This window comes from Halobacillus massiliensis (assembly GCF_900166625.1).
Lineage (GTDB): Bacteria > Bacillota > Bacilli > Bacillales > Halobacillaceae > Halobacillus_A > Halobacillus_A massiliensis.
Window position 1 is genome coordinate 2,609,536 of sequence record NZ_LT800499.1, and the last position, 57,671, is coordinate 2,667,206.

The 57,671-nt window shown below is 40.8% G+C and carries 58 protein-coding genes and 1 riboswitch (1 of these 59 running past the window's edge); of the genes, 14 read left to right on the plus strand and 44 right to left on the minus strand.

Going from position 1 to position 57,671, the window contains the following annotated elements; genetic code table 11:
- Positions 1-42: 42 nt before the first annotated feature.
- From B7E06_RS13020 to B7E06_RS13075, 12 genes are all read right to left on the minus strand, one after another.
- A complete protein-coding gene (locus tag B7E06_RS13020; RefSeq protein ID WP_082234407.1) occupies positions 43-1,038 on the minus strand; it encodes an ABC transporter substrate-binding protein in 996 nt (331 codons plus the stop codon).
- A gap of 217 nt (positions 1,039-1,255) precedes the next feature.
- On the minus strand, positions 1,256-2,293 hold the full coding sequence (gene ilvA / locus B7E06_RS13025; protein ID WP_082236000.1) for a threonine ammonia-lyase: 1,038 nt from the start codon (positions 2,291-2,293) through the stop codon (positions 1,256-1,258).
- Positions 2,271-2,858 (minus strand): 3-isopropylmalate dehydratase small subunit, encoded by a 588-nt coding sequence (gene leuD / locus B7E06_RS13030; RefSeq protein WP_082234408.1) that lies wholly within the window; start codon positions 2,856-2,858, stop codon positions 2,271-2,273. The genes ilvA and leuD overlap by 23 nt, the downstream gene beginning before the upstream one ends.
- 3 nt (positions 2,859-2,861) lie before the next feature.
- Positions 2,862-4,280, minus strand: a complete 1,419-nt coding sequence (gene leuC / locus B7E06_RS13035) for a 3-isopropylmalate dehydratase large subunit (RefSeq protein ID WP_082234409.1) — start codon at positions 4,278-4,280, stop codon at positions 2,862-2,864.
- Positions 4,281-4,303: 23 nt separating this feature from the next.
- Positions 4,304-5,410 (minus strand): 3-isopropylmalate dehydrogenase, encoded by a 1,107-nt coding sequence (gene leuB / locus B7E06_RS13040; RefSeq protein ID WP_082234410.1) that lies wholly within the window; start codon positions 5,408-5,410, stop codon positions 4,304-4,306.
- A 15-nt stretch (positions 5,411-5,425) separates the two neighbouring features.
- On the minus strand, positions 5,426-6,973 hold the full coding sequence (locus B7E06_RS13045; protein WP_082234411.1) for a 2-isopropylmalate synthase: 1,548 nt from the start codon (positions 6,971-6,973) through the stop codon (positions 5,426-5,428).
- Positions 6,960-7,991 (minus strand): ketol-acid reductoisomerase, encoded by a 1,032-nt coding sequence (gene ilvC / locus B7E06_RS13050; RefSeq protein ID WP_082234412.1) that lies wholly within the window; start codon positions 7,989-7,991, stop codon positions 6,960-6,962. The genes B7E06_RS13045 and ilvC overlap by 14 nt, the downstream gene beginning before the upstream one ends.
- Positions 7,992-8,016: 25 nt before the next feature.
- On the minus strand, positions 8,017-8,538 hold the full coding sequence (gene ilvN / locus B7E06_RS13055; protein WP_082234413.1) for an acetolactate synthase small subunit: 522 nt from the start codon (positions 8,536-8,538) through the stop codon (positions 8,017-8,019).
- The gene (gene ilvB / locus B7E06_RS13060; protein ID WP_082234414.1) at positions 8,535-10,250 is read right to left on the minus strand and encodes a biosynthetic-type acetolactate synthase large subunit; all 1,716 of its coding nucleotides are present in this window, start codon (positions 10,248-10,250) and stop codon (positions 8,535-8,537) included. Before ilvB ends, ilvN begins: the two co-directional genes overlap by 4 nt.
- A gap of 367 nt (positions 10,251-10,617) precedes the next feature.
- Entirely contained in the window at positions 10,618-11,523 is a 906-nt protein-coding gene (ilvE, locus tag B7E06_RS13065; protein WP_082234415.1) for a branched-chain-amino-acid transaminase, read from the minus strand.
- 487 nt (positions 11,524-12,010) lie between these two features.
- The gene (locus B7E06_RS13070; protein ID WP_082234416.1) at positions 12,011-12,385 is read right to left on the minus strand and encodes a PH domain-containing protein; all 375 of its coding nucleotides are present in this window, start codon (positions 12,383-12,385) and stop codon (positions 12,011-12,013) included.
- Positions 12,386-12,462: 77 nt separating this feature from the next.
- Positions 12,463-13,347 carry an SMP-30/gluconolactonase/LRE family protein gene (locus B7E06_RS13075; RefSeq protein ID WP_082234417.1) on the minus strand — a complete coding sequence of 295 codons (885 nt, stop codon included), beginning with the start codon at positions 13,345-13,347 and terminating at the stop codon, positions 12,463-12,465.
- A 160-nt stretch (positions 13,348-13,507) separates the two neighbouring features.
- Positions 13,508-13,619, plus strand: a riboswitch (SAM riboswitch).
- Between the two features lie 85 nt (positions 13,620-13,704).
- Here B7E06_RS13075 and B7E06_RS13080 point away from each other — a divergent pair.
- On the plus strand, positions 13,705-14,820 hold the full coding sequence (locus B7E06_RS13080) for a methionine biosynthesis PLP-dependent protein (RefSeq protein WP_082234418.1): 1,116 nt from the start codon (positions 13,705-13,707) through the stop codon (positions 14,818-14,820).
- A 1-nt stretch (position 14,821) separates the two neighbouring features.
- Positions 14,822-16,000 (plus strand): cystathionine beta-lyase, encoded by a 1,179-nt coding sequence (gene metC / locus B7E06_RS13085; protein ID WP_082234419.1) that lies wholly within the window; start codon positions 14,822-14,824, stop codon positions 15,998-16,000.
- A gap of 94 nt (positions 16,001-16,094) precedes the next feature.
- Here the strand turns inward: metC and B7E06_RS13090 are convergent, their stop codons facing one another.
- Together B7E06_RS13090 and B7E06_RS13095 are read right to left on the minus strand one after the other, a co-directional pair.
- Positions 16,095-16,535 carry a cell wall hydrolase gene (locus B7E06_RS13090; RefSeq protein WP_082234420.1) on the minus strand — a complete coding sequence of 147 codons (441 nt, stop codon included), beginning with the start codon at positions 16,533-16,535 and terminating at the stop codon, positions 16,095-16,097.
- 494 nt (positions 16,536-17,029) lie between these two features.
- Positions 17,030-18,322, minus strand: coding sequence for a Na+/H+ antiporter NhaC family protein (locus tag B7E06_RS13095; RefSeq protein ID WP_082234421.1), 1,293 nt, complete (start codon positions 18,320-18,322; stop codon positions 17,030-17,032).
- Between the two features lie 231 nt (positions 18,323-18,553).
- On the opposite strand from B7E06_RS13095, the gene B7E06_RS13100 reads away from it, so the two are divergent.
- The 4 genes from B7E06_RS13100 (at position 18,554) to B7E06_RS13115 (ending at position 21,890) form a co-directional block, all read left to right on the plus strand.
- Positions 18,554-18,976 (plus strand): GNAT family N-acetyltransferase, encoded by a 423-nt coding sequence (locus B7E06_RS13100; protein WP_082234422.1) that lies wholly within the window; start codon positions 18,554-18,556, stop codon positions 18,974-18,976.
- A 16-nt stretch (positions 18,977-18,992) separates the two neighbouring features.
- Positions 18,993-19,643, plus strand: a complete 651-nt coding sequence (locus B7E06_RS13105; protein ID WP_082234423.1) for a YczE/YyaS/YitT family protein — start codon at positions 18,993-18,995, stop codon at positions 19,641-19,643.
- Between the two features lie 110 nt (positions 19,644-19,753).
- Entirely contained in the window at positions 19,754-21,313 is a 1,560-nt protein-coding gene (locus tag B7E06_RS13110; RefSeq protein WP_082234424.1) for an ABC-F family ATP-binding cassette domain-containing protein, read from the plus strand.
- Between the two features lie 415 nt (positions 21,314-21,728).
- Entirely contained in the window at positions 21,729-21,890 is a 162-nt protein-coding gene (locus B7E06_RS13115; protein WP_245807731.1) for an aspartyl-phosphate phosphatase Spo0E family protein, read from the plus strand.
- Position 21,891: 1 nt separating this feature from the next.
- On the opposite strand, the gene B7E06_RS13120 is transcribed toward B7E06_RS13115, so the two are convergent.
- The 5 genes from B7E06_RS13120 to B7E06_RS13140 are packed head-to-tail and all read right to left on the minus strand — an operon-like array spanning position 21,892 to position 26,788.
- Positions 21,892-22,488, minus strand: coding sequence for a flavin reductase family protein (locus B7E06_RS13120; protein ID WP_082234425.1), 597 nt, complete (start codon positions 22,486-22,488; stop codon positions 21,892-21,894).
- A gap of 16 nt (positions 22,489-22,504) precedes the next feature.
- The gene (locus B7E06_RS13125; protein ID WP_082234426.1) at positions 22,505-23,749 is read right to left on the minus strand and encodes an MFS transporter; all 1,245 of its coding nucleotides are present in this window, start codon (positions 23,747-23,749) and stop codon (positions 22,505-22,507) included.
- A 16-nt stretch (positions 23,750-23,765) separates the two neighbouring features.
- Complete coding sequence (locus B7E06_RS13130) at positions 23,766-25,268, minus strand: sodium:solute symporter family protein (RefSeq protein ID WP_082234427.1); 1,503 nt, start codon at positions 25,266-25,268, stop codon at positions 23,766-23,768.
- 2 nt (positions 25,269-25,270) lie between these two features.
- Positions 25,271-25,525, minus strand: coding sequence for a hypothetical protein (locus B7E06_RS13135; protein WP_082234428.1), 255 nt, complete (start codon positions 25,523-25,525; stop codon positions 25,271-25,273).
- Between the two features lie 51 nt (positions 25,526-25,576).
- Positions 25,577-26,788 carry a CaiB/BaiF CoA transferase family protein gene (locus tag B7E06_RS13140; RefSeq protein WP_082234429.1) on the minus strand — a complete coding sequence of 404 codons (1,212 nt, stop codon included), beginning with the start codon at positions 26,786-26,788 and terminating at the stop codon, positions 25,577-25,579.
- 211 nt (positions 26,789-26,999) lie between these two features.
- On the opposite strand from B7E06_RS13140, the gene B7E06_RS13145 reads away from it, so the two are divergent.
- From B7E06_RS13145 to B7E06_RS13155, 3 genes are all read left to right on the plus strand, one after another.
- On the plus strand, positions 27,000-27,665 hold the full coding sequence (locus tag B7E06_RS13145; RefSeq protein WP_082234430.1) for a GntR family transcriptional regulator: 666 nt from the start codon (positions 27,000-27,002) through the stop codon (positions 27,663-27,665).
- The gene (locus B7E06_RS13150) at positions 27,665-28,561 is read left to right on the plus strand and encodes a hydroxymethylglutaryl-CoA lyase (protein WP_082234431.1); all 897 of its coding nucleotides are present in this window, start codon (positions 27,665-27,667) and stop codon (positions 28,559-28,561) included. The genes B7E06_RS13145 and B7E06_RS13150 overlap by 1 nt, the downstream gene beginning before the upstream one ends.
- 81 nt (positions 28,562-28,642) lie before the next feature.
- A complete protein-coding gene (locus B7E06_RS13155; protein WP_082234432.1) occupies positions 28,643-29,137 on the plus strand; it encodes a L,D-transpeptidase family protein in 495 nt (164 codons plus the stop codon).
- A gap of 77 nt (positions 29,138-29,214) precedes the next feature.
- On the opposite strand, the gene B7E06_RS13160 is transcribed toward B7E06_RS13155, so the two are convergent.
- Entirely contained in the window at positions 29,215-29,403 is a 189-nt protein-coding gene (locus B7E06_RS13160; protein WP_082234433.1) for an anti-sigma-F factor Fin, read from the minus strand.
- A gap of 212 nt (positions 29,404-29,615) precedes the next feature.
- Between B7E06_RS13160 and B7E06_RS13165 the strand changes: the two genes are divergently transcribed.
- Complete coding sequence (locus B7E06_RS13165; RefSeq protein WP_082234434.1) at positions 29,616-29,990, plus strand: SET domain-containing protein; 375 nt, start codon at positions 29,616-29,618, stop codon at positions 29,988-29,990.
- 46 nt (positions 29,991-30,036) lie between these two features.
- Here B7E06_RS13165 and B7E06_RS13170 read toward each other — a convergent pair whose 3' ends face one another.
- Positions 30,037-32,769 carry a UPF0182 family membrane protein gene (locus B7E06_RS13170; protein ID WP_082234435.1) on the minus strand — a complete coding sequence of 911 codons (2,733 nt, stop codon included), beginning with the start codon at positions 32,767-32,769 and terminating at the stop codon, positions 30,037-30,039.
- Positions 32,770-33,002: 233 nt separating this feature from the next.
- On the opposite strand from B7E06_RS13170, the gene B7E06_RS13175 reads away from it, so the two are divergent.
- On the plus strand, positions 33,003-33,185 hold the full coding sequence (locus B7E06_RS13175) for a small acid-soluble spore protein H (RefSeq protein WP_082234436.1): 183 nt from the start codon (positions 33,003-33,005) through the stop codon (positions 33,183-33,185).
- A gap of 26 nt (positions 33,186-33,211) precedes the next feature.
- Here B7E06_RS13175 and B7E06_RS13180 read toward each other — a convergent pair whose 3' ends face one another.
- The 5 genes from B7E06_RS13180 to B7E06_RS13195 form a co-directional block, all read right to left on the minus strand.
- Positions 33,212-33,742: a Rossmann-fold NAD(P)-binding domain-containing protein gene (locus B7E06_RS13180; RefSeq protein ID WP_082234437.1), complete on the minus strand. Its 531-nt coding sequence runs from the start codon at positions 33,740-33,742 to the stop codon at positions 33,212-33,214.
- 116 nt (positions 33,743-33,858) lie between these two features.
- Positions 33,859-33,996: a hypothetical protein gene (locus B7E06_RS21885; protein ID WP_179134050.1), complete on the minus strand. Its 138-nt coding sequence runs from the start codon at positions 33,994-33,996 to the stop codon at positions 33,859-33,861.
- A 114-nt stretch (positions 33,997-34,110) separates the two neighbouring features.
- Complete coding sequence (locus B7E06_RS13185) at positions 34,111-34,770, minus strand: reverse transcriptase-like protein (RefSeq protein ID WP_082234438.1); 660 nt, start codon at positions 34,768-34,770, stop codon at positions 34,111-34,113.
- 613 nt (positions 34,771-35,383) lie between these two features.
- Entirely contained in the window at positions 35,384-36,031 is a 648-nt protein-coding gene (locus B7E06_RS13190) for a TNF domain-containing protein (protein ID WP_245807732.1), read from the minus strand.
- Positions 36,032-36,296: 265 nt separating this feature from the next.
- Complete coding sequence (locus B7E06_RS13195) at positions 36,297-36,977, minus strand: hypothetical protein (RefSeq protein WP_245807733.1); 681 nt, start codon at positions 36,975-36,977, stop codon at positions 36,297-36,299.
- 190 nt (positions 36,978-37,167) lie between these two features.
- Here B7E06_RS13195 and rlmN point away from each other — a divergent pair, with 190 nt between their 5' ends.
- Positions 37,168-38,262: a dual-specificity RNA methyltransferase RlmN gene (gene rlmN, locus B7E06_RS13200; protein WP_082234439.1), complete on the plus strand. Its 1,095-nt coding sequence runs from the start codon at positions 37,168-37,170 to the stop codon at positions 38,260-38,262.
- A 4-nt stretch (positions 38,263-38,266) separates the two neighbouring features.
- Here rlmN and B7E06_RS13205 read toward each other — a convergent pair whose 3' ends face one another.
- Positions 38,267-38,575, minus strand: coding sequence for a hypothetical protein (locus B7E06_RS13205; protein WP_082234440.1), 309 nt, complete (start codon positions 38,573-38,575; stop codon positions 38,267-38,269).
- A gap of 186 nt (positions 38,576-38,761) precedes the next feature.
- Between B7E06_RS13205 and B7E06_RS13210 the strand changes: the two genes are divergently transcribed.
- Complete coding sequence (locus B7E06_RS13210; protein WP_179134051.1) at positions 38,762-39,310, plus strand: DUF420 domain-containing protein; 549 nt, start codon at positions 38,762-38,764, stop codon at positions 39,308-39,310.
- A 270-nt stretch (positions 39,311-39,580) separates the two neighbouring features.
- Here B7E06_RS13210 and B7E06_RS13215 read toward each other — a convergent pair whose 3' ends face one another.
- The 3 genes from B7E06_RS13215 to B7E06_RS13225 form a co-directional block, all read right to left on the minus strand.
- Positions 39,581-40,471 carry a manganese catalase family protein gene (locus B7E06_RS13215; protein ID WP_082234442.1) on the minus strand — a complete coding sequence of 297 codons (891 nt, stop codon included), beginning with the start codon at positions 40,469-40,471 and terminating at the stop codon, positions 39,581-39,583.
- Between the two features lie 11 nt (positions 40,472-40,482).
- On the minus strand, positions 40,483-40,686 hold the full coding sequence (locus B7E06_RS13220; protein ID WP_425432226.1) for a YuzF family protein: 204 nt from the start codon (positions 40,684-40,686) through the stop codon (positions 40,483-40,485).
- A 222-nt stretch (positions 40,687-40,908) separates the two neighbouring features.
- Positions 40,909-41,733 (minus strand): 5'-methylthioadenosine/S-adenosylhomocysteine nucleosidase, encoded by an 825-nt coding sequence (locus tag B7E06_RS13225; RefSeq protein WP_082236004.1) that lies wholly within the window; start codon positions 41,731-41,733, stop codon positions 40,909-40,911.
- Between the two features lie 226 nt (positions 41,734-41,959).
- Between B7E06_RS13225 and rpiA the strand changes: the two genes are divergently transcribed.
- Positions 41,960-42,637: a ribose-5-phosphate isomerase RpiA gene (gene rpiA, locus B7E06_RS13230; protein ID WP_082234444.1), complete on the plus strand. Its 678-nt coding sequence runs from the start codon at positions 41,960-41,962 to the stop codon at positions 42,635-42,637.
- A 35-nt stretch (positions 42,638-42,672) separates the two neighbouring features.
- On the opposite strand, the gene B7E06_RS13235 is transcribed toward rpiA, so the two are convergent.
- The 14 genes from B7E06_RS13235 to B7E06_RS13300 form a co-directional block, all read right to left on the minus strand.
- A complete protein-coding gene (locus B7E06_RS13235; protein WP_082234445.1) occupies positions 42,673-42,948 on the minus strand; it encodes a hypothetical protein in 276 nt (91 codons plus the stop codon).
- Between the two features lie 155 nt (positions 42,949-43,103).
- Entirely contained in the window at positions 43,104-44,135 is a 1,032-nt protein-coding gene (locus B7E06_RS13240; RefSeq protein ID WP_082234446.1) for a S66 family peptidase, read from the minus strand.
- 100 nt (positions 44,136-44,235) lie between these two features.
- Positions 44,236-44,649, minus strand: coding sequence for a PaaI family thioesterase (locus tag B7E06_RS13245; protein WP_342743632.1), 414 nt, complete (start codon positions 44,647-44,649; stop codon positions 44,236-44,238).
- Positions 44,646-45,032: a PaaI family thioesterase gene (locus B7E06_RS13250; RefSeq protein WP_082234447.1), complete on the minus strand. Its 387-nt coding sequence runs from the start codon at positions 45,030-45,032 to the stop codon at positions 44,646-44,648. The genes B7E06_RS13245 and B7E06_RS13250 overlap by 4 nt, the downstream gene beginning before the upstream one ends.
- A gap of 16 nt (positions 45,033-45,048) precedes the next feature.
- Positions 45,049-46,239 carry a thiolase family protein gene (locus B7E06_RS13255; protein ID WP_082234448.1) on the minus strand — a complete coding sequence of 397 codons (1,191 nt, stop codon included), beginning with the start codon at positions 46,237-46,239 and terminating at the stop codon, positions 45,049-45,051.
- Positions 46,240-46,258: 19 nt separating this feature from the next.
- A complete protein-coding gene (locus B7E06_RS13260) occupies positions 46,259-47,407 on the minus strand; it encodes an acyl-CoA dehydrogenase family protein (protein WP_082234449.1) in 1,149 nt (382 codons plus the stop codon).
- A 27-nt stretch (positions 47,408-47,434) separates the two neighbouring features.
- Entirely contained in the window at positions 47,435-49,036 is a 1,602-nt protein-coding gene (locus B7E06_RS13265; protein ID WP_082234450.1) for a long-chain-fatty-acid--CoA ligase, read from the minus strand.
- A gap of 41 nt (positions 49,037-49,077) precedes the next feature.
- The gene (locus B7E06_RS13270; protein WP_082234451.1) at positions 49,078-50,082 is read right to left on the minus strand and encodes a TAXI family TRAP transporter solute-binding subunit; all 1,005 of its coding nucleotides are present in this window, start codon (positions 50,080-50,082) and stop codon (positions 49,078-49,080) included.
- 22 nt (positions 50,083-50,104) lie between these two features.
- Positions 50,105-52,063: a TRAP transporter permease gene (locus B7E06_RS13275; protein WP_082234452.1), complete on the minus strand. Its 1,959-nt coding sequence runs from the start codon at positions 52,061-52,063 to the stop codon at positions 50,105-50,107.
- Between the two features lie 45 nt (positions 52,064-52,108).
- Positions 52,109-53,257, minus strand: coding sequence for an acyl-CoA dehydrogenase family protein (locus B7E06_RS13280; protein ID WP_082234453.1), 1,149 nt, complete (start codon positions 53,255-53,257; stop codon positions 52,109-52,111).
- Between the two features lie 238 nt (positions 53,258-53,495).
- Positions 53,496-54,419, minus strand: a complete 924-nt coding sequence (locus B7E06_RS13285; protein ID WP_082234454.1) for a ketopantoate reductase family protein — start codon at positions 54,417-54,419, stop codon at positions 53,496-53,498.
- Positions 54,416-56,107, minus strand: a complete 1,692-nt coding sequence (locus tag B7E06_RS13290) for a sigma-54 interaction domain-containing protein (RefSeq protein WP_082234455.1) — start codon at positions 56,105-56,107, stop codon at positions 54,416-54,418. The genes B7E06_RS13285 and B7E06_RS13290 overlap by 4 nt, the downstream gene beginning before the upstream one ends.
- Before the next feature lie 61 nt (positions 56,108-56,168).
- Complete coding sequence (locus tag B7E06_RS13295; RefSeq protein WP_082236006.1) at positions 56,169-57,377, minus strand: acyl-CoA dehydrogenase family protein; 1,209 nt, start codon at positions 57,375-57,377, stop codon at positions 56,169-56,171.
- Positions 57,378-57,450: 73 nt separating this feature from the next.
- Positions 57,451-57,671 carry the 3' portion of an ABC transporter substrate-binding protein gene (locus tag B7E06_RS13300; protein WP_082234456.1) on the minus strand. It continues 1,003 nt past the right edge of the window, so 221 of the gene's 1,224 nt are visible here — the last part of the coding sequence; the start codon falls outside the window, past its right edge — the gene reads right to left on this strand; it ends in the stop codon at positions 57,451-57,453.

The following is a 57,671-nucleotide window of genomic DNA, read 5'->3' on the forward strand; positions in this document are numbered from 1 at the left end:
AATTACACCCATAAATTCTAACATAGATTTTATTTAAAGAAGTTATTCTTTCTCTTTTTCCACTACAGAGTCAACCACTTGTTCAGCCAGGACTTCTGCAGAAAGCGGTCCACCGAACGTCCATGTGGAGCCAGGCATTTTGTACATACGGTCTTGTTTAACAAAGTCAAGACCGTCCCACACAGGATTTCCAGCCAGTTGGTCTTCAAAGATGTTATCTGAATCTTGTACAATATAAAAGAAGTTTGTGTCCTGATAATTTTGCAGAGTTTCTACAGTTGTTTCCGTATACCCGTAGATTTCAAGTTGATCAGATTCATAATCATTTTCCATTCCCAATTCACTCATAATGTTAGCTACCATTGAATTATCAGTAAACAACCTAAGAGTCGGTGTATTTTGCGCTGTAAAGGCCTGAGTCATAACATAGTTCATGCCATCTTTACCAGCCTCTTCAAGACGTGCGCGCTGCTCTTCAAAAGTATCTTCCATATTCGATATGGCCTTATCAGCTTCTTGTTCTTTATCTACGACTTTTGCAATTGTATTAAATTCTTCCAGCATACTGTCAAATTGGTTTTCAGCACTTTCCTCAGAATAAGGGGCAAACATCACAGTCGGGGCAATTCCTTCAAGATCTTCCTGGATGGCTTCATGACGGAAATCCACGCCAATAATCAGATCAGGATCCAGTCGAGCAATCGCTTCAAGGTTCGGCTCCTGGCGAGTCCCTACATCCTCAACAGAATCACTAAACGGCTTGCCAACATCCACCCAATCTCCGTAGGAATTAAGATCAGCCACTCCGACCGGTTCCATCCCCAACGCCTGAAGCTCTTCAGCATATGACCACTCTAGAACTACGACTCTTTTCGGGGTGCCTTCAATCGTTTTCTCCCCATTGGCATCTTCTATCGTCACCGAGCGGGTTTCTTCTTTCCCGCTGTTTTCTTCCTCACTTGATTCATCTTCTCCACCGCAAGCTGCTAGTAAAGTCGTTAATGAAATGAAAAGTATTAATACCCAAAACTTTCTCATAAAAAACTCCCTTTCCTGCCTTTTTGATTCCTCGTATGTAAAAGGCTCTATTAATTTCTAGTTGATAAAGATTCTCATTATCACCATCCATAGCATACAAAACTATCTGCCTGCTGTCAATGATAATATTTCTCAATTATCACAATTTCAGCAGAAAAAATGAGGGTCAGCAGAAACATTTTACAGCTTCCGCGACCCTCTTATCCTCATCTCTTGCTTAAACAGTGGTAATCATTCTCTTTGTTAATGCTAGCTGTTGAACGTGTGGCAGTCGGGCTAAATCCATGTTCCCGCCACTCACCACAACACCGCATTTCTGCCCTGCTAAAGCAGACTTTTTCGCTAATACTGCTGCGAGAGCTGTTGCACCTGCGCCTTCAACAAGTGTCTTTTCCCTTTCTAGCAGGTAAAGGATAGAATTAGCTATTTGCTGCTCTTCTACAGTGACTATATCGTCAACAAACTTGCGGATATAATGGAAAGTTTTCGTCCCATGCTGTTTCACCGCAATTCCGTCAGCGATTGTTGCCACAGAAGTAAGCTTTTTCGGACCACACTTATAAAATGAATTATAAGTCGATGGTGCTTTCTCGGATTGAACACCTATGATCCTGATATCGGGCTTCAGCTGCTTGGCTGCATATGCCATCCCGGCAATCAGCCCGCCTCCGCCAATCGGAACAACAATTGTATCAAGGTCCGGCTGCTCCTGAAGCATCTCAATAGCTACAGTCGCCTGTCCAGCCATAACATCCACGTCATCAAAAGGGTGGATAAATGTTGCACCACAGCGCTCCTGTTCCTTTATAGCTGCCATATAGGCTTCCTGAAAAGATTCACCTGTTAAAACAGTTTTAGCTCCATAAGCTTCGGTAGCCTGAACTTTAGCCTGGGGAGTTCCCTCCGGCATAAAGATTTGAGCAGGTACACCGCGCTTAGCAGCCGCTAAGGCTACTCCCTGGGCGTGGTTTCCTGCAGAAGCAGCAATGACGCCGCACTGAGCTTCTTCTTCCGTCAGCTGGGAAACTTTGAAAGAAGCTCCTCTCACTTTAAAGGCACCTGTTTTCTGCTGATTCTCCATCTTCAAGTAAACTTTCTGCCCTGCAAACTGATTAAAAGTTTCAGAGGTTTTAAACGGTGTCTGGTGAACCACATCGTTTAATTGTTCTTTGGCTTCAAAGACTTTAGCTAGCGTTAAGAAATCCCCAACGTCTTCACTCCTTAATTTTAATTTATTTGGCTTTTTCTGTTTCATATTGATCAATGGCGTCAGCATCATTCAACGTTACAGATATCTCATCCCAGCCATTTAACAACATATCTTTATGATAAGGTTGAATATCAAATGCTGATATTGAACCATGATCACTGGTTACCTGCTGTTGGACAAGATTAACATTGAGCGTCACCTGCTCACGGGAGCCTTGTTCCAACAGTTCATTTACTTCATTCTTGGGCAATACAATAGGAAGTATTCCATTTTTAAAGCAGTTATTATAAAAAATATCGGCAAAGCTTGGAGCAATAACTACTCTAAATCCATAGTCCTGAATCGCCCAGGGAGCATGCTCCCTGGAAGATCCGCAGCCAAAATTTTCTCCGGCCACTATGATTGTCGCATCCCGATACATAGGATCGTTGAGAGAAAAGTCTTCTCTTAGTGATCCATCATCATTAAATCTCCAGTTGTAAAAAAGAAACTGCCCAAATCCCTGTCGTTCGATTCTTTTTAAAAACTGCTTGGGAATAATCTGATCTGTGTCAACATTTGAACGGTCCAGCGGGTAAATGACCCCTTTATGCTGTTTTATTGGTTCCATTGTTTACCCTCCTACCGCGGCGCCGTATTTTCTTACATCTACAAATGCACCTTCTAATGCTGCGGCAGCCGCCATTTCCGGGCTGACCAGGTGAGTTCTGGCCCCATTTCCCTGACGCCCTTCAAAATTCCTGTTGGATGTGGAAGCACATCGCTCACCTGGAGGGACGATATCGTCATTCATCGCCAGACACATACTGCATCCTGCTTCTCTCCATTCAAAACCTGCCGTCAGGAAAATGGTGTCAAGTCCTTCTGCTTCTGCCTGTTCTTTAACAGAAAAGGAACCAGGAACAACCATGGCTCTTACGCCTTCATGAACTTTTCCACCCTGTACAATTTTTGCAGCTTTGCGGAGATCGCTGATTCGAGAGTTTGTGCACGATCCGATAAATACGTGTTCAACTGGGATACTTTCAATTTTCTGGTTTGGTTTAAGCCCCATATAATCGAGAGCTCGCTGTATGCTGTCTTGCTCCTGAGAGTCAACAGCTTCTGCAGGGTCAGGTGTAGCAGCTCCAACAGGTACACATTGAGAAGGGTTGGTGCCCCAGGTTACCTGCGGTTCCACCTCTGCAGCATTGATTTCTACAGTTTCATCATACGCTGCCCCTTCTTCAGTCGCTAGTGAAAGCCACTCCTGTGCAGCTTCTTCAAAAGCTTCTCCCTGTGGTACATAGCGCTTACCTCGCAAATACTCCACAGTCGTTTCGTCCGGGCTGATCAAGCCGGCACGGGCTCCCGCTTCTATCGACATGTTGCATACGGTCATTCGCTCATCCATAGACAGATTACGGATAGCTTCTCCCGTGTATTCAATTACATATCCAGTCCCGAAGCGAACACCGAATTTTGCAATAATCGCTAAGATTAAATCTTTAGCTGTTACTCCTGTACCCAATGTTCCATCGACTTTAACCTGAAGAGTTTTTGGTTTTGCCTGCCACAACGACTGCGTGGCAAGTACATGCTCGACTTCACTTGTACCTATTCCAAAAGCAAGTGCACCAAATGCACCGTGTGTCGATGTGTGGCTGTCTCCGCAGACAATCGTTTTACCTGGCTGAGTCAGCCCCAGCTGAGGACCAATAATATGAACAATTCCCTGATCGGGATGATCGATATCCGCCAGGCGAATTCCGAACTCCTCACAATTTTCTTTTAATGTATCCATCTGCTTTTTAGAAATTTGATCTTTAATAATATGCCGGTGCATCGTTGGTACGTTGTGATCCACCGTAGCAAATGTTCGGTCCGGGCGACGGACTTTACGATTTTTCATCCGAAGCCCTTCAAACGCCTGTGGGGAAGTTACTTCATGCACGAGATGCAGGTCAATATAAATTAAGGCTGGTTTATTTTCTTCTTGTTTAATAACGTGCTGCTCCCACAGTTTTTCAATAATCGTCTTTGGCCGCCCCATTGGAATAACTCCCTTCTATCTACTTATACATAACAGCTCATAATATTTTCAGTTGTTACTTTTTCAGAGATTTGCTCTGATACTCTTACCGCTAACTGGCTTCCACTAACTACAGTTCCGCCTTTCACATCAAGATCAGCCGTATGGTATTTTTCATTTAATACGGCCTGGACGGCTGAATCAATTTCATCTGCTTCCTCTGTCATGCCAAAGGAGTAGCGAAGCATCATTGCCGCGGACAAAATCGCTGCCATCGGATTGGCTTTATCTTCTCCAGCGATATCCGGGGCTGATCCGTGAACAGGCTCGTAAAGTCCCAGCCCATCCTGACGTACACTTGCGGACGGCAGCATTCCAAGAGATCCAGTAAGCACGGAAGCCTCATCACTTAAAATATCACCAAACATATTCTCTGTTACAATAACGTCAAAGTAACGAGGATTCGTAACAAGCTTCATAGCCGCTGCGTCGACAAGCATATGCTCCACTGCGACATCCGGATAATTACTCTTTTTCGCTTCGACTACTTCACGCCACATTCGACTGGATTCAAGAACATTGGCTTTATCCACTGAAGTAAGTTTTTTCCCTCGAACTTGTGCACTCTCAAATGCTTTTTCAACGATTCGTTCGATTTCTTTTTTTGTATAGAAAAGTGTATCCACTACTTCCTGTCCGTTATTTCTCCGTTCACTTGGTTCACCAAAGTAGAGGCCCCCGGTTAATTCGCGAACGATTAAAAGGTCACTGCCTGAAACAACTTCATACTTCAATGGAGAGGAGTGGAGAAGAGAATCAAAGCCTTTTACAGGTCTGAGATTTGCAAACAGCCCAAGCTCTTTCCGAATGCCGAGAAGTCCTTTCTCGGGACGCTGCTCACCAGGTAGGTTATCCCATTTAGGACCTCCTACCGCTCCAAGCAGGATTCCATCAGCTTTACGGCATGCTTCCACGGTTTCCTGAGGAAGGGGGGTTCCCTGCTGATCAATGGCAGCCCCGCCAATGTTATGCTTCTCAAAAGTAAACGTATGGCCAAAACGTTCAGCAATTGTTTTAAGAACACCTTTTGCTCCTTTGGTTACTTCAGGACCAATGCCATCTCCCGGCAGTATTACGATATGCTTTTCCATATCTGTCTCCCCCTCTTAAAGTTGTACTTCCTTCTTAAGATCACTCGGCTGTGACATATAAAGTGTTCGGTTTACGGCGTTTAGGAATGCTTGAGCTGATGCCTCTAACACATCTTGTGCAGAGCCACGACCCGAAGTGGTACGATCATTTACAGTAAGCTGCACATAAACTTCTGCGAGAGCATCTCTTCCTTTCCCAATGGAATTAAGCTGATAATCCTGCAGGTGAACTTCTTCTTCCAAAAGTTCATCCAATGTGTTGTAGATGGCTTCTACGCTTCCCTCACCCGTGCTGGCTTTTTCAATTTCTTTCCCGTCCGGTCGTGTTAATAAGATTGTGGCTGTAGGACGGTTAATGCTTCCATACTGAACTTGAAAGGCTTTAAGTTCATATTTCGGAACATCTTCATGCTCTGTCTGCTTATCTGTCAGAATCGCAAAAAGATCATCATCTGTAACTTCTTTCTTCTTACCGGTTAAATTCTTAAAGGTATCGAAAGCTTCTTTAAGCTTCGCATCGGAAAGCTCAAACCCGAAAGACTGGGCTTTCTGCTTGAAGGCATGACGTCCAGAGTGCTTACCAAGTACCAGGTTATTGGATTCTATACCTACCATATTAGGTGTAATGATTTCGTAGGTGGTTGCTTCCTTAAGCACACCATCCTGGTGAATACCTGATTCATGAGCGAATGCATTACGGCCGACTACTGCTTTATTGCCCGGAACCTGCATGCCTGTCAGCTTACTGACAAGATCACTTGTGCGCTTAATTTCTTTTAGCACTAAGCCTGTTTCATGCTGATAACGATCTTTTCGGATTTCAAGGGCCACAGATACTTCTTCAAGCGCTGCATTTCCAGCCCTTTCTCCAATTCCGTTTATAGTTCCTTCGATTTGTCCAGCTCCTGCTTCGATCGCTGACAGTGAGTTGCTGACAGCCATGCCTAAATCATCATGGCAGTGAGCCGATAGTATGACACCCTCAATATTTGGAACGTTTTCTTTCACATGTTTAAAAAGTTTAGCGTATTCATCCGGTGTCGTATAACCTACGGTATCCGGAAGGTTGATAACATCTGCCCCTGCATCAATCACTTTCTCAATAATGTGAACGAGGAAATCATAATCTGATCTCGTCGCATCTTCGGCAGACCACTGAACGACAGGGAACCTCTCCTTAGCATAAGCTACAGATTCCACCGCTATTTGTACAACTTCTTCGGGAGTTTTCTTAAGCTTATGAGTCATATGGATCGGAGAAGTAGCAAGGAAGACGTGCAGTCTTGGATAGGCTCCTCCTTTAAGGGCTTCCCAGGCAGCATCGATATCACTTTTGAAAGATCTGGCCAGCCCGGTTACTGAGCAGTTCCTCACTGTTTCAGCAATTTCTTTTACCGATTGAAAATCTTCCTGGGAGGAAGCAGGAAATCCTGCTTCCATAATGTCTACTCCCAGGCGTTCGAGCTGTTTAGCAATCTCAATCTTTTCAAGACGATTCAAGTTAACACCGGCTGACTGCTCTCCGTCTCTAAGGGTTGTGTCGAAAACATTAACGCGAGCCATGTGAAACCACATCCTTTTCTTTTGATTGAGATTTCTTAACAAACGGCATTAACTCACGTAACTCTCTACCCACCTTCTCGATCTGATGATTGTTTTCAAGCGCATTTGTTGCATTAAACTCAGGACGATTAACCTGGTTTTCCATGATCCAGCCTTTAGCAAATTTACCTGTCTGGATATCAGAAAGTACTTCTTTCATACGTGCTTTAGTCTCTTCGTTAATTACACGCGGACCGGAAACAAAGTCACCCCACTGAGCTGTATCAGAAATGGAGTAGCGCATTCCTTCTAAGCCGCCTTCGTACATAAGGTCAACAATCAATTTTAATTCATGCAGGCACTCAAAGTATGCAACTTCCGGCTGATAGCCTGCTTCTGTCAAAGTTTCAAATCCTGCTTTGACAAGGCTTGTTAAACCACCGCAGAGAACTGCCTGTTCACCAAAGAGATCAGTTTCCGTTTCTTCCTGGAAGGACGTTTCAAGAACACCTGCGCGGCCTCCGCCAATCCCTTTTGCATATGCAAGAGCAATTTCACGTGCCTGGCCTGTAACATCCTGCTCAACTCCAAATAGAGCAGGAACACCGGCTCCTTCTTCAAACGTACGGCGCACAAGGTGCCCAGGCCCTTTTGGAGCTACCAGGAATACATCCACATCGCTTGGCGGCACGACCTGGTTGAAATGAACATTAAATCCGTGAGCGAATGCCAGGGATGCACCGGCTTTAAGATTTGGCTTAATTTCATTTTCGTAAACCTTCGGCTGGTGCTCATCAGGAAGAAGTACCATAACCACATCCGCTTCAGCGACTGCGTCAGCTACACTTTTCACATCCTGGCCATCCTCTTCTGCTTGGTCCCATGACTTTCCTTTTCTTAAACCAACAACTACGTCAAAGCCGCTTTCCTTTAAGTTCTGAGCGTGCGCGTGACCCTGGGAACCATATCCAACCACTGCAATCTTCTTATTTTGTAGTACCTCTTCATTGATATCATTGTGATAGTAAACTTCAGCCATTTTACATCGTCCTTTCGAATTTGAATTATTTTAGTAATGAGTAAGATTTAATTTCTGCTACTTGGGGCTGATGGCCTCTAGTGAAAGCCGTTAAGCCTGTTCTTGCTAGTTCTTTAATGCCGTAAGGGCGAAGCAGATCAATTAAGGCATCTACTTTATCTGAATTACCTGTAACTTGAACGGTCATGCTTTCACGGCTTACATCGATAATGGTAGCCCTGAATGGTTCAATAATTCCCTGGATTTCTGTGCGAATTTGGGGATTACTGATGACTTTTACCATAGCCAGCTCTCTAGCTACGATAGCTTTATCTGTGATGTCCGATACTTTCAGTACATCAATCTGTTTATTAAGCTGCTTAGTCAGCTGCTCGAGTTTCCTTTCGTCTTCGACTTCAACAACGAAGGTCATTTTGGAAACTCCTTCGGTCTCGGTGCGCCCCACTGAAATGCTTTCAATGTTAAACTGCCGTTTCGCAAGAAGTCCGGTTACTCTGTTTAAAACGCCGCTCCGATTATGAACGGTCGCTGTTACAATGCGTCTCATCGAGTCACCCCAATCATTTCGTGTAGTCCTTTACCTGGTGCAATCATTGGATATACATTTTCCATTGGAAGTACACGGCAGTCGAGCACTGCAGGATGCGGGTCGTTCAGTACATCCGGCAGAATTCTTTCAATTTCATCTTTCGTTTCAATTTTATAGCCTTGAATATTGTAGCTTTCAGCCAGTTTTACGAAATCCGGCTGTGACTGTGCAAGTGAATGGGAGTAGCGACCCTCGTAGAATTTTTCCTGCCATTGTCTAACCATCCCTAACGCCTGGTTGTTGACAATGATGATTTTTACCGGAAGGTCTCTTTCCTGCAGCAGGGAAAGCTCCTGCATCGTCATCTGGAAGCCTCCGTCTCCTACTACGGAAATGACACTTGCTTCTGGATCTGCCAGCTGAGCTCCTATAGCTGCCGGGAAGCCAAATCCCATAGTTCCAAGGCCGCCGGATGTTACCCATTTATTCGGCTGATGAAAGCTGTAGTATTGAGCCGCCCACATTTGGTGCTGTCCTACATCTGTAGTAACGATAGATTTCCCACTGGTATAGGCATGAACTTTTTTCATCAGCCATTGCGGTGAAATTTTATCTTCCTGGTCATCATGCCAAAGTGGATATTCCAACTTGTTTTGATTCGTTTTTTCCAGCCATTCCTGGTGATCTAATTCACTGATACTTCGATCATTTAATGCTTTTAGTGCTGCTTTTGCATCCGATACGATCGGAATCGCAGTTGGTACATTTTTTCCTATTTCGGCTGGATCGATATCCACATGAGCGACTTTAGCATGTGGTGCAAAGTGCTTTAAGTTACCCGTTAAACGATCATCAAACCTTGCGCCGATATTAATCAGCAGGTCACATTCATAGAGCGCCATATTCGCTGAATACGTTCCATGCATGCCCCCCATACCCAGAGACCGTTCATCACTTCCAGGGAAGCTTCCCAATCCTAGGAGGGTCGTAACTACCGGAATTTGATAATTCTTCACGAACTTTATTAATTCTTCTGAACCTTTTGCATGAATGATGCCGGCACCTGATAATATTAAAGGCTTCTTCGCCTGCAGTAGAGCTTCATGCAATTTATTGATTTGTAAAGGGTTAGGCTTTACTGTAGGCTGATAGCCAGGAAGATGGAAATCAGATTCCACTTCAGCTTCATGAACCGTTGATGAGATATCTTTCGGGATATCAACAACTACTGGTCCTGGGCGTCCCGTAGAAGCAATATGAAAAGCTTCCTTAACTATGCGCGGCAGCTCTTCAATTTGCTGGACCTGGTAATTGTGTTTCGTTATAGGTGTTGTAATCCCCATTACGTCTGACTCCTGAAAAGCGTCTGTTCCAATGACTCCTTTAGCCACCTGACCGGTAAAAATAACAACGGGCAGAGAGTCCATCATGGCATCGGCTATGCCAGTAATTAAGTTAGTAGCACCTGGCCCAGAGGTTCCAATGACGACACCCGGTTTACCTGATACTCTTGCATAACCCTCTGCTGCGTGAATCGCTCCTTGCTCATGTCTTGGAAGTACATGATCGAATGATCCATTAGACCGATAGATTGCGTCATATATCGGCAGAACGGCACCTCCTGGATAACCAAATAAAGTATCAACACCCTGCTCTATTAAAGAATCCACTAACAGATCAGCACCAGTACGCGGCATCGTCTTCACCTTCTGAGTTGCTTCAGCCTTCATTTTTTAATCCCTCCTAGAATTACATATAAAAAAGACCTTCTCACCCTCTTGCTTCCTACAAATGAGACACTTGTAGAAAGTAGGAGGGGCGAAAAGGTCTTTGATTATTTCCACGGTACCACCCTCATTTTGCGTACAAATCCCGTACGCCTCTGGGAGCTATAAATCGTTCACAGCTCCATTTTGATAACAGGTGCTCTAGATAACACCTGATCCCACCTACTTGGTGATGGCCGTTCGGCTGGGACACTCAAGGATGATGTCGAAAATAAGAAGCATTTCCGGGCTTCCAGCAACCCCGGCTCTCTGTAAATGCTAGATCTTATTTCTTTATTCCTGTCTTCGAGTTAGCATATTTATTTAAAAGTTAACTGACTTGTGCTTTACCTTTGGATGAATATACTTGATAACCATCCGTAGTTGTGATTTTTCTAAACTCAGAAAGCAGGTGGTTGGTTACGGCACCTGGCTTCCCGTCTCCTACCTGACGCTGATCGACTTCTACTGCCGCAATGACTTCTGCAGCTGTGCCTGTTAAAAAGACTTCGTCAGCCACGTAAACGTCATGTCTTGTAAAAGGTTCCTGCTTCACTTCGTAACCGTGTTCCTGAGCTAAATCAATGATAGCGTTACGAGTAATCCCTTCTAAAGCTCCCAAATAAACGGGAGGGGTATAAATAGTGCCATTTTTCACAATAAAAATGTTGTCTGCTGATCCTTCAGTTACATAGCCTTGATCATTTAACATTAGCGCTTCGTCAACGCCTGCCTGGTTGGCTTCTAATTTAACTAGAATATTATTTAAATAGTTTAATGATTTCACTTGCGGAGGCAGAACATCCGGCCGGTTTCTGCGGCTTGATGCAGATGCTAAGCGTACTCCGCGCTCATATAACTCTTTAGGAAATAAAGCAAGTGCTTCAGCAATGACAACCAAGCGCGGATTTGAGCAGCTGGCAGGATCTAATCCAAGGTTTCCAGTGCCTCGTGATACCACTACGCGGATGTAAGCTGTTTCCAGCTGATTCTTACGGACGGTTTCAGCAATAATCTGCTCCAGTTCCTCCTTTTCAAATGGAATATGAAGCATAATCGATTTAGCTGAATCATAAAGCCGTTTTAAGTGTTCATCCAGCTTAAAAATATTGCCTTCATAGACACGAATGCCTTCGAACACCCCGTCACCATATAAGAACCCATGGTCATAGACGCTGACTACAGCTTCGTTTTTGTTTACAAACTCTCCGCTTAAATAAATCCACTGGTTGCTCATTTAAAGCACTCCTTTCTGTTTAAATTTTTTGTTTCAATTAAGGTATTAATGTTTGGGTGACCATATGCAGGCATGCACTCCTGCACATGATCTTAAGGTCTATCTTCCACATGAACCAACTTTCGCAGCCGTTATTTTTTCAGAAGCGTTATAGTTGATTGAGGACTACTTTAACGCCATTTTCAGAAAAGGTCAACAGGTTTTTGTTAAGTTTTCTGACTAATTTGATTATTAAGTAAATTTGGTAAGCGTTTTCATTCTTGAGGCTCATAGGCTGAGGGTCATTTTATAGTTTTTATTTTTTTCTTTTTTATCTGAAAATTGAATAATGAATGTTTCAAACATGCCAATAAAACAGCTATTTAGAGGCTTTTTTTCTTGCTATGTCGAAAATGGGTTTTATGTAAAAATTTGCATTTTAAAACCCCGCTGAATTTCAGCAGGGTTTGACTAAAACCTATTAATTTTTGAAGTTGGAATAAAGATATTACAGCACATATTTAGCCAGAGTCCTTTGAACCTCCTGGATCGGACTATCTTTTTTAAAGAGCTTCTGAATAGGTTCAGATTGTCCGGAAAGCCAGATTCTAAGTTCAGAGTCCAGGTCAAAGCTGCCAGCGGTTTCTGTACTGAAATGAATGATACTATTATAAGGAATGGAATGATACTCCACTTTCTTTCCTGTCATTCCCTGCTTATCTACTAAAATCAATCTCTTATTAGTAAAAATAAAAGAATCTCTTACTACTTTATATCCACTTTCGACCTTTTCACCATCAATTAGTACGCCTTCCAGCTCTTTCCCCAGTTTCTCTTCATCAACTTTACTGGCGTTTCCCATAAGTCCATCAAGCAGTCCCATTAATAATTCCTCCTTTAGTATCTTCTACTGTTATTTTAAAGAAATCTGTTAAATGGGACACGTAAATTACTTGAATACTATAAGAAACTCTTCCCTTTATAAGGAAAATTAGTGATTCCTTCAATCTCTGTTTTCACTTTAAATACCCCGCCGGCATAAGGATATTTGCTCAATTGTTCTTCTGTCATGTCTTTTTTAGCCGTTGTTACATATAATTCATTTAAGTTCGTCCCGCCGAACGTACAAGAAGTTACGTTTACTGCAGGGATATCAACAAAAGCCAGTTGTTCTCCCGTTTCAGGGTTCCAGCGGGAAACACCCCCGCCGGCAAAATGAGCAATCCATAGCATTCCTTCTTTATCGATTGTCATACCATCAGGAAAACCGCTATTCTCGGGAAATGTAAGTACATCAACTGGATTTGATATATCCCCTGATTCCATATGGTAATTGTATCGAACAACTTTTCCTGTAGGTGTATCGATAAAATACATGTACTTATGGTCAGGAGACCAGGTAATTCCATTTGATATGCCAAGGTTATCCAGCTTCTTCGTTACGGTCCCATCAAGATCAAGGCAGTACAAGGATCCCGTTGTTTTGTTTTCACCTTCATCCATTGTGCCTGCCCAAAACCGTCCATAGGGATCACATTTTCCATCGTTAAACCGATTTTCCGGGAGATGAACTTCTGGATCTTCAATTAGTTTGGCATTACCGTTTTTCCAATCTAGTTCATATAAGCCCGTCATTAAGGCGACAATGAGACCGCCTTTTTGGTTTATGGCTGCAGCACCTACAGGGCTATCGAAAAGGACTTCTTCCTTCTCATTTGTTTCTGTGTTAAAGCGGTGGATTTTCTTTTCTACTATATCCACCCAGTAGAAATGGTTATGTTCCGGATCCCATAAAGGACCTTCTCCTAAAGTTGATTGACTATTAATAACTAATTCAGCTTTCATATGTAAAAACTCCTTTTTCACCATTGTAGATTACATTCTATTCTTAAAGAAGAAATTCCTTTTAAATAAAAAAATTAAAATAATTCCATTTTACCCTTGTAAAAAGTGTCTTGTTCATGTAAATTAAATGGCAAGCAATTTTATCCAATAATTTAATATTCTCTTATCAAGAGAGGCAGAGGGACTGGCCCGTTGAAGCCTCAGCAACCACTGAATTTTCTTTCAGTACGGTGCTAACTCCAGCAAGCTGTAATTAGCTTGGAAGATAAGAAGGTGAATTCTACTGACGAAAGTCTTCTTCTTATCAACTAAGAGGAAGACTTTTTTTATTGACTTTGATTAAAAAGGAGAATCTTTATGTGTTCGAGGCAACCAGAAACGAAATTAGTCCATACCGGAAATAATAATAATGATCCATCAGGATCGGTTAACGCTCCCCTTCATTTATCAACCGCTTATGAACATCCCGGCATAGGTGAGTCGACAGGCTATGATTATACACGTACAGGCAACCCAACCAGAACTTTATTAGAAGCGTCTATTGCAGATTTAGAGAAAGGCTGTAAAGGGTTTGCATTCAGTTCAGGTATGGCTGCCATCCAAGGGGCCTTGTCCCTTTTTAAATCCGGTGATGAAATTATCGTTTCCGAAGATCTGTACGGAGGCAGTTATCGTTTGTTTGAATACCTTTCCAAACAATATGGCTTAATTTTCCGCTATTGTGACAGCCGGAAACTAAACGAAATTGAAGATTTTATCACGAATCAGACAAAAGCTCTTTATGTAGAAACACCGACAAATCCACTCATGCACCTTGCTGACATTGAAGAAATTTCACAAGTTGCAAGGAAACATGGGTGTCTGCTGATTGTCGATAACACTTTATACACTCCTTATTTGCAGCAGCCTTTAACGGAAGGAGCAGACATTGTCATTCACAGTGCCACTAAATACTTAGGGGGCCACAATGATGTACTGGCAGGTCTTGTCGTCGGTAAAGATCCAGATATTTGCGAGCAGATTGGATTTTACCAAAATACATCAGGAGGCGTACTTTCCCCCTTTGATTCCTGGCTGTTAATGAGAGGGATGAAAACACTGGCATTAAGAATGAAACAGCACGAATCGAATGCAAAAGAGCTGGTGGAGTATTTACACAACCACCCAGAGGTTAGTCACGTTTTCTATCCTGGAAAAGGGGGCATGCTTTCTTTCCGATTAAATTCTGAACACTGTATCGACCCCTTTCTTAGAAATTTATCAGTCATAACGTTCGCTGAAAGTCTTGGTGGAGTAGAAAGCTTTATTACCTATCCTGCGACACAGACACATGCAGACATTCCTGAAGAAAAAAGGCTCGCTTATGGAGTCTGCAACCGTCTCCTAAGATTTTCAGTCGGGATTGAACACCCGGAAGATTTAAAAGCTGATTTGGAGCAGGCGCTATTTAAATTACAAAAGGAGGAAGCATAACATGACTAATCCACACAGTTTTCAGACAAGATTACTTCATAACGACCATAAGGTGGATCGTGTAACAGGAGCAGTTAGTGTTCCTATCCAGCAGGCTTCCACTTACCACCAGGAAGATTTCGAAAATCCCGGCAAATATGACTACAGCCGATCCGGCAACCCGACTAGAGAAGCGCTGGAGGATATGATTGCTCAGCTTGAAGGAGGCAGTAAAGGATTTGCCTTTGCTTCAGGAATGGCCGCTATATCTACTGCGTTTATGCTGCTTTCCAAAGGAGATCATGTCGTGATCTCAGAGGACGTGTACGGTGGTACTTTTAGAATGATTCATGATGTGCTGACACGCTTTGGCATTGATCATACTTTTGTAAATATGACCGATCTGCACGCTGTAGCTACAGCCATCCAGCCGAACACGAAAGTCATCTATATTGAAACACCTTCCAATCCATTACTTAACATTACGGATATACAAGCGGTGGCAAAGCTCGCAAAAGCTAATAACTGTTTAACGTATGTGGATAATACGTTCATGACCCCTGCTCTCCAGCGTCCGCTGGAGCTTGGAGCCGACCTTGTCCTCCACAGTGCAACCAAATTTATTGCCGGACACAGTGATGTTGTCGCTGGTCTTGCCGTTACAAATCACTCAGAAATCGCTGATCAGTTGTCCTTTTTACAAAATGCTTTCGGTTCGATTCTTGGAGCCCATGATTGCTGGCTTGTATTAAGAGGATTAAAGACTCTTGACTGCCGCCTAAAACAGTCCTCTGAATCAGCTGAGAAGATAGCGAGACATCTGGCAGATCATCCTGCTGTTGAAGAAGTTTATTATCCTGGCTTCCGCACTCATCCAGGATCTTCCACTCACTCTTATCAGGCGAGCGGAGCCGGTGCAGTTCTCTCGTTTCGATTAAAAAACGCACGAGAAGTTAAAGCTTTCAGCCAAAACGTGGAATTACCTGTGTTTGCTGTCAGCTTAGGTGCAGTAGAATCCATTCTGTCTTATCCAGCGACGATGTCACATGCTTCTATGCCTAAAGAGGAAAGAGAAAAACGAGGGATTACTGATGGACTGCTTCGCCTGTCTGTAGGTCTGGAGAGTCCTGAAGATTTAATCCGTGACTTTGAAAAAGCGCTAAACTGCCTGCCCTCCCCACTGCAAAAGGTAGGGATATAAAGAAGTAAAATAAATAAAAGCAGCTTCCTACATGGAAGCTGCTTTTATTCTATCTCTGTTCATTTCAAGTTTAACGCCAATTAGGCAGCGAAGCTTACCCCATATATACGCTTTCACAAGTTCCAGCTGCTGGTTCATAATAACAATGATTTTTAAACTGACCAGCAAACGGCTGACCGTACCATGTTGGCGGACAAGGAGCATATGGATTGAAATACCAAAGAGCATATTTTGCAGGGTGTTCCCTCCAAAACTCCAGGTTCTGTCTGGCTAATCTTTTTTCTACAGATCTTGCTCTGTTATAAAATAAATTTCCTTTTTGCACGGCTTCAAATGAATAGTTATTTCCTTGGACCTGATAAATCACTTGTGGAATTGTCCTAACATCAGTAAAGTCCAAACAATCCGCAACGGCTCGATTAACGATGACATTTCCGACATAAAGCATGCCTTGTTTGCCTTCACCTTCGGCTTCTGCTCTCATCATCCTTGCCATCAAGGCAATGTCTGAATCTGTATATTTAACTCTTGGCAATTTTCTCACCCCAAATACATTTTTTAAATAAAGCCCGTATTAATGGCATGAATTAAAAAAGCTGTTAATGAAGGCTGTTAATGAATATGCAGAATTTTTTTGCTGATCATCGGCGGCTTTATCCTGTATATCTTTAATTATATGCGTTCCCCCCTGGATTTTAGTACCCTCGTTACCTATAGAAAACCATAAGAAAAAGCTCTCATGCCGAGAGCTTTTTCAGTCTAACTTAGGACTGCCAGAGGTAAACAAACAGTACGATTACAATTATGGACATTATATTCATCCAGAAATCGGCTTTCACCATGTCATCAATGGTTACATATTCCTGGCTAAGTACAGCCGCAATACTTCATAAAGCAGTTCTCCGACCCATTCGGTTAAACGCTATAAAGAATAATACAGCAAATAACCCCGATTGAGAATCAGCACAAACTTTTAATTGTCTCTTCCTAAAAAACCGGATGCTCCCTAAGGGTTCATCCGGTTTTTAATTATTGTTTGTTTCGAGTCGTAAATCGTGGAAACCTGAAAAAAATGGCCAGTATACCGCTTAATGCAAGGAGCATCGGATAAATACAGTAAGGAACGATTTCAACGGGAGATAGACTTGCTACTCCGGCAGCTGCTAGAATTTGAGCACCATACGGAATTAATCCCTGAACTGAACTTGCAAAAATATCAAGAACACTGGCTGATCTTCTCGGATCAATTCCAAATCGTTCAGAAATCTGCTTGGCCAGCGGACCTGCAGTTATTATAGAAATTGTATTATTCGCTGTAGAGAAGTTAACAGCACTAACAAGCCCTGCAATTCCGGCTTCTCCTCCGCGAGCACTATTCATTTTCTTACTGAATACTTCAAGCAGCCATGCGATCCCTCCGTTGCTTCGGATCAGCTCCACTAAACCGCCAAGTAAAATGGCAAGCATGGCGAGTTCCTGCATGCCCGTAAAGCCTTCTCCGAGAAGCTCCATAAAATCCAAAAAGGAAATCTCTTTAAGAACAAGTCCTACAGTACCAGCAAACAATATACCACCAATGAGTACAAATATGACATTAGCCCCAGCAACGGCAAAAGCCAGAACGCCCACATACGGAAGAACTTTTACAAGTTGAAAAGGGGTTTCCTCATCGACAGCTGACACAGCATCCGCTGTAATCAAGCCAAAAATTAAAGCAGTAATCAGAGCTGCCGGCAGAACGATAAAAAAGTTAGCCTTAAACTTATCTTTCATCTCTGTCCCTTGTGTCCTTACAGCTGCAATAGTCGTATCGGAAATGATAGATAAATTGTCGCCAAACATCGATCCACTAATGATCGCTCCCATCGTCACAGCTACGCTGATATCCGTCTGCTCGGCAACACCAAGCCCAATAGGAGCAAGTGCGACAATCGTACCGACAGATGTCCCCATCGATATTGAAATAAAACAGCATATAATGAAAAGACCGATCAGCAGTAAATTCTCAGGTAAAATAGTTAACCCAAGGTTTACGGTAGATTCGACTGCCCCCACCCCTTCTGCAACTGAAGCAAATGCACCAGCCAGCAGGAAGATGACTACCATTAAAATGATGTCCGGATTTCCGCCTCCTTTAGTTAATTGGCCAACTTTCTCGCCGAAGCTGGCTTTTCTGTTCATTAACAGGGCTGCAAAGATTGCAGCAAATAAAGCAACGAGAACCGGCATTTGGTAAAAGTCACCAAGGAACACCCCAGAGCCGATAAAAAGCACAATAAATATTAAGAAAGGAATAAGTGCTAGAGGGTTTGCCTTTATCATATAAATTACCTCCTTTAAAAACCTGAAAAACAACAAAAAACCTCCTCGGAAAGAAGGTTTCCCTCTGTCTTTGTAATAAATCTAGTCTTACATTACACGAAAAGCAAGCGAGTGACAAGCTCAAAACCTCTATAAACACGCAATTCGATGCAGGAATCTTTTGGTTAAAACCTCTCCTATGATACAATTTACGGAGCTGAAAATACAGAGTTTAGATCGGAGTCATAGTAAATGGAAGTAAGGGAGATTAAAACACGGGAAGAATTAGAGCAGGCATTTGAAATTAGAAAGTGCGTCTTCGTCCAAGAGCAGAATGTTCCTATTGAAGATGAATTCGACGAATGGGAGGAAGCAGCACTGCATGTCCTTGCTTCTTATAAAAATACACCTGCAGGAGCTGGACGTATAAGATTTTTTGAAAAAACAGCAAAGCTTGAAAGAATTTGTATTCTGCCTGCTTTTCGAAAAAATGGTATCGGAAAGGCGATCATTCATACCTTGGAGAAAATTGCGAGAGATAAAGGCTGTGTAAAGGTAATACTGCACGGTCAAGTACAAGCCGCGGGATTTTATCGTAAGCTTAACTATAGTATAGATTCTAAAGAATTTTTTGAAGATGGTATCGCCCACTACGTAATGGTAAAAAATTTATAAAAAGGGAGGAAGCTGTATGTCCATTCGCGCACGCCAAAGGACATTGTTTTACATCTGTGGAATTATTATTATGACATTAGGTATCGCCCTGACGATTCATTCCCAGCTGGGCACTTCCCCCTTTGATGCTTTACTTGTAGGTTTGTTTAGAACGTTCGGCTTAACAATAGGCAGCTGGGAAATCGTTGTCGGCTTTTCTATGATTTTATTTAATGCTATCGCTGAAAAAAAGAAGCCGGAATATTTTGCAGTGATTACCTCGTTAGTGACCGGCCTTTTTATTGATGTTTGGGTGTTTTCCACTCAAAGCTGGATACACCCCGATACTTTGGTTACCCAATTTATATGTTTAGGATTTGGAATCTTTTTTGCCGGTCTGGGAATTGCTATTAATCTTCAGGCGGATTTCGCCCCTAATCCATTTGACCGAACTATGCTTGTCGTTAAAAATCTAACAGGGTTAAACGTATCCATTTCAAGAGCACTTATCAGCCTGGTCCTTACAATAATCGCGTTTGTATTTAACGGACCAATTGGTGTGGGTACGGTGATAATTATGTTATTCAGCGGCATTCTCATCCACTTTTTCATGCCTTATATTGCCCGCCTTGACCAGGCGATGCTCAGCCAGACCGCATTAATTAAGAAAGAAAAAGCCCATCATTAGAATGCTTATCAGGGGGCTGTACTTTTTTGTTAAAAGTGCCCCCTACCGTTAAAGGGAATTCCCCTATATAATAGGTAACAGTTTAAATGAATAAGGAAAAGGTGTTTTAAATGAGTATACTAACAGTTAAAAATCTAAGCCATGGCTTTGGAGATCGTGCTATATTTGAAAATGTTTCTTTTCGACTGCTTCACGGTGAACATATTGGACTTATCGGTGCGAACGGTGAAGGAAAGTCCACCTTCATGAATATAATTACCGGAAAAATCGAACCTGACAGCGGCCAAATCAGCTGGGCGAAAAGAGCACGCGTCGGCTACCTCGATCAGCATGCGGACCTAAAAAAAGGAATGACGATTCGCGATGGCCTGCGGACAGCCTTTCAATACTTGTTTGATATGGAAGAAGAGATGAATCGCCTGTTTGGCAAAATGGGAGAAGTCGAACCAGAAGAATTAGAGAAATTGCTAGACGAAACCGGGCAAATCCAAGATGCGTTAACAAACAATGACTTTTATACAATTGATGCAAAAGTGGAAGAAGTAGCCAATGGACTTGGACTTGATGAAATTGGACTAGACCGTGATGTCCATGATTTAAGCGGCGGTCAGCGTACAAAGGTTCTGTTGGCTAAACTTCTTCTTGAAAAGCCTGATATTCTGCTTCTTGATGAGCCGACAAACTATTTGGACATCGAGCATATTAATTGGCTGAAAACCTATCTTCAAGAGTATGAAAATGCATTTATATTAATTTCACACGATATTCCATTCTTAAATAGTGTTGTCAACATAATTTATCATATGGAAAATCAGGAGCTTACCCGTTATCCGGGAGATTATAATGAGTTCCTTCGCGTCCACGAAATGAAAAAACAACAATTGGAATCCGCCTACAAAAAGCAGCAAAAAGAAATTGCCAACCTTAAAGACTTTGTAGCCAGAAACAAAGCTAATGCAGCTACAAGCAAAATGGCAATGTCACGTCAGAAAAAGCTCGATAAGATGGATGTTATAGAATTAGATGCAGAGAAGCCAAAACCATTGTTCAGTTTTAAACAAGCACGTACTTCTGGAAAAATGCTCTTTGATACAAAGGATCTAATTATAGGATATGAGGAGCCGCTCTCTCGTCCGCTAAACCTTTCAATGGAGCGCGGCCAGAAGCTTGCCTTATCGGGAGCAAACGGTATAGGAAAAACAACTTTGCTTAAAAGTATTCTTGGTGAAATCCAGCCCATTTCTGGTTCAGTGGAACTGGGTGATTATCTATATATCGGCTACTTTGAACAGGAGCTTAAAGAAGAAAATAACATGACATGTATTGAAGAAATATGGAAGGAATTCCCACATTTTACACAGCAGGAAGTCCGGGCTTCGCTAGCTAGATGCGGACTGACTAAAAAACACATAGAAAGTAAAGTGAAGGTGTTGAGTGGTGGAGAGAAAGCAAAAGTCCGCCTCTGCAAGCTGCTTAATAAAGAAACGAATCTTCTCGTATTAGATGAGCCGACCAACCATTTGGATGTGGATGCCAAGGCTGAATTGAAACGGGCTTTACAAAATTATAAAGGAAGCGTCCTGCTCATCTCCCACGAACCTGATTTTTACAAAGATATCGTAACAGATGTTTGGAACTGCGAAGACTGGACAACTAAAGTTTTCCACTAATAAAGAACGGCTTAATAAGCCGTTCTTTATTTTTTGTTTAAAAAAACCCCTTTCCATAACTTTCATCCCATCTAAAGTTCCATGCCCTCCTTCAAAACTGATTTCAATAAGAGCACAAGCCAATGGAGGAATATATGTATAAGGGGACAGTGATTAGTAACTCACCTACATATTGATCCCAGACTATCGTCCAGCCGAAAGCCATTTTTATCTTTACTTTCACTCAACTGTATTTTTTTGTAATTTTAAAAGATTTTCATGTCTCATAATGAAAACTTTTGTATTAGTTTGTTGAAGCTATTGCAAAAAATGGGAATAATAGGCATAATGTTTTCAGTTGTACTAACAAGTTTGTCCTAACAACTGTTAAGCAACCAGCAAAGAGCTCGAATTACATAGAAAGGAACGACAAAAAATGAACAAAATTATGAAGCCAACACCCTACAAACAAACGAAAGCTATTCAAAACAAAAGAAAAGAAATGATTGAACTAGGACTCAAATATGGACTAACTGACAACAGAACAGTTAAATGCAGCCAGCAGCTGGATGAGCTGTTAAACCGCCAGGCGAATTGACTTATTTAGGCAGTGTAAAAAAATCCTTGTTTTCACTATAGTTCCCGGCCAGTCTTCCTAACGGCCGCAGTTTCTCAAGGTTTACTTTATAGTCTTCCAAATAAAAAGATTCATCAATATGATAGAGAAGCAATTGTCCTATAATGAGATGATCTGTTCCAAGGTTTATTATTTCATGCAGCTTACATTCCATTTGAATCGGTGATTCCTTAACTCTTTTTGGCAGAACTTTTTCACTATCCACTGGAGTTAAGCCCGCCTCTTCAAACTCATCGATATGATTTGGAAGATTCCCTGCGCTTTTCTGCATAGCATTACCAAGAGGAGTAGAAACGATATTAATGACAAATTCTTTTTGATCCCGGATGTTGGTCAGCGTATCTTTAATAGTGCCCTCACGTTCTCCTACCCCTGGGCCAATGGAAATACACAGCATGGCAGGGTTTCTTGAAGCCACAGTAAAAAAGCTAAAAGGCGCTAAATTTTGCACCCCATCCGTGGAGATTGAAGATACCCAGGCAATCGGTCTTGGTACAACAGATCCGCTCAATAATTTGTACATATCTTTTACCGCTAAATCAGTTGGATCAAATTTCATAAAACTTCTCCTTCGTCTATATGGATTCGTCTGTCTGTCTCATCCTTGAAATGATGAATAAAAGAATGAGAACAATTCCCATTAATGAGGTGATTGTTAACCATCCAGCTGTGTAGCTACCCGTATTATCCACCATCGTTCCAAAGAAGGGCGGCACGAGAATGACTCCTAATGATCCAAGCATAATGCTGAATCCGCTCGATAAACCTGAAAGCTCTTTTGGTACGAGCTCTGAAGCTAAATTCATCCAAATTCCATTAAAGCCGGAAACGGCAAAGCCAAATACCATAATAATTGGAATCATGGCAGCAAAGGAAGTGCCTTCTGGTATGAACGCTACTGCCGTACTCGCTGATGCTGTTAATACAGCAATAATTATAATGATAACTAGTCTTTTACCATTAAAAATACGATCGCTAATCATTCCCCACCCTATGCGGCCCAGTGAACCGCAAATTTCAGAGATAACATAAAGCATCCCTGCAAAAAATAAGCTGATTCCAATTTTTTCATGGGCAAATAATACAATGTAAGTATTTAAACACATTTGAGAGCCGTTAAGAAACATGGCACTAATGCTCACAAATAATAATGGCTTGTGTTTCGCCATTGACAAAAGAGATACGTAAAAAGATTTTATAGACTGTGGATTTTTACTTCCTCTTTCTTCTACAGGATCTTTATAAGAAAGAAAGGCTAACACTCCTGCAAGGATAAGACCGAGACCTGCGCAAAATAAAACAGGCCGCCAGCCGTAAGAAGCAGCAAGCGGCAGTAAGAGAAAACCAGCCAGAGCCGAGCCCAGCGTAATGCCCATTTGTTTAATCCCCATAGCCGTCCCCCGGTTCGACTGTGTAAACCAATAGACAATCCCCCGATTTGTTGTCGGATGCATCCCTCCATACCCTAACCCACCGATAATAATGAGCACAATCAGCAGCCAATAATAAGCATTAAAGGTCATCACCATGAAGCTTAGGCCTAAACAGCAGGTCATTATTAATAAGAGCGGACGTGAACCAAACCTGTCCACTACAAATCCAGTAGGTATGGAAGCCAGCGCCTGACCGATAAACAAGGCGGAAGGCAAAAGGCCGATCTGAGCTTTAGACAGGGAAAAATCTTCGCCGATTAAAATACCGAGAGGTCCAAGGCTGCGGCCGATAAAAGCTACCATAATCTGGGCAATTAACAGCCACAGCAGCATTTTCCAAGGGTTTATTAAATTGTCAGGTGTATGGTTGGCTGATAGAGCCTTCATTCTTCATCATCTCTTTTTATGCTTCAATTTTTAAGGATGTCATTTCCTCTGCTTCTGACCGCTCTTTCGCTGATACATTCGAAATGAGCGAGCCAGTGACTGCGATTACGAAGTTTACAGCAAGACCGATAACTCCGCCATGTATTCCAAAGAGGGTACTATTTCCTGTAAGCGTCATACCGCCAGCAATCACAGCACCAGCCAACATCCCCCAGAAAACGGGTTTTGCAGCCATCTTATTCCAATACAAGCCTAGAATAAATGCCGGTGCTACTTGGACTAATAATTCAAATTTTAACACAAATATTTGGTAAAGGGTCCCTGGAGGATTCCAAGCGAGCCAAAGGAGTACAGCTACTACAGCGATTCCCCACAATTTTCCCACTTTTACCTTCTTGTGTTCTGAGGCATTCGGATTTACAAATTTACCATAAATATCATTGGAAATCATGGAGGAAAAGCTTAAAAGTACAGAGTCAGCCGTTGATATAATAGCGGCGACAATTGCCCCGAAAAATATGATCATTACCCAGTAATAAAGCGGGTGTATGGCAGCGATTTCATTTGCCATCATGCCCACAAGCTGTTCAGACCCTGATTCATTAAGACCAGGAAACATCATGATGCCGATAATACCAATTACAAAAACAAGACCCGTCGTAATCGGCGGCATCCACGCCATACGGGAAAAAGAGCGCTTTAATGTTCTTTCACTCTCAGCTGAGAAAATACGTTGGATGGCATGAGGATAAATGGCCGCACCAAACCCTACAAGCAGCAGCATACTCATCCAGTTCACAGAAACATCTATCGGCGGCACACCGACTTTTGCAGGATCTGTACTTGCGATATAGGAAGTGACATTTCCAAAATTCCCTCCTACTAAATATAAAGCTCCCGCTAAAAACACTAAAATTCCCACCATTAAAACTATACCTTGCATGACATCTGTAAAGGCCACAGCTCTCATTCCGCCCATCCATTCATACACAAGCATAACGAGAACAAACGCAATAACTGCAACTTGATAAGGAATTGTACCGCCTGTAAGGCCGGCAACTGCCTGACCGATAGCGACAAGCTGTTCCAGAAGGTAATTCCCCAGACCCCAGAGCATTAAAAAGATCGCCAAAATTGTAACCGCTTTCGATTTAAAGCGATATTGAATCCAGTCCGTTGGAGTAACAAAGTTTCTTCTTTTAGAGATCACATAAAGACGTGGGGCAAAAAGGAGATAAATCCCGATAATTATGGTCATAAAAGAAATGGACTGCAGCCAGCTAAACCCCGTACGATAAGCTGTAGGAGCATATCCAATAATAGTGTTTCCACTATACTGTGTAGCGTAAAGAGTGAAAAATAAAGCAATAATCCCTAAATTTTTTCCTGCTAAATAATATCCTGATAAACTTTCCTGTATGTTTTTTCCTCTGCCCGCCAAGTAACCAATCAGAAGCATAACTGCAGCATAAGAAGCCAGAATGATTACACCATCTGCCCCTGCAAATGCTAATTCCATACTTATCCCTCCTTAGTCATTCTCTTTTGTTCCTCTTCATCTTCAACAATGTTCCACTGTGAAACACTGAGCCAGCTTAAATATGCACATAAAACAATTGAAAAAAACAGTGAAGTTAACGCCCAGTAAGGGAAACCAAGAATAATCGCCACTTCTCCCCCTCTTGGAAAATACCAGGGAACAATTGCGAGAAGAATTAATACAAAACCTATCCAAATCCATTTCTTCTTAATCGGTTCCTTTATTTCTTTCTGCATGGAATTTCTCCTTTCTTATTTGAAAATTCAAAAAACTAAACTTAAAAATTTTTAAATAATTCCGTTTGATTTCAACTTTTTCACTTGTTCATCCGAATAGTTTAACAACTCCCTGTAGATGGTTTCATTATGTTCTCCCATTGCAGTGGATCCTGGATGCTTAATCTTTCCAGGAGTACGGCTTAGTTTCGGTACAATTCCCGGCATAGGAAAATCACCAAGATCAGGGTGATCAACGGAAACGATCATTTCTCTTTCTTTATAGTGAGGGTCTTCAACAATATCTTTAGCCGAATAAATTAAGCCCGAAGGCACTCCTTTTTCTTCTAGGATGCTGAGTGCTTCCTTTGCCGACAATGTTTTTGTCCATTCTTCAATAAGTAAATCAAGCATCTTCATATTTTTTCCTCTCGCCTCATGTGTAGCGTAGTCTGGATCATCAGCCAGTTCTTCCTGCCCCATTGCCTGGCAAAGTCTACGGAAGACCCCATCTGCATTGGCACCAATCACAATATATGTTTCATCTTCTGTCAAATAAATATTTGATGGAGCCACACCTGGAAGAATGTTACCCATCCGTTCTCTTACAAAGTCAGCGAGCAGATAATCCGGAACTAAGCTTTCCATTACAGAAAAAACTGATTCATATAAAGCTGTATCCACAACCTGTCCCTTTCCGGAGATAGTCCGTTCATTTACGGCCACAAGACATCCGATCGTAGCAAACATGGCGGCTAGGGTATCCCCGATTGAAATTCCAATCCTCGTCGGTGCTCTATCCGTATAGCCAGTAATATGTCGTAATCCTCCCATTGCTTCTCCTACACTCCCGAAGCCGGCACGCTGTTTGTAAGGGCCCGTCTGTCCAAAACCTGAGGTGCGCACCATAATTAACCGCGGGTTTATCTCTGATAACTCTTCGTATGAAAGGTTCCATTTTTCCATTGTTCCCGGACGAAAATTCTCGATTAGTACATCTGCTTCTTTAATTAAATCCTTTAGAACATCTTGTCCTTCTTTTTCACGAAGATTGATTGTCACTGATTTTTTGTTACGTGACTGAATAGGCCACCAAAGCCCTGTGCCATTTACCTCTTTCCCCCATTTACGCATTGGATCGGCTTTGCCAGGCGGCTCTACTTTAATTACTTCAGCTCCAAAATCGGCTAACAGCCTTCCTGAGAATGGTCCGGCAAGCAGCGTTCCCAATTCGATTACTCTTAAATTTTCCAGGGGCAAATGCCCGTCTTCATTATTAATCATTTCCTTTCCTCCCTGTTTAAAAATGTAATTTTCTGAATGTTGTGTACAATCCTAACAGACTTGTATACAAAAAATCAACTCATTTTTTGAAAGCGGTTTATTAAACTAAAAATATCGTTCTTTTTGTATAAAAAAACCATTATAACTCAAAATAATTAGAAAATATTGATAATTGTCTTTTCATTGTATACAATGAAAACGAGGTGTTGAAATGAACGCATACAATTTTATAAAAGACGGTATTATTCAAGGTAAATATCAGCCAGGCATGCGTCTTACCGAAGAGAAGCTTGCTCACGAACTACAAATCAGTCGGACCCCTATTCGTGAAGCTATTAAACAGTTAACGACCGAAGGTTTAATCGTTCCTTTAAAAAGGGGCATAAGTGTTCGAAACTTTACAAAGGAAGATATCCGACAGATTTACGATTTACGAACATTGCTTGAGGGCTATGCAGCAGGACAGGCGGCTGTCAATCGGACGAAGGACGACTTGGCTAAAATGTCTAAAGCCAATGAATTATATGAACAGGCCATTGAACAATATGTAGAAGGTGATTTCAACTCCATCGTAAGAATCGTGGAGATGAACCAACAATTCCATGAATCTGTTGTAGCTGCATCTAAAAATGAACACATTCATTTTCATATTTCTAAAGTCGTAGTAGTACCTATTGTCTTTCGCTCTTTCTATTGGTATGATCACGAGAAATTAAAGAGGTCTCTTGATTACCATAAAATTCTTTTACAAGCGATTGAGAGCAAAGATACAGATCGAGCCCGGATAGCGATGCATGAACATATATATCAAGGGAGAGACCAGGTGCTTAAGCATCTCGATGAAATAAAGAGTGACCACTTAGAGGAGGAACTTTGATGATAGAAATCTGCGAGGTCGGACCGAGAGATGGTTTGCAAAATGAATGTAAGATCGTGACTACAGATAAAAAAGTAAAACTGATCGAAAAGCTGATCGATGCAGGCATCCGAACACTTGAAGTTGTGTCTTTTGTTAATCCAAAAGTTGTGCCTCAGATGTCAGACGCAGAAGATGTTTTAGAAAGACTCCCCCGATTGGAAGGTATCCGTTATGGTGGTCTTGTTTTAAGCCGGTCTGGTTTAGAACGTGCCCAGAAAACTTCAGTGGATTACTTACATGTCGCTATGACTACAAGTGACGCATTTAATTTAAAAAATGCCAAGCGAACAGTAAAAGAAAGTACAGAAGAATTAACCAAAGTAATACGTGAAGGCGTGGAAGCCGGAAAGGGTGTATCGGGAATATTAGGTACAGCCTTTGGCTGCCCATATGAGGGTGAGGTGCCGATCGAGAGAATATTAGAGTCAGCAGAATCTTTTTTAAGCGCCGGCTGCCATGAATTAACACTTGCCGATACTACAGGCATGGCCAACCCCGCACAGGTGACAAAAACAGTAAAGGCCTTTCAAAAGAAATTTGGAAAAGACTTGAATTTAGGACTTCACTTCCATAATACTCGTGGTTTAGGACTTGCCAATACTTTATCAGGATATGAAGCAGGTATCCAAAGGTTTGATTCTTCAATCGCCGGACTAGGGGGCTGCCCGTTTGCACCAAAAGCTGTCGGAAATGTATGCACCGAAGACATGGTAAATATGTTTGAAGGAATGGGAATCAACACAAATACTAACCTGACCAAGCTCATAGAAACAGCTAAATGGATGGAAGACTATATGGATCGTCCTCTTGATGGAATGATAATGAAAGCAGGTATTGCCCAGACAGCTCAATGAGAGCTGTCTTTTTAGTTTTTAAGCCATTGCAACATTATTTTTCTTTTTCATAAGATATAAAAAAGCGCGGAGGTGCTTTTCATGATTCACACGGTCAGGCCAGGTGAAACACTGTACCAGATCTCTTTGGATTACCGCACCCCATTATATGAAATCATTAATGCCAACCCTTCGATTAATCCTAATCTTATTTATTCTGGGCAATCTATTGTCATTCCAGGCTTTCCTGATCCCAACACACTTCCTTATCAAGTCGAAATCTTACTAAACAGCAAGCAGCTTAAGCTATATCGTAACGGTAGTCTGCAGAAGACATATCCTATTGCGGTTGGAAAAATGCTGAGCTCAACCCCTACAGGTAATTTTATTATTATAAATAAGGCACCAAACCCAGGTGGTCCATTTGGAACGATGTGGATGAGTTTGTCGAAAGAACATTATGGGATTCATGGCACTAATGATCCCAGCTCGATTGGCAATGCCGTATCTAAAGGCTGCATCCGCATGTATAACGAGGATGTAGAAGAACTGGCCCGCACCATTCCAATCGGAACACCCGTTTATATTCATCCATAAAAAATCGCCTCTCATCAAGAGGGACGATTTTTTTAATTCAAGCAGTACCTATGAACATAAATTTTTTTCTAACCTGCTTATTCCTCTTCCTTACAAGCATCGCAAATCGTTTTAATATCAATTCCACGCTCACCCTGCATTGTAATCCCTTGTTGTTCATCCGAATCATTTAGTAAATCGAAGCCCAGCTGGGCTGGATCCGATTGTTGAGCATCAACCTCGCCTACTTGACGCTCACATTGCCGGCAGAAGTAACGAATCTTCATCTTTTTCCTCCTGATAAGGTCATAGTGATGAATAGTCTGTTCAAAAAAGAATATTTTATGCTTAACGGCCTTTTTCAAGAGTTTTGTCCATTTAAAAAACTTTTACTTTGCAGTGCTGTTTAATTAGTTATAATAATTAAATTTGCTTTTCGAGGATTTGAATGTCAGACTATAGTAGGTTTATTAATTACAGAAAGGACAGGTGGCTAAATATGATTGAAGTGCGAACTTCCTCCCTCACCGACGATAATTTCAACAGAGGGGTTTTTGCTACACGTAACATTCAGAAAAAAGAGCTTATTCACAAAGCCCCTGTGATTCCTTATCCAAATAACGAGCATAAATTTATTGAACAGACAAGGTTGGCTGATTACGCATTTGAATACGGAGAGAATCACACAGCATTTCTCTTAGGCTTCGGAATGTTGTTTAACCATTCCGCAGCTCCTAATGCAAATTATAAAATTAATTTTGACAACGATACTTTCGATTTTTATGCCTATAAGGATATTAAAGCAGGAGAAGAAGTCCTCATTAATTACAATGGATTCGTCGATGATAAAGAACTTTTATGGTTTGAAAAATAAAAAGGCTGCCCTATAAGTCATAAAAGACTTAGGGCGGCCTTTTTTATTATTCCTGACCTGCTTCAGCTAGGCGGTTCTCGATTTCTGCCATAATAGATCCTGCTTCTTCCCAGTTGCCGTTGGATAGAGCTTCCTGATACTGATCAAACATACCAGAAATTTCCTGAAGAATTTCTTCTGATTGAATCATTTCCTGCGGATCAGCTGGTTCTGCCTGCTCATCCTCTTCCCCGCTTTCCACCTCAGGATCGATCCGTCCGAGCATAGTTTCTAACGCATCATCAAATGTCGGCTCCATGACGATCTCATCCCCATAAGCTAAAATTACCTGTTTAACTTCTGGAAGAGACGTCTCATTAGATGATTCTATATAAATAGGTTCTACATACATCACAGTATCTTCGATCGGAATTGCTAATAAGTTTCCTCTAATTACTTCAGAACCTCCCTGTGACCAAAGGTTCAGCTGCTGAGATATCGAACTATCCTGATTGATTCTGTTTTCTATCTGCTGAGGTCCGTAAACATTGCGTTGTTTAGGGAATTGGTAAACGAACATTTCCCCATAACCATCGCCATCATTTCTAACGCCCATCCAGGCAATCATATTCTGTCGGTTTCTAGGAGTATAGGGCATCATTAGAATGAACTCTTCCTCGTCGTATTCTGGAAGTTTCATTGTTCCGTAATAAGGCTCCATGGTTACATCTTCGTTAAAATATTTTTCTGTCGGGAACTGCCAGAAATCTTCCCTGTTATAAAAAACTTCCAAATTCGTCATGTGATATGTTCCATACATTTCTGACTGAATCTTAAACATGTCGATAGGATAACGGAAATGATTGCGCACATCATCTGGTATCTCTTCCGTTAATAAATCAGGGAACATTTTTTGATATGTCTGCACTAAAGGCTCTTCAGGATCCACTGCGTAGAAATTCACTTCTCCGGTATAAGCATCTACTTCAACTTTCACTGAATTTCGGATATAGCTTTCGTCCCCTTGATGAGGTTCAGAATATGGATATCGTTCAGCCGTTAAATAAGCATCAATCAACCAGGCAAGACTTCCATCGTCACGAACGAAAATATAAGGATCTTCATCATAGGTGAAAAATGGAGCGATCCTTTGAACACGTTCCATAACATTACGCGTATCAAGCAGCTGGCTGTCTTCATTCAGCTGGTTAGATACGAGCATTCTAAATGATCCTTCATTAATCGCAAACAGCAGACGGTTTATTCCACTTAAGGGTATTCCGCTGTCGGCTTCGTAACGCGTAGACATATTCTCATCTCCAGCTGGATAATCAAATTCATCTACTTCACTGTTCACAATTACGTTTTGTGAGTTCTCTTCACCAAAATAAATCTCAGGACGATTAACGTCTAGGACTCCTTCTGGCGGAAGGTTTTTAAGAATATATTCTGGCTGACCTTGTGAAGTAATTTCATTGACATTACTCATCGCTACGCCATAACCGTGAGTATATCTTAAATTCTCATTCACCCATGTTTTTGCCTGGTCAGGCAAATCAGCCGTGTTTAACTCCCGTGCCCCAATGAATACTTGCTGATATTCTCCATCAATATTATATCTGTCAATGTCTATATCATTGTATCGATAATATGTTCGGAATGTCTGAAGCTGGTTGTAGATATCAAGAATCGGCCGGGCATCGTTTATTCTGACATTATCAATTGTCTGCTGGTTTCTTTCAATCATACTCTGATCGAGACTCTGATTACCTGGATGTTCTCTCACATCGATATTAGCCAAATCATAAGCTGTTCTAGTAAATTCCAGGTTGTGCTCTAAATAGGGGCTCTCTCTTGAAAATTCGTTAGGGGAAACGACGTAATTCTGTACAATGATTGATGCGCCTTGTGCAGCGATTAGTACAATGACATAAGCAGCAATAGGATAAATCATTCTCCTTACATTTCCCCGTGTCAATATTAATATCATCCATACTGCGCAAATAACGGCGACCGCCGCCAGAACGTAAGAGGCCGGATTATTCAAGACTTTGTCTGTATAGCTCAGACCATGTACGACGCTACTTTGAAATAAGTTTACTTGATTCGTTAATAACGATTCATAAGGCTGCATAATATGCATAGCCGCTAACATTAAACCAATAAATCCTAGCGTTGTCCCCATATGCAGCTGAGCCATCCGGCTCAAGCGGTACATATTAAATACAGAATAAAAACCCGTTTGAACGAGCAGCAAAACAACAGCCAGACCAAGGAGGGTAAATACGGTAAACTCTAAAAACGGAAGAATAAACATATAAAAAGAAATATCCATCCCAAAGTGAGGATCCTGTTCGCCAAATGAAGCACGATTAAGAAATTTCAGCCAAAGTTCCCAGCCTACCCCTTGTACGATACTGCTTCCGATCAGACCCACAAATAAAGCTATCCCTAAAATCGAAAGCCTGCTCCATTTCTTTGACTGAACGACAGCAGGCAGCTGTTCCGGCTGAAAGTGCCCAAGATAATTTCTTCGGACCCAGGATAAAGTCCAGTAAGTCGCCACAAAGAATAAGAGAAACCCTATGCCTCCAAGCAGCACCTTACTTCCCAGGATCGTTATATACACTTGCTTAAACCCAAGGGTGTCCATCCATATGTAGTCTGTAATCCACGACAACGATAACCATCCTATAAAAAGAATGATTAATAGCAGACTAAAAACCTTCCCTATAATAGATAAAGTCTTTTTAGCCAGTTGTGTCTGCTTTGGGCGGAATGTTTTTGTTTTTTTATCCAACCCATCTCCCCCTCTCGCTTACTATTGTAAGGTCTATTACTTTATACGTAGCTTAACGTAATATATACGTATAACTGTCCCTCTTACCTTACGAATGACCTTCTCCTTTTGTTTCACTTTTTTATTTATTTTGTTATGTAAAAATATGGATATTATTTTCCCATTAACATGACCGTATGATCTGTACACGGAACGTAAATCCTATAAACAGCCTTGATTAAGGAGGGATTCAATTGCAGGTACAGAGAGCTCAGGAAATCGCCGATTCTCCCGTAATGGCTGATGTAACATATAACGCTCAGCCCATTTATATTCAGCATGTTGACGAAAAAAATCTAACAGCACGTATCTTTCCTCTGGATAACCCCGAAGAGGAATTAGAAGTATCTTTGAACGAACTAAAAGAAAATCATTAGTAAAACCACCCTAATAGGTGGTTTTCTTATGGGTTCACACGGCCAATATTTGAAGTAGCCCGCGGTGAATGCATGGCTTCATAAACTCCTGAAGAAATTTCAGAATGGGTAAGCCAGCGCATATGATCTTTTTCCATGACGTGTCCTAATATCACTTGTTTATATGTACACAGCAGACCGGTCTTAGGGGAAAAATTTTGAGCGGGGTTTCCTGCCCTGCTCCCCTTTACATGAATGAGCTCCCATTCTCTTCTCTGAACGGACGAAAAAAGATTACACATCTCCTGCAGGGTGTGATACCCCGTTTCGTGAAACCATGCGACTACTTTCTGAACCGGTCTCTGCCCGCTAATCTTACTTACTTTATTAATAAAGTATTCAGCATTTGTATAATCTGCTGATATAATATGGAGTTTAGCTGGATGTTCAGCCTGCTCCTGAACTCTCTTCAGCTTCGTTAAATTTCTGCCAATCACAGACACAGTCTGGCCTTCTTTATTTAACTTTAAGGCTAGTTCTTTCAGCATTCCGCTCCCGCCGATTATTAATATATGCAAATTCCTCCCCCTTTCTATGATTGTCCTCTCAAACAGTAGACCATATCTTCTTATGTTTCAACTATAACAATAATAAAAATAAGCCTGAAGAGATTACTCTTCAGGCTTATCACTTTTTATTCAAAATCGTCCGGGTTTTTCTCATCACTTATTCCGCGCTTACCATCCATCCGGCTTTTTTCCTCCGGTGTATGCGCTGACGAGATAATATTGCCTTCTGCATCATATTGAATCTTTTCTTTCTTATCCTGCATTTTTAGAGTACCTCCTGTTATTGATGTACTCTTATCGTTCCAAATTCCTTATATTTTAATCTAAATAATATACCTAATTACACACGTCCCTTTAAATACAGTATGTTAACACAGCTAATTCATTTCACTTGTACTCGTAATTTCCACATCATTTAAAGCCTGAGAAGCCAATCGGTCTGCTTCCCTGTTTTGCTTTCTGGAGATGACATTATAAATAGGATTTATCCCCATTTTCTTCATTTTTCCTTCGATCCGATCCGCCCAGTCATTTAGATCCTTTTCAAGCGTTGGCCACTCACCTTCCAACTGATTTAGTACGACTTGAGAATCTCCAGAGAACTCTACAGTTATATGATGAATGTTCAACAGGTCAAGCTCTGATAAAGCAAGATGAAGAGCTGCATATTCTGCTTCATTATTAGAGTTCAGTTGTTCCACTAAAGCATTTTTACGAAGGCGGAATGATTTTCCATTTTGATCGTAATAAACGACACAGCCTAAACCTGATTTTCTCGTTTTTAAATCATATCCGCCATCAAAGTATACCTTTATGTTATGCGGCTCTGTCTGGATCCCTTTTAAATATTCTCTTAATTCCTTGAAACTCCAGGGATTCCCGCTTAACGAGTCAATAAATTCCAGATGCTTCACACGGCCAGTTTTTTCGAAATCTTCAGCGACTATCAGCGCTTTTTCTGCTTTCATTTCATCCGATCGAAACATCGTCATTAAACCTTTTGGAGTAACGTATGTAATCTCCATTCTCACTTCCATGTAAAACACCTCTGCTTATAAATAATTTATTAGTAAACTTCCCTCTTTTTTAACAAATTAATTATCCATAAAATCCCTTTTCATTCAGCAATCAATAAGCAAATAAACAAGACTTTTGTCAAGTTTTAAAACTTTATCTGAATAATAATAAATAAATCGTTTTTTTAATAATAGTTACCGTATATGGGTATTAATATATCATATAACTTGTTATGATATAGATAGTCTCATTATAGTGAGATAAGAAATCAAACTTCGGTAAAAGTTATCTCGCGAATATAAAATGGGGCACTGAGGCTATATTATGCTTTATAGAGTCGTAGGTTTAATGAAAGGCGGCAGTCTCGTATCTTTCTGTCAGGAAAATGAGGAATATACCTTTTCGACTAGGGCAAAGGCTCAGAGCTTCTTAGAGAATATAAAATCTGAACAGGTTTTACCTTCAAACTATCAGCTTAAGATCGAAAAAACGATCCACTAATATAAGATGAGCAGCTCTTAAAGGACGCCGATAAAAGGCGTCCTTTTTTATTTGTTTTCAAAACATCATATTCAGATATAACTCAACTAAAAGAAAAGCCCAATTCCTGATAAGAAGAATTGAACTTTATTTTTATCTATCGGGAGACGGAAATCTGGCTGCTGCAAAGAACGGTGTACTTGACCCAGGATTATATGCTGCTAACGCTCCTGCAATAGAGCTCTCCATAAAAATTTCCACTCTGTCCCCTGCTTCCAACTGTAAAATTGAGGAAACTTGAACTGCATTTAAATTCGCTACACCAGTTCCCCAGAAATCATTGTCAGCTGCTTCATATGGATTACCATTAATTCTAATTTCAACCCTGGCCCTGTAATTCGTTTCATTGTTTTCCGGAGCGAAAGAAATTTGCCCCTGTACTAAATAAACTCCATCTCTTTTTGGAATAAAAACGGAGTTATTCGGACGATATTCCCCTCTTAAGTCAAACTGCTGGTCTTGATAGAATACTTTAATTTCTTCATTTGCTTCCACGCTTACACTCTCTGTTGAAACCGCACGAAATGCTGAAGCTCTAGTTGAAGTATTAAAACCATTATCTGTTCCTATATTAATGGTAGGGTTCCCGATGTTAGCAAGTTTATCTACTTGGCCCTGGAGCTGACCTTGAAGCTGGCCTTGTCCCTGTCCTTGTCCCTGACCTTGAACTTGATCTCGATCATTTTGACATTTTCTGCAGGAACCATAGTATTGGCTGTTTTCATGTCCATATCCACTCATAACTATCACCTGCCTTTTCCTTTTGTATAGGTTGATAGATGCAACCTTTTATATCCTATGTAATATTTCCAAAGAGGGAAGGGTTTTTGTCCAAACTATTTTCAATATAGTGAGTCTTTCCATGTTAAAAATGTAATCTTTTATAGGATGCTGATCAGGGCGTTTCTATTGTATTTCAAATTTATAGATAGAAATTAATTCCTATAGATGGTAATTTTATTAAGAAAAAGCCCAGATTCCCCAAATGAGGAAGTGAGCTTTAATTTTATCTATCTGGTGAAGGAAATCTTGCAGCTGCAAAGAAAGTTGTATTGTCCCCGGGAGTATTTGCTTTTATCGTCCCAGCAATAGAACTTTCCATAAAAATTTCCACTCTGTCTCCAGCTTCAAGATTTAGAATCGAAGAAACTTGAACAGCGTTTGTAATCTCTACACCCGTTCCCCAGAAATCATTATCTGCTGCTTCATATGGGTTTCCATTAATTTTAATTTCAACTCGAGCCCTGTAATTCGTTTCATAATTTTCTGGTTCGAAGGAAATCTGACCCTGCACTAAATAAACTCCATCTCTTCTTGGAATAAAAACGGAGCGATTCGGACGATATTCCCCTCTTAAGTCAAATTGCTGGTCTTGATAGAACACTTTAATTTCTTCATTTGCTTCCACGCTTACATCCTCTGTTGAAACCGCGCGAAATGCAGAAGCTCTTGTTGAAGTATCTAAACCATTATCTGTTCCTATATTAATGGTAGGGTTCCCGATATTAGCAAGTTTATCTACTTGACCCTGGAGCTGGCCTTGAAGCTGGCCTTGACCCTGTCCCTGCCCTTGTCCTTGCCCTTGACCCTGGCGTCTCATCTGATTAACTTGTTCTCTTAGATTCTCAATTTGGCAGTCTTTGCAGGAACAAGGGTATTGGCTATTATCATTTCCATATCCGCTCATAACTATCACCTGCCTTTTCATTTTATAAAGGTTGAACAATCCAACCTAAACTATCCTATGCACTATATTTACAAGTGAAAGGGTGTTTGTCCGATTCTTTTGATTTTGTTGAGCACATTCTATGCTTGTCACCTATCATGAAATGAAGTAATATAGGAATAGCGATTTTTTTTAATAGAGGAGCGTATGTATGAAACGATCCATTTACGGATTGACGTTTGAACAACTGACAAACTGGCTTACGGAACACGGAGAGAAAAAGTTTCGCTCCAAGCAGGTATGGGACTGGCTTTATCAAAAAAGGGTTACTGACTTTTCTCAAATGAAAAATGTAAATCAATCCTGTATTGATCTATTAGATGAACATTTTACTATCGAAACACTGACCGAAGAAATCAAGCAGGAATCTAAAGACGGAACGATTAAGTTTCTATTTAAGCTAGACGACGGCAATGTCATTGAAACGGTACTCATGCGTTTTAATTACGGGCTGTCAGTCTGTGTAACAACACAGGTCGGCTGTAATATCGGCTGTTCTTTCTGTGCTAGTGGTGTTTTAAGAAAGAACCGTGACTTATCAAGTGGAGAGATTGTTGAGCAGATTATGCAGGTTCAGCAGCATCTTGATAAGCAGGGTAAAGATGAGCGTGTCAGTCATATTGTTGTTATGGGAATCGGTGAGCCGTTTGATAACTATGATAATCTGATTGACTTCCTAAGAGTTGTAAATGATAAGCAAGGTCTTTCTATCGGAGCCCGGCACATTACTGTGTCCACGAGTGGTATTGCGCCTAAGATGTATGAGTTTGCAGATGAAGGTATTCAGATTAATCTGGCACTTTCTATCCATGCACCTAATAATGAACTTCGTACGAAAATTATGAAGATTAATCGGGCATACCCTCTTGAAAAATTGATGCCCGCCATTGATTATTATCTAGAAAAAACGAACCGGCGAATTACGTTTGAATATATTTTGTTAAAAGATGTTAACGATCATAAAAAAGAAGCAGAACAGTTAGCTGAACTGCTTAAAGATAAGCGTCACTTGTCTTATGTTAATTTGATCCCTTACAACCCTGTGGCTGACAATCCCTATGAACGAAGCGAAAAGGAAGCCATTCTAACGTTCTACCAGACGCTTATGGATCGAGGAATTAGGTGTGGAGTACGGACGGAACATGGTACAGATATTGATGCGGCATGCGGACAGCTGCGAAGCAAGCAGATTGAAAAAGAAAAAGCACGTAAAAAGAAAAAAATGCAGGAAAAGCATGGGGCTTAATGCCTCATGCTTTTTTACTTTTCAAATCTTTAAACTGACTGGCGTGCTCTTTAGCAAACTGAATAATGTCTGTATATATTTTTGGATCAATTTCTTTTTTTGAAAGAGAATATAACTTAGCTGTCCCCTCATCAATGATTTTAACCCGCTCTCCGCCCCTTACGTACAAAGTCACATATAAAAACGGATCAAGAATATCATTTTCCACTAAAAATCCTTTCGGAAAGTCTGCAGTGATAAGCACTCTGTCTTCTATTTGTTTAATGGAAAGCTGACTGTAAAATTGAAGGTTACTGAGTTCTTTTAAAAACATTATTGTTCCACTCCCTTACTTCTTCACTCTAACTCTCATCCTACTACTTTTCCCTTAAGATTATTCCCCTCTGCCTATGAAGTAAATGTTAAAATTCTTTTAAATCGTTAATTTTAACAAGATTGTCATTGTTGTGATTGTTTTCTTTATATATTTTCCGTTATACTTTTTCATGAAAATCTTTTTATGAGATGGGGAATCACTTTGAAAATAAATAATGATTTTAACTATGTGCCATGGGTCATCGGGCTGTCAATTGCGATTAATGCCATAGTCGTGGCCCTGCTTTTTGTTCCAAAAATCGACAGTACTTCAGATTTTGATATCACCATTCTGCCGCTGCTTAATGCTGTATTTAACTCTTTTACATTTGTCTTTTTACTGGCTGCACTGTTTATGATTCTTCGTAAAAATGTAACATGGCATAAACGATTCATCTTTACAGCCTTTACAACTACTGCCTTATTTCTCGTATCGTATTTAACTTATCATTCCATGGCTCCTTCAACTTCTTATGGCGGTGAGGGAATTCTAGCACCCATTTACTATTTTATACTCATTACGCACATTATATTGGCAGCTGTTATTGTACCGTTAGCTTTACTTACTCTTTTTCGCGGGCTGGCTATGAAAGTAGACAAACACCGCAAAATAGCAAGATGGACAATGCCCCTTTGGCTGTATGTAAGCTTAACAGGAGTTATTGTTTACTTAATGATCTCTCCTTATTATTAAATCAGAAAAAGGAAGGAACCGTCACGTTCCTCCCTTTTTCTGAGGGCCATTTAAAAATTCTTTGAAAGTGATACTCTTAAAGCGAGAACAAAAAAAGTTAAGAGGCTTACCTTTTTAGCTTTTATGGAGAGCACCTCCTAATAGAGCTTATTTAAAATAAGCCTACCAGATGCTGCCTGGAATTTATATTTTCCTGTTAAAAAAGTTAACACAGAACTTTTCCATTCATACAAAAAGACCAACCTGTTTACAAGGCCGGTCTTTTTTTTATTATAGGTTTTCCATTAATTTTTTATAAATGCGCTGGTAATCATCTCTATCAATCCCAGGGGCAAAAAATTCAGGTAAGTCATCAAGATCAGGGATAGGGGCGCCTTCAGGTGTACCTTCTATCACCCTTAGCTGTTCGCCATTCTCCGGATTGGTACCCTTCCAGATTTGATTAATATCTTTATAATCCGTATCGCTCCATGTATATAGTACATTATTTAACCCCTGATCTTCGTACTTTCGAGCATAATCAAACTGTGAGTTATCAAGATTGGGTATTGGCAGCATTTTCTTTACATCTACCCCTGTAGCAATCTCAATAGCCTTTGCATAAGCAAGAGCATGAGTGCCTCCCCTTACGAGAAGATAGCCTATCATTTCGCGGGCTGTTGGGTGATCTGTCATTTCATACACTCTCATCTTATGAGTCCTGGCCCCTAATTCAAGGAAAAAGTTGTGCATAAGATCAAGAACCAGATTGCCGCTGTTAAAGACATAATCACCTGTCCATGCTTTTCCCATAGAATCTCCAGGAAGTGCCGTTTGGGCAGTAGCAATATAATGATACGTATTTCGTGCATCTAACCCGCTTCGAAGTGGAGTAGTATCCGGGTCGCCCGGGAAAGTAGTACCTCTTGTCAAAAGGTTAATTGTGTTATTGACAAGCTCCACATGACCAAATTCTTCGGCCGTAATGCTTGCCACAAGATCATAAAAAGGTTTCAGTTTCTTTTTGTTACGGAATCCAAATGATTGATACATATAATTATTAAGTGTGGACATTTCGCCAAACCGGCCTCCGAGCAGTTCTTGGACTGCAGCTGCTGCATTTACATCTCCATGCTCAGGAACGGTTAATTCTATTGCCATCCTATCCATCCGCTTAAACATCTAATTCCTCCTTAACCCTGGAAAGGAGATACCCAGACAATTTGTTGAGTCCTTATAAAAAAGGGAACATTATTCACCTCTACGATTATATGATCAGGCATAACCGTTCGTAATTTCCCTCGCAGAGATCCCCGGATTGTTTCCACTACAACACCTTGTCCTGTAAGTGATGATAATGTTTGATAAACATAAGGATCGATCAATGTAAAACCCATTAAATTCTGCCCGTTATTTTGACCATTCAATCCTTCCATCTCCCTTTATATTCACTCTATAAAAATCTATATGAGAAAGGGGCACTATCTATTCTTTTAAATGTTTGTATTCCTTCAATTGTGGGCAGGATAACAAAGCTCTTGACCATGACCATAAATGATATCCATAGATATTTCTTTTTTTAAAAAGCTGCCGAAAACGACGCGGCAGCTTAAAATTTATTATTCAATAGAAGAAATATATTCTTTTACTACTTCATAGACGTATTTCTGATTAGCTTCTGCCGTGTTAGGATCATATTCCCCTTCATTGACTTTGTTATTGGAAAGGATACGAATACCGAGGTATGGAACACTATATGCTTCAGCGATTTGCGCCCCGGCGGCTCCTTCCATTTCTTCTACAGAAGTTCCGTAATTTTCATGAAACCAATTAATTCGGTCAACTTCATTATTCCAAACATCCGCAGAACCAATGGTGCCTTTCACGACTTTACCACCCTTATGTATTTCCTTAACAGCTTCAGCAGCTTTTAAAAGTTTTTCATCTCCTTCAAAATACCGGATATTCTCTGCATCCGGATCTTCCCCTGCACTTCCTTCAGAAGCCATTAAATCCATCGGAACCCACTCTTTCGGAGAAATTCCTTCCCCTTTTTCTTTATCTCCTGTTTTTAAAGAACCAATATTCGTCACTTTTTCGCCAAGAACTATATCATATACTTGTAAATCAGGATCGTGCCCGCCGGAAGTTCCCTGATTAATGATTGCCGCCGGGTTATATTTTTCAATAGCTACGGCTGTTGCTGCTGCGGTGTTTTCCATTCCTTTTCCTGTCTTCGCTACAATGACAGGGTAATTATCCACCGTTCCTTTATAAAAAATAAAATTCCCTGATTGCTCTTCTTCTACATCTTTAAGTTTTTCAGCAAACTTTTCTGCTTCAATTGGCATTGGCCCCTGGACGATAATTGGCTGTTTAGCTTCTTTCTCACTTTCTCCTTTTGTTTCGGCATTGCATCCAGAGAATAAAGCCAATAAAAACATAATGATGATTGCTAAAAAGATGTGTTTTTTGTTCACGTCATTTCCCCCTTACATAGTGTATACTCCGTTTTGTAAAAATAAGTACTGTGTAAATATAGCAGACTCAAATATTCTGATCAACCCAAAAACACGAACTTTATTTAAATAATTAATAAAATTGTTCGTATTTATTTTAAGTCTTTAAGTATAGTACAATAAAGAAAACGATCATTGAAAAGGTGGTATTATGAAAAAAGCTGAGCGAAGTAAAAGATCCGCGGGAGAAAAAGCTGTAGATTACATAGAGCACGGAATGACAATCGGATTAGGTTCAGGATCAACGGTGTATTGGATGTTAAAAAAACTGGGTGAGCATGTACAAAAGGGGCTGTCTGTTAAAGGGGTTCCTTCTTCAATAAAAACAGAAAAATGGGCAGCAGAATTCGGCGTTCCTCTCACCAGCTTTACAGAAGTTGATAAGCTGGATCTTGCTATAGACGGGGCGGATGAAATCTCTCCTGATTTTACCCTTCTTAAAGGTGGAGGCGGCTCTTTAGTCAGAGAAAAAATAGTTAACAGCGCGGCAGACAGAGTGATTACAATAGCTGACCATACAAAATGTGTCTCTCAGCTGGGAAAGAGAGCTCTCCCTGTTGAAGTAGTACCTTTTGGCTGGGAAGTTACGGCTAAACAAATTAAGGAGCTTGATGCAGGAATTCAACTAAGAAAAGTAACAAATGAACCTTTTGTTTCTGACAACGGAAACTATATTTTAGATTGTGCATTCGGAACCATCTCACATCCTGAAATACTTCATAACCACTTACTCCACATACCAGGAGTCGTAGAAACAGGACTGTTTATAAGCTTAACTGATACTGTGATCATTGCTGAAGACCAAGATATTAAAATTCTGAGTCATTAAAAAAACAGCCTGCATAATGAGCAGGCTGTTTTTTGTTAGTTAGTTTTCTCTTGTTCAAACAAATTAGGTTCATCAAATAAATTCGTGAATTTAGAGACATTTTCATATGTGAATTCAAATGCCATTCTAACTTCTCCAAATTCCGGCTGATAAAAATAGCCTTGTACTTCATAGCTGCTTTCATTTTCCCGTACTTTAGTAAGATGAAAATAACGACGGAAATATTGAGCCATTTCTTCCAGTTTCCTGTTCCGTACTTTTATCCATTGCTGTTTTTCTTCTTCTGTCTGAAAGTCTGATTCTTTAATCATTGATTCACTCCTCTTACGGAATTCAAATACTGAAACTGTATATCACCATTATAATAAGACCTTCCACCTATTTTCAACTGCTAAGCGCATAAAGTTTGTTAAGAGAAAGCATTAACGATTGTCTCACACCATAACTCTTAACTGATTAAAATGTATTACGTGACACCATTTTCTAGAATCGAGAATGTAGATTTGGCACAATTTATTTCTGCCCGCGCTCCGTAGGGCAGCACAAACTTAGGTTCCGTGTGGCCAAAGTTTAAATTATAAAGGATCGGCATCTGCTCACAATTAAACTCTTTCATCACTTCTCTAATTACTGTCTTGTATTCTTCATAATGCTCCTCGTCCATCGGCTTTCCGAAGATGATGCCATTTGCCTTTTGAAAAATCCCTTGTGCTCCATAATTTCGGAGCCAGCATTTTAGAAGAAACGGATGAGCTTTCTCTTCTGACGTTTCAAAGAAAATGATGCTCTCCTCCCAGTATTTATCCTCCGGCCATAATTCAGTACCTTTAACCATCTCAAGGACGTCTAAACAGCCTCCAATTAGTCTACCTTCTACAGTGCCGTTACCCTGAAGGACTTCATAGCCTCTGTTTGTATTCATCTGTCTCGCTGTATTTTTATTATTCTCCTTCCATTCTAAAAACTCACTCGTCCATTTTTCAGCAGGAGCAATGTCACCAATGGTTTCACTAGAAAAAAGTGTCCGTTCTATGTATTCGACTGTATATGGATCCATCCTTACATTTTCAGCAAAATCTACTAATATTGAGGGACCATAAAAGGAAGACACTCCTGCTTTATGACAGAATAAATGGGAGACAGTAATATCCGAATAACCTACCAGTATCTTCGGATTGTTTTGAATCACTTCATAATCAATATATGGGATCAATCGAATGCTCTCTTCCCCGCCGATATTAGCAAATATCCCCTTAATATCAGGATCCCTAAAAGCTGTCATTAGATCCTCGGCCCTCGCCTTAGGATTTTTATAGAGATAGTCAGCTCCTTTTAAACTGTTCGGCATTGGAATGACTTCTAGCCCAAAAACCGATTCTAGCCTCTCTACCCCCTGCTCATACCTCCATTTAATATCGGGTTCACCGGCGCCTCCCCATGAAGGGCTTACTGTAGCCACTTTGTCTCCAGGCTGTAATTTATCTGGTTTTATCAGCATATTTCTGCCTCCTTATGTACTTTTTATAAAAATACTATTAATTTGAATGGATTACCACTAAAAAAACACCTATCATTAACGCGATAAGTGTTTTTTTAACTTATTTATCTCTTATTAACTTAAAGGTGCCGATTCCTTTGGCAATTAAGCTGTTCTCCTGATCATAAATCTCACCTTCAGCTGTAACGATTTTATACCCCTTCTGGAGAATACGTCCACTTGCTGTTAATTTGCCTTCTCCTGCAGGTGCCAGATAGTTGATATTCAAGTTAATTGTCGAACACCGTGTCTTAGTTGTCGACCGGATGGCCATTCCAAGTATCAAATCAAGCATGGAAGCATGAACCCCTCCATGGAGAGTTCCATTAACATTATAAAGATTCTCATGAACAGCTAAGTTTAACAAAACATTCCCTTCTTCAAATTGAGCAATTTCAAATCCAATATGTGAAAAATAAGGACTGTCCTCAAAGCTTTTTCGTACTTCATCGATTGTGGCGGTAATACTGGTCACCTCCCCTCAGTGGCTGGACTGAGAATTTTAAACGTTCCTGCTGCCTTTGCTGCTATTTCTCCATGAGTATTGCGGATGATTCCTTCTCCAGTAATTATTTTATTATCTCTATAAGTGATGGAAGCTGTAGAAGTATAGGGTCCGAGATTTTTAAGATTAAAGTAATGCAAGTTCAAACTTAGAGTGCTCGTTGATTGCTGAACTTCTTCAGCAATCGTTGATCCGATAATAATATCAAGCATCGTGGAAAACAACCCTGTCGGAATATCTCCGGTTTCTGTTAAGAGCTCTTTTGTGATAGGAAGGTTCAAAACTAAACGTCCGTTTTCGTCGATTTGTTTATTAAAACCGATATGGGCAAAAAAAGAAGATGAACTTCTCAAATTCCTTTTCCCTCCCTTACATTGACATATTCTCAAACATTATGGCCATACCCTGTCCTCCTCCAGCACAAAGGGTCGCAATTCCAAGTTTATTCCCTCTTCTTTTCATTTCATGTATCAGTGTAACCGCAATTCTGGCACCGCTGGCACCTACTGGATGGCCAAGTGCTATAGCTCCTCCGTTTACATTAACTCGATCAGGGTCTAAATGCAGCTCTCGTATTACAGCGAGAGACTGAGAAGCAAATGCTTCATTTAATTCAAATAAATCGATATCATCTATCGCCTTGTTTGTTTTCTTGAGCAGCTTTTTTACAGCAGGCACAGGGCCGATTCCCATTACTTCTGGGGAGACACCGGATGTGGCCCAATCAACAATACGAACAAGCGGATCCAGTCCCAGCTCTTGTGCTTTAGATTCTTTCATAATTGTCAGAGCTGCGGCACCGTCATTCCGCCCGCAGGCATTTCCTGCCGTAACTGTCCCATTTTCTCTAAATACAGGCTTTAAACTTGCTAATTTTTCAAGGGTGGTTTCCGGACGGGGATGTTCATCAACAGTAAAAGTATAAGAATTCTTTTTATCTGTTATTTCTACCGGTAAGATTTCGTCTGAAAATCTTTCTTCTTTGATCGCCTCTGACGCTCGTCTTTGGCTTTCAAGGGCAAAAGCGTCTTGATCCTCCCTTGAAACTGAATAGCGCTCAGCTACATTTTCAGCTGTAGCTCCCATTCCTAGATTTTTTCCATAGATTTCTTTTGGCTGCTGACCTGCCTCTGAATTAGAATCCACCAGTTCAGGTTTATCTCCGCCAAACCGTGAGTTTCTTAAATAGATAGGAGATCGGCTCATGCTTTCTGTCCCACCAGCTACGAGAATTTCTGCTTGATTAAAGGCAATTTGCTGAACACTTGAAGCAATGGACTGCATACCCGAAGCACATAAGCGATTAATTGTAAAAGCTGGTGAGGCTTCAGGAATCCCCGCTCTTAATGCAGCCACTCTTGCCACATTCGAAGATTCCGTTGTCTGACGGACTTCTCCCATAATAACTTCGTCCGCCTGTTCCGGAGATAAGCCTGCTCTTTCAAGCGCCGCCTGTATAGCCATTGCAGCTAAATGGCCGGAAGAAAAGGTTTTTAATGAACCCCCGTAACGCCCAATTGGAGTTCTTACCGCACTAACAATAACTGCTGATTCGTTCATATAAGCCCTCCTCAATCTACTAGCTATATTCTTTTTTTAACTGATTGGAAATAATATTCTTTTGAATCTCTGAGGTTCCTTCATAAATTCGTGTGATCCTCGCGTCACGGAAATACCTTTCAATTGGGTAGTCAGATATGTAGCCGATTCCACCATGGACTTGCACAGCTTTATCTGCCACACGATTGTAAACTTCTGATCCATAAAGCTTAAGCATAGCTGCTTCTTTAATGACTTTCTTTCCTTGATCGACCATCCAGGCGATACGATAAGTAAACGACCTTAAAGCCTCCGTCTCCACTGCCATTTCAGCTACCATATGGGCGACGGCTTGATGATCGATAATAGGAACACCGAACTGCTCTCTTTCCTGAGTATATTCCATCGATAAATCCAAAAGTTTTTGACACGAACCGAGATTTCGTGCTGCAAGGCCGGCCCGGCCATTTGCCAGAATTTTTAATGCGTTAATATATCCTTCTCCTTCTTTTCCCAGCACATTTTCCTCAGGAACCTCACAATCTTCTAAAATAATCTCAGCAGATTGAGAGCCGTGCAGTCCCATTTTTGGTTCTACAGCGCCTACATGAAACCCTGGAAAATCTTTCTCAACTATAAAGGAAGTGATGCCCTTTGGACCTTTTTCAGGATCTGTAACGGCCATCACTGTAAATATATCCGCAACGGTTGCATTCGTAATATAGTGCTTTGTACCATTTAAAATATATTTATTCCCCTGCTTTATGGCAGTCGTTTTTAAATTCGTGGCATTGGAGCCGGCTGCAGGCTCAGTAAGTGCAAAAGCCCCGATAGAATCTCCAGAAGCTAATGTCGGGAGATATTTTTGTTTTTGCTCTTCATTTCCAAGCTCTACTATCCCCACTGTACCAATCCCGGTATGGGCGCCGATTAACGTCGTATAGCCATTATGTGTCGCTCCTATTTCCTCATAAAGCGCACATTTCCCAACCATTCCGATGCCTAATCCGCCATATTTCTCTGGAACGCTGAGGCCGAACAGCCCCATCTCTTTAGACATCTGAATAATCCGTTCAGGGATCTTATCCTCTTTTTCTATGTCCATCGCAGCAGCCTCTACTTCAGTCTGTATAAAATCCCGGACATTTTTCTTTAAAATCTGTATATCTTCATCTAATTGAAAGTCCATTCCGTAAGCCTCCTCCAGTTTTCTATATCATTCCGTTGGTTTCTTTGCTTTTTCCGCTTCCACAAGTTTTCTTTTTAACAGCTTGCCAACTGTATTTCTTGGCAGCTCTTTCATAATTTCAAACTGTTTTGGTACTTTGTATCTTGTCAGATTTCGATAACAGTGCCCTTTTAATTCTTCAATATCAACAGTACAATTTTCTTTTGGTACAACAAAAGCTTTTACGACTTCCCCTTGTCTGGCATCTGGAATTCCTACGACAGCTGATTCTTTTATATCAGGATACTCGTAGAGCACACTTTCGATTTCCTGGGGATAAATATTAAAACCGCCATTAATAATCATTTCTTTTTTACGGCCGACAATATAGAAATATCCGTCTTCGTCTACCATTGCTAAGTCACCTGTATACAACCAGCCGTTTCTGATCGCATAGTTTGTTTCCTCTTCATTTCTCCAGTAGCCTCTCATGATCTGCGGTCCTTTTATGATCAGTTCACCGACACTGTTAGCCGGGAGTTCATTACATTCTTCATCAATAATTTTGCTTTCTGTACCAGGGAGCGGCAGACCAATGCTGCCAATTTTCCTAACACCGTTTGTTGGATTCCTATGGGTAGAAGGAGAAGCCTCAGAAAGCCCAAATCCTTCACCAATTACCGCACCGGTTAGTCGTTCGAATTTTTTAATAACCTCTACAGGAAGCGGTGCTGATCCGCTTGAACAAAATTTAAGGCAATGAAGCCCGTACTCCTCCACACTTGGAAAATTAACAAAAGCGTTGTACATTCTCGGAACCCCTGGAAAGAAAGTCGGCTGGTGCTGCTTAATTAGGTTTAAAACCTTTTCTACTTCGAAGGATGAAATCAATAGATTGGTGGCGCCGATGTAGATTCCTAGATTCATTGCGCTTGTCATGGCGTATACATGATACAGTGGAGTTGCTGTAAGAACCATCTCTTCGCCTTTTACCATTCTGTCCCCATACATAAGGTAGCTTTGAAGCACATTGGATAAAAGGTTGAAATGGGTGAGCATCGCTCCCTTCATTTTTCCAGTAGTACCTCCCGTATACTGAATAACAGCGATGTCCTCCTTAGGATCACATGACATAACTTTAGTGATTACAGGAAACTCACAGATGAGTTCGTTTAAATCCGACCCGGTTTCTCCTGCAATCATTATTTTGGACAACCCGCCAATATCTTTGACTTTATCTACAGCATCCAGACTCGATCGCTCTGTCACGATATAGTTCATGGAGGAATCACGGATAATCTGTAAAAGCTCTCTGGCTGTATACCTCGGATTTATTTGGACAACAATTAGTCCGAGCCTCTGAGCTGCATAGTAAGATACTATGTAATCTGGATGATTGGATATCATTAAACCGATCCGTTCCCCCTTAATGAACCCCATCGCATCCCACGCGCCGGCCAGACGGTCAACTTTTTCCTTTAATTGACTATAAGTAAGCGATTCATCTTTAAATATGACGGCTTTTCGACTGCCGTATTGCAAAGCTGCGTTTTCCAGTAATGTATAGATCGGAAGCTCAGGAAACTGGGGATTTTCCTTCATTTCAAGAGTGAAGGCTTGAAACCATTTACGCTCTATTAAATGACTCATTTGATTCTCCTCCCGTCCAATGATTTCTATATTGCTTACGTTTATTCAAGAGTCCCGGCTTCTTCATAGTACTTCCTTGCCCCTGGGTGCAAGGTTTCCGGATCAATTCCATCTAGTGCCGTATCTACCGTAAAATGCTTAGCTCGCTCAGGTATTTGCTCTTCAAATACAGGAATATTATCCCAAAACAGTTTAGTAAGATTATAGACATAATCCTCATCCAAATCACTGCGCGCACTGAGCATAGTAACCATTGTATAGGTTGGTATTGGTTCACTTTGTTGTTTATATGTTTTGGCAGGAATTTCCCCTGAGGCAATACCTATTCCTTTCTCTTTAATACTCTCAAGTTTATCTTCATCAATCGGGATTATTTTTACAGGTTTCGTAATTTCAATTTCCTGCAGGGCGGGAATAAATGGTGCTCCCCCACCGACAAACACATCAATGTTATTATCTTTTAGCATCGAAGCTCCATCAGAATAGTTTCCATATGAAATTTCTCCGCCAGCTTCTGCAATAGCAGACTCATCAATTCCATATTCCTCCATCATGTTCCAAAAAGCCACAGGACCACCGCCGCCTTTTGGTCCAAGAAAGATATGCTTGTCTACAATATCTTCAATACGATTAATATCAGCATGATCTTCTGTAGTAGCAATTGTCTGATATACAGGGTAAAGGGCAGCTATCGAAGATATTTCTTTTAATGGCTTATCAAAACCGTCTCCCCCTTCTAATGCAGCTGGGAAATCAGAAGTGTAATTTAAACCTAATTGGATGTCCCCAATTTCAAGGGATTTCAAATTAGCAGTTGAACCTCCTTCGATTTGCGAAACATTTAATCCTGAAAAACCATCCATATAAACATCAAGCATAACCGTTGTAATTGGATACCAGCCAGACCCCATAGGGCCGCTTCCAATCTCCAGGAATTTGTCAGGTGCAGAAGGCTTGCCGGAATCATTTGAATTTGCTTCATTATTTCCACATGCTGTTAACAGACATGTTAGGGAGATCACTATTAGAAGGGTTATTTTTCTCATCAACTCATCCACCTTTCAATTATTATCCACTTACTTGCTTTGCATGTTGCGGTGTAATTTTTTTCGGCTTTCTCATAGTGATTATTAATCCAAGGGCTAAAATTAATCCAATGAGGTCTCCAGCAAATCCTGGGGTTACCAGTAGGACAGCACTGATAAATAATAGAATTCTCCTCAATGGGCCAAGCTTTCCAAACAAATAATCTTCAAGAGCTCCAGCAAACAGCACACAGCTGATTAATGCACTTACAACAGCCAGGGAAATCCTTAAATTATCTCCGCCTTGTAAAAGCAATTCGGGATTATATACAAATATAAACGGTATAAAGAAACCACCCATTCCTATTTTTATTGCATATAATGCCGTCTTCGTTGGATTTGATCCTGCTATTCCAGCTGTCGTATAAGCTGTAATGGCGACCGGAGGCGTTAATCCTGATAAAACCCCGAAATAAAAGACAAACATATGAGCCGCTACCACGTTAACCCCAAGATCCATTAAAGCAGGTGCTCCTAAGACAGACAAAATGACATAGGCTGAGACCGTAGGCATGCCCATTCCCATAATAATAGAGGCTCCTGCAACTAGAATTAACAGCATTAATAATGATCCTCCGGCTACATCGATTACGAACCGCGAAAATGTAATCCCAAGTCCAGTTAATGAAACCGCACCTACGATAATGCCTGCTGTAGCACAGGCAGCAATTACTATTAACGCATTCCTTGCTCCATTTTCAAGAGCAGCTAAAATGTCCAGCAGATTCATTCTGGTAGCTTTGCGGATCCAGCTTAGAACCACTGTTGCCAAGATGGCATAAAATCCAGCTTTCATCGGACTGTAACCATAAATCATCAGTCCAATAATCAAAAGAATAGGCAGAAATAGATAGCTTTGTTTTATGAGCACAGACTTAAGATCGGGCAGCTGTTCTTTAGGAATTCCAGCCATTTTTAACCGCTTAGCGTGAAAGTATACGACCATCCCTGCAATAAAGAAATATATAAGCGCTGGTATTAACGCAAATATAGCGATTTGAATATAAGGAAGACCGATTACTTCTGCCATAATAAAAACAGAAGCTCCCATAATAGGCGGCATAATCTGGCCGCCTTGTGATGCTACAGCTTCCACAGCTGCTGAAAACCGTTTGCTGTAGCCAAGTTTCTTCATCAGCGGAATTGTAAAGGATCCAGTAATTGCAGCATTGGCTGCACCGTTTCCAGTTATTGTAGCCACCAGTGCACTTGATCCGACAGCTGACAATGCGGGACCACCGGTTTTATTACCGAAAAGACCAAACGCAAAGTCTGTAAAAAACTGACCGCCTCCTGATTTCATAAGAAATGATCCAAAGATAACGAAAAGAATCAGCACGGTGGAACTAACGTAAATAGGTTCACTAAAGATTCCCAGAGTACCGTTAAACATATGATCCACCATTTTTTCATAGCGGGCCCCCGGATGTGCTAAAGCACCAGGAAAATATCTTCCTAGGAAAATATAAGCTATGAAGAACAGGCCGATTCCTGCCATGAGTATTCCGTTCGTCCTTCTGGTAGCTTCCAAAACCAGGGCTATGAAGATTGTTCCATAGATCACATCATTATTGCTTATATTCCCTTGTCTTCCTTGAATGGCTTCTGCTCCAGAAATCATATAATAAGCAGTAATTATCGTTACAAGCACAATTGCCATGTCTATAACGCCAAATTTCCCTCCCTTTTTGAAAGGGAATAATAGAAAAATTAGCAGTAATGCCCAAATCACGTGAATGCTCCTCTGTTCCCAGGACGGTAATGTACCAAATCCTGCGGTATACACGTGAAACAACGATAACCCTATCGCCAGCAAGCTGACTATTAGAATAAAAATTCTCGAACCATTCCAGCGGCTTTTCCTTTCTTTCCAAAGCTGCTCAATAAATGCAGGCTTTTCTTTTACCGTTGTGTCTAGTTTTTCTACCGATTTTACAGCCATACCGTCTATCACCTCCGATGATAACGCTTTCAAAATATTGGTCAATTAGTTTTCTGCAAGGACTTTTCTAGCAATCAACAGCCGCTGAATTTCATTAGTGCCTTCATAGATCTTTGTTATTCTGGCATCGCGGTAAAATCTTTCTACCGGATATTCTGCGATATATCCTATGCCACCATGGATTTGTACGGCTTTATCTGCAACCTTATTAAATACTTCTGAAGCAAAGAGTTTAGCCATAGAAGCTTCCTTAATGACTTTCTCCCCAGCATCAACCTTTTCAGCGGCCATCATTGTCAATGTTCTGGCTGCTTCCGTTTCCGTAGCCATATCTGCAAGCATCCACTGAATGGCCTGGTTTTCAGCAATCGGTTTCCCAAATTGGACACGTTCCTTCGCATAGCTGGCCGATAGTTCAATCAATTTATCACAAGACCCCACGGCACGGGCAGCTAATCCAATTCGACCTTCACCGAGAATACGCAGGGCATTGATATAACCCATCCCGACTTCTCCAATTACATTTTCTTCAGGAACTATACAATCTTCAAAAATAACCTGAGCCGTGTATGAACCGCGAAGTCCCATTTTTTTATCTTTTTTACCAATAACCAGTCCTGGGAAATCCTTTTCAATTAAAAAAGCGGTAATCCCTCCTTTTGCTCCTTTTTCTCTATCTGTTAAGGCAAATACAGTAAACACGTCAGCAACAGGTGCGTTTGTAATAAAATGCTTTGTTCCATTTAAAACCCAGCTGCTGCCCCTTTTCTCAGCTTGTGTGGATAAATTCGTCGCATCTGATCCTGCACCTGGTTCAGAAAGTGCAAAAGCGGCAATTTTTTCACCAGAGGCCATGGATGGAAGGTATTTTTGTTTCAGAAAGTCAGAAGCCAGCTTTACTAAACCCGTGCTCCCAATCCCTGTATGAGCACTGATCAAAGAGACAAATCCGTTATGCGTGCGGCCAAGCTGCTCAAGCACCATGGCTTTACTAACAGCATTTAATCCAATGCCCCCATACTCTTCTGGAATACTGATCCCAAACAGTCCCAACTCTTTAGCTTTTTCTACAAGATGCTGCGGTAAGGCATCTTCATCTTCAATCTGTTGGGCATAAGGCTCAACTTCTTTATCAGCAAAATTTTTAATCATTACTTTCATGGCTTGAATTTCATCTGTCATAGTTACTGACACAATAAACACCCTTTCGTTAATTGTCTTCATTTTTATACATGCAAATTCCATGCCAACTATAAGTGGCTTTATGTATAAAACGATAAAAAGCCCGCATGCGCAGGCTTTTTAAATATTATAAAATTTCGAGTATTCTATTAAATTTATCGTTAGCTGGCGTATAAAAAATAAATCTTTAGTGAAAAATTCAAAAGTGAATCATTTACCCATAATCATAAGTCATTTTTGAATCAATGATTCATTTCTGAATTGAAGGGAAGGACTTTTCATTTATATAGTTTAATATACTGTATATGGATTGAAGAATCGGTGTGGAAATTCCAAGTTTCTTTCCCTCTTTAACAATATAACCACACATCGCCTCAACTTCCATTTTTTTACCGTTCAAGCGGTCCTGCAGCATAGAAGTCTGATGGGCTTTTGCATATCCCGCCCGGAAAAAGACTTCATTTATTGTTTTCTCCTTATCAAAGTTAAAACCTTTACTTATGGCTACCTCGACAGCTTCTAAGCAAATTTGTCGTGCCGTTTCATAAAGGTTTTGATCTTCTAAAATCTGTCCCACCTTTGCCTGTGCGATGGCTGACAATGGATTAAAAGTAGCGTTCCACAGCAGCTTACTCCATTTTCGGTACAAAATATTTTCCGACCAGCCGGTTTCGATATCTGCCTGCTGAAATAAAGAGACAATTCCTTCAGAATGATGTTGATCTCCTAAGTCCCCGATTAAAAGCTTTACCCTCCCCTGCTGTCGAATCACACCCGGTTTCTCTATGGCAGCCTGTACATATGTCACTGCAGATAATAAACGGTTAAGTGAAAATACTTCTTGAAGAATCTCTTCATTTTCAACTCCGTTTTGCATTGTCAATATTAAAGAATCTTTTTGAAGAGACTTCTTTAAAAGCTCAGCCATCTCTTTCGTATCATTGGATTTAACACAAAACAAGAGGAGTTCACAGGAACTAAGATCATAAGGATTGTCTGTAAAATTAGTTTCTACATCAAACTCCTTAGTATCTCCCCTGATCACTAAACCATCTGCTTTCATAGTTCTTAAATGTTCACCTCTTGCTAGAAATGTTACCTCGTGACCCGCTTTTGCCAGAAGCCCTCCAAAATAGCACCCAACAGCTCCCGCACCCGCTATGCCAATTTTCATTCTGGTCCCCCTCTGCCTGAAAGAGTCAGGTTATATTTTTTCAGCTTTCTTACAATAGTTGGCTGGCTGCTTTCTAACGCTTTCGCTATTTCGTAAGTACTGCCGTATTTCTCTGCTGCAAGTTTTAACACTCTTTTCTCACCCAGCTCGGCAGCTTCTTTTAAAGTTAGAAGCGACCCGGGTGCAGGAAGATCAGTTTTAAAACCTAAATAATCATTTGGGAGACTATCTATTCCTATTCTCTCATTTGGAGCAGTAATGACCAGCCGCTCTAATAGATTTGAAAGCTCTCGTATATTTCCAGGCCAGTGATAGGAATATAAGAAATTATTCAAACTGGCATCTATCTTTTTATTCATCTGATATTTTTTATTAGCTTCTTTTAAGAAAGTTTCAGCTAATGGTAAAATGTCATCTTTTCTATTTCTCAGGGCAGGAATAGAAATAGGGAGGACATTTAGTCTATAATAGAGATCCTCGCGAAATCTCCCCTGTACCACCATCTCTTTTAAATTTCTATTGGTTGCTGCAATAATTCTCACATCTACTTTTCTCGGAGAAGTCCCGCCAATCCTATGAATTTCTTTTTCCTGAAGAACTCGAAGCAGCTTAACTTGAAGCAATAATGGTAATTCTCCAATTTCATCTAAAAATAATACTCCCTTGTCGGCCATTTCAAAAAGACCGGGCTTACCTTTAATACTTGCTCCAGTAAATGCCCCTTTTTCATAACCAAATAATTCTGATTCAAGCAGATCCCTTGGGATAGCCCCACAGTTTATTTTAATGAATTGTCCTTCTTTGGATCGAGTGCTTTCCTTATAGATAAATTCGGCAAGTACGTCTTTCCCTACACCCGTCTCCCCAAGAATTAATACTGTGGCATTAACATTTGCCATACGTTCAGCAGTATCATAAACCATCCTCATAGGTTCACTTCTTATAACCATTCCATTTCTTGTATGAGGTTTATTTTTTAAAAGATCGAGTTCTCTTTTATACTGTTCCTTTAACTGGTTCATTTCGCCAAGTTTCGCCTGAAGTTCATTTAACTCCGATAAATCTCTTATGTTCGTAACAACTTTCTCTACTTCTCCTTCTTCATTAAAAACAGGGGCTCCTGTTATCAACGTTTCTTTCCCCTGGAAATTACTTTGCACGAGAGAAACCGTTCTCTTTTGCTTAACAACTCTGTGAGTTACTGAATTTTCTAATATACCTCGTTTCATAAGAGAGGAGACATTTTTCCCCAAATAATACTCTTTTGGAATTCCCGTAATTCTCTCGATGGCAGAATTTGTTTTCCATGTCACTCCTTTGCTGTCTGTAATGTAGATACCATCATAAGAATTCTCAATAATAGCATCGAGCTCCCTGGTAAACTTCTTTAATTCTTTGTTTTCTTTTATTAGTTCGTTAAGTGTGGAGGATAAGATCCCAATGTATAAATGACTGTCCTTCTCCTTCCTACTACATCGTACGAATGCCCGCTGTACTCCTTCACTTTCCCCCATGACAAAAGGTGAATCCAGCCTCCACTGAGGAAAAACTTTTTTTATATCCATTCCTGTAGCTATTCTTCCTGGAAGCTTATGCTTAACTAGTTTATTAAAGGTGAGAATGAAACCTTCATCGTCTAAAAGAAAAGCTGGCAGGGGAATCTGTTCAACACCTTCGGTTACCATCATTCTTACACCACCTTTTTCATTCAGAAAAGGGTGGGTGATTTCCACCCACCTTGATTCTTTCCTATACTTCCTCTTTTACTTCATCATAAGGCCACGCAGGAAGAGAACGCGACAATTGTTTATCTGATCGGTATCCCAGCACGTATTCCGCCTGCATAACCGTATGAATTTCACGAGTTCCTTCATAAATTACAGGGGCTTTAGAGTTTCTCAAGAAGCGTTCAACTGGGTATTCATTAGAGTAGCCGTAAGCTCCATGAATCTGGACAGCATCATTAGCTGCTTCGTTTGCGAAGTCACAGGCCTGCCACTTGGCAAGAGAAGTTTCCCTCGTGTTTCTCTTTCCTTGGTTTTTTAAATCTCCGGCACGGAAGACGAGCAGGCGTGACATTTGATATCCCGCTTCCATTTTCGCAAGCATCTGCTGTACAAGTTGATGTTTGCCGATTTCTTTGCTGAATGTTTTTCTTTCATGGCAATATTTTACGCTTTCTTCAAGGCAGGCAAGTATTTGACCGCATGCTCCTGCGGCAACCGTAAAACGGCCATTATCCAAGGCGGACATGGCAATTTTGAAACCTTCCCCTTCTTCACCCAGCAGGTTTTCTTTCGGCACTTTGACATTGTCAAAAAACAGCTCTCCCGTATTTCCGGCACGTATGCCAAGTTTTCCTTTCATTCCTTTCGACGAAAAACCTGGCATTGTCCGCTCAACGATAAATGCTGAAATCCCTTTATGTTTCTGTGATTTATCGGTATAAGCAAATACAAGGAAATGGTCAGCATGATCACATAGGGAAATCCATGTTTTCTGCCCATTTAAAATATAAGAATCTCCCTCTCTTTCCGCCGTTGTCTGCAGAGAGGCTACATCTGATCCTGCATTAGGTTCTGTTAAGCCGAATGCCCCGACTTTCTCTCCTTTAGCTTGAGGAATTAAATATTTCTGTTTTTGCCATTCATCTCCCCACTGCAAGAGTGTCATGCTGTTTAAACCAGTGTGTACGGAAACCGCTGTTCGAAATGCTGTATCACCGCGCTCCAGCTCTTCACAAACAATGGCGAGTGTATTATAGTCCATGCCGCTTCCACCGTATTGTTCCGGAATGCAAACTCCCATTAAATCGAGATCAGCCAGACGCTTTAAAATAGAAGTTTCAAAATGACCCTGTTCATCCCACTCCTGTATGTAAGGATTTATTTCGTTATCCACAAATTTCCGAACTACTTTTCGTACCATTTCCTGCTCTTCACTTAAAGAAAAATCCATCATTAATTCATCCTCCTTTTTGATTAAAAAAGGCTCCGTATCAGCTTAAACAGAGCCATTTTCGTTTTAACTTTTATTCATCTGTTTCCATTGTCACTACTTCTCCATCCTCTACCGCCGCTACACGCAGTTCTGTTTGGAAGCCGCCATTCTCGTCTATCTTCTTAATGGTATATACTTGCTTATCTTCAGGTACAGCATCCAGACCTTCCTGCATGTGTTCACGTATGGCTGAAGGGTCATCCACACTTCCTGCCGCCTTCATCGCTTCCATAAAAGCGTACATGGCTAAGT

Excerpts from the sequence above, each read along its gene's own strand:
- B7E06_RS13020 (WP_082234407.1), bottom strand. The coding sequence starts at position 1,038 with ATGAGAAAGTTTTGGGTATTAATACTTTTCATTTCATTAACGACTTTA.
- ilvA (WP_082236000.1), bottom strand. The coding sequence starts at position 2,293 with ATGAAACAGAAAAAGCCAAATAAATTAAAATTAAGGAGTGAAGACGTT.
- leuD (WP_082234408.1), bottom strand. The coding sequence starts at position 2,858 with ATGGAACCAATAAAACAGCATAAAGGGGTCATTTACCCGCTGGACCGT.
- leuC (WP_082234409.1), bottom strand. The coding sequence starts at position 4,280 with ATGGGGCGGCCAAAGACGATTATTGAAAAACTGTGGGAGCAGCACGTT.
- leuB (WP_082234410.1), bottom strand. The coding sequence starts at position 5,410 with ATGGAAAAGCATATCGTAATACTGCCGGGAGATGGCATTGGTCCTGAA.
- B7E06_RS13045 (WP_082234411.1), bottom strand. The coding sequence starts at position 6,973 with ATGGCTCGCGTTAATGTTTTCGACACAACCCTTAGAGACGGAGAGCAG.
- ilvC (WP_082234412.1), bottom strand. The coding sequence starts at position 7,991 with ATGGCTGAAGTTTACTATCACAATGATATCAATGAAGAGGTACTACAA.
- ilvN (WP_082234413.1), bottom strand. The coding sequence starts at position 8,538 with ATGAGACGCATTGTAACAGCGACCGTTCATAATCGGAGCGGCGTTTTA.
- ilvB (WP_082234414.1), bottom strand. The coding sequence starts at position 10,250 with ATGAAGGCTGAAGCAACTCAGAAGGTGAAGACGATGCCGCGTACTGGT.
- ilvE (WP_082234415.1), bottom strand. The coding sequence starts at position 11,523 with ATGAGCAACCAGTGGATTTATTTAAGCGGAGAGTTTGTAAACAAAAAC.
- B7E06_RS13070 (WP_082234416.1), bottom strand. The coding sequence starts at position 12,385 with ATGGGACTGCTTGATGGACTTATGGGAAACGCCAGTAAAGTTGATGAA.
- B7E06_RS13075 (WP_082234417.1), bottom strand. The coding sequence starts at position 13,347 with ATGAAAGCTGAATTAGTTATTAATAGTCAATCAACTTTAGGAGAAGGT.
- B7E06_RS13080 (WP_082234418.1), top strand. The coding sequence starts at position 13,705 with ATGTGTTCGAGGCAACCAGAAACGAAATTAGTCCATACCGGAAATAAT.
- metC (WP_082234419.1), top strand. The coding sequence starts at position 14,822 with ATGACTAATCCACACAGTTTTCAGACAAGATTACTTCATAACGACCAT.
- B7E06_RS13095 (WP_082234421.1), bottom strand. The coding sequence starts at position 18,322 with ATGATAAAGGCAAACCCTCTAGCACTTATTCCTTTCTTAATATTTATT.
- B7E06_RS13100 (WP_082234422.1), top strand. The coding sequence starts at position 18,554 with ATGGAAGTAAGGGAGATTAAAACACGGGAAGAATTAGAGCAGGCATTT.
- B7E06_RS13105 (WP_082234423.1), top strand. The coding sequence starts at position 18,993 with ATGTCCATTCGCGCACGCCAAAGGACATTGTTTTACATCTGTGGAATT.
- B7E06_RS13110 (WP_082234424.1), top strand. The coding sequence starts at position 19,754 with ATGAGTATACTAACAGTTAAAAATCTAAGCCATGGCTTTGGAGATCGT.
- B7E06_RS13115 (WP_245807731.1), top strand. The coding sequence starts at position 21,729 with ATGAACAAAATTATGAAGCCAACACCCTACAAACAAACGAAAGCTATT.
- B7E06_RS13120 (WP_082234425.1), bottom strand. The coding sequence starts at position 22,488 with ATGAAATTTGATCCAACTGATTTAGCGGTAAAAGATATGTACAAATTA.
- B7E06_RS13125 (WP_082234426.1), bottom strand. The coding sequence starts at position 23,749 with ATGAAGGCTCTATCAGCCAACCATACACCTGACAATTTAATAAACCCT.
- B7E06_RS13130 (WP_082234427.1), bottom strand. The coding sequence starts at position 25,268 with ATGGAATTAGCATTTGCAGGGGCAGATGGTGTAATCATTCTGGCTTCT.
- B7E06_RS13135 (WP_082234428.1), bottom strand. The coding sequence starts at position 25,525 with ATGCAGAAAGAAATAAAGGAACCGATTAAGAAGAAATGGATTTGGATA.
- B7E06_RS13140 (WP_082234429.1), bottom strand. The coding sequence starts at position 26,788 with ATGATTAATAATGAAGACGGGCATTTGCCCCTGGAAAATTTAAGAGTA.
- B7E06_RS13145 (WP_082234430.1), top strand. The coding sequence starts at position 27,000 with ATGAACGCATACAATTTTATAAAAGACGGTATTATTCAAGGTAAATAT.
- B7E06_RS13150 (WP_082234431.1), top strand. The coding sequence starts at position 27,665 with ATGATAGAAATCTGCGAGGTCGGACCGAGAGATGGTTTGCAAAATGAA.
- B7E06_RS13155 (WP_082234432.1), top strand. The coding sequence starts at position 28,643 with ATGATTCACACGGTCAGGCCAGGTGAAACACTGTACCAGATCTCTTTG.
- B7E06_RS13160 (WP_082234433.1), bottom strand. The coding sequence starts at position 29,403 with ATGAAGATTCGTTACTTCTGCCGGCAATGTGAGCGTCAAGTAGGCGAG.
- B7E06_RS13165 (WP_082234434.1), top strand. The coding sequence starts at position 29,616 with ATGATTGAAGTGCGAACTTCCTCCCTCACCGACGATAATTTCAACAGA.
- B7E06_RS21885 (WP_179134050.1), bottom strand. The coding sequence starts at position 33,996 with ATGCAGGATAAGAAAGAAAAGATTCAATATGATGCAGAAGGCAATATT.
- B7E06_RS13185 (WP_082234438.1), bottom strand. The coding sequence starts at position 34,770 with ATGGAAGTGAGAATGGAGATTACATACGTTACTCCAAAAGGTTTAATG.
- B7E06_RS13190 (WP_245807732.1), bottom strand. The coding sequence starts at position 36,031 with ATGAGTGGATATGGACATGAAAACAGCCAATACTATGGTTCCTGCAGA.
- B7E06_RS13195 (WP_245807733.1), bottom strand. The coding sequence starts at position 36,977 with ATGAGCGGATATGGAAATGATAATAGCCAATACCCTTGTTCCTGCAAA.
- rlmN (WP_082234439.1), top strand. The coding sequence starts at position 37,168 with ATGAAACGATCCATTTACGGATTGACGTTTGAACAACTGACAAACTGG.
- B7E06_RS13205 (WP_082234440.1), bottom strand. The coding sequence starts at position 38,575 with ATGTTTTTAAAAGAACTCAGTAACCTTCAATTTTACAGTCAGCTTTCC.
- B7E06_RS13210 (WP_179134051.1), top strand. The coding sequence starts at position 38,762 with ATGAGATGGGGAATCACTTTGAAAATAAATAATGATTTTAACTATGTG.
- B7E06_RS13215 (WP_082234442.1), bottom strand. The coding sequence starts at position 40,471 with ATGTTTAAGCGGATGGATAGGATGGCAATAGAATTAACCGTTCCTGAG.
- B7E06_RS13220 (WP_425432226.1), bottom strand. The coding sequence starts at position 40,686 with ATGGGTTTTACATTGATCGATCCTTATGTTTATCAAACATTATCATCA.
- B7E06_RS13225 (WP_082236004.1), bottom strand. The coding sequence starts at position 41,733 with ATGTTTTTATTGGCTTTATTCTCTGGATGCAATGCCGAAACAAAAGGA.
- rpiA (WP_082234444.1), top strand. The coding sequence starts at position 41,960 with ATGAAAAAAGCTGAGCGAAGTAAAAGATCCGCGGGAGAAAAAGCTGTA.
- B7E06_RS13235 (WP_082234445.1), bottom strand. The coding sequence starts at position 42,948 with ATGATTAAAGAATCAGACTTTCAGACAGAAGAAGAAAAACAGCAATGG.
- B7E06_RS13240 (WP_082234446.1), bottom strand. The coding sequence starts at position 44,135 with ATGCTGATAAAACCAGATAAATTACAGCCTGGAGACAAAGTGGCTACA.
- B7E06_RS13255 (WP_082234448.1), bottom strand. The coding sequence starts at position 46,239 with ATGAACGAATCAGCAGTTATTGTTAGTGCGGTAAGAACTCCAATTGGG.
- B7E06_RS13260 (WP_082234449.1), bottom strand. The coding sequence starts at position 47,407 with ATGGACTTTCAATTAGATGAAGATATACAGATTTTAAAGAAAAATGTC.
- B7E06_RS13265 (WP_082234450.1), bottom strand. The coding sequence starts at position 49,036 with ATGAGTCATTTAATAGAGCGTAAATGGTTTCAAGCCTTCACTCTTGAA.
- B7E06_RS13270 (WP_082234451.1), bottom strand. The coding sequence starts at position 50,082 with ATGAGAAAAATAACCCTTCTAATAGTGATCTCCCTAACATGTCTGTTA.
- B7E06_RS13275 (WP_082234452.1), bottom strand. The coding sequence starts at position 52,063 with ATGGCTGTAAAATCGGTAGAAAAACTAGACACAACGGTAAAAGAAAAG.
- B7E06_RS13285 (WP_082234454.1), bottom strand. The coding sequence starts at position 54,419 with ATGAAAATTGGCATAGCGGGTGCGGGAGCTGTTGGGTGCTATTTTGGA.
- B7E06_RS13290 (WP_082234455.1), bottom strand. The coding sequence starts at position 56,107 with ATGATGGTAACCGAAGGTGTTGAACAGATTCCCCTGCCAGCTTTTCTT.
- B7E06_RS13295 (WP_082236006.1), bottom strand. The coding sequence starts at position 57,377 with ATGGATTTTTCTTTAAGTGAAGAGCAGGAAATGGTACGAAAAGTAGTT.